Origin of the sequence: Alistipes intestinihominis (assembly GCF_040095975.1) — a bacterium.
Lineage (GTDB): Bacteria > Bacteroidota > Bacteroidia > Bacteroidales > Rikenellaceae > Alistipes > Alistipes senegalensis.
Map to the genome: position 1 here is coordinate 1 of NZ_JBBMFL010000014.1, position 57,671 is coordinate 57,671.

Consider the following 57,671-nt stretch of genomic DNA (forward strand, 5'->3'; position numbering starts at 1 on the left):
CCCGCTGCCCCTCGACTTGCATGTGTTAGGCCTGCCGCTAGCGTTCATCCTGAGCCAGGATCAAACTCTCCATTGTAAAAAATGTTTCGTTATAAATCTTTAGCTCTAATCTCAAAGGTATTGTTTGAAATCACTCTCTTGCGAGAGTGGAAAAACTTTTAGCTGCTCAAATACTTCAAAGAACGCCGTTCAATATATTACTATAAGAACAATTTCTTTCGTCTTGTCCGGAGAGCCGATCCTTCGATCCTCTCTCCCAGTTCCGACCGCTGAATTTTTCAGCGGAAAGTGGTGCAAAGATAAGTGTTATTTTTTGAACCACCAAAACTTTTCGAAAAAATTTTTCAGAAAATTTTCAGAACCTTTTTGCTTATCGCTCCTCATCGAAGCGGGTGCAAAGGTAAGTCTTTTTTCTGAATCTCCAAAACTTTTCAGAACTTTTTTCAAAATTTTTCAGAACCTCTATTCGTCGCTTCCGAGGTGTGTTTCTCTCTCGAAGCGGGTGCAAAGATAAGGGCTTTTCCCGGCAAATTCCAAATAATTCGAAGACTTTTTTTCGACAATTTCGACAATCCTCCTTCACCCGGTTATGGATCAGCGAGTTAGTTGTGAAAGTTTTTTAATATCTTTGCAACGGCAACTCAAAGCTATCGGCATGAAGTCTTTATTATATATAGGTATACTTTTTTCGGCTGTTTCCTGCGGCCGTCCGACACCCGAACTGCACCCGGGCGATCTATTGTTCCAGGTCGGGAAAACCTCGGAGATGACCGAGGCGATCACCGCTGCGACGGGCGAAGCGCAACGGCTGAATTACTCGCATGTGGGAATCGCCGTTCCTGCTGCGGGGGCCGATTCCGTGCTGGAAGCCACGAGCGACGGCGGCGTGCGGCTCACCGCACTGGCGGATTTCCTCGGCCGCTCGGCCCGAATCGACGGACGGCCTGCGGTCACGGTGATGCGTCTGCGCGACACGACGGGCGTCACGGCTGCGGTCGCACGGGCCCGCACATACCTCGGGCAGCCTTACGACTACTCTTTCCGTCCGGACAACGGCAAAATGTATTGCAGCGAACTGGTGTGGGCGAGTTATCTTGCGCCGGACGGCAGCCGACTTTTCACGGCGCGGCCGATGAACTTCCGGGCCGCGGACGGCACGATGCCGCAGTTCTGGACGGAACTGTTCGCAAAAACAGGCGAAGAGATTCCCGAAGGAGTTCCCGGCACGAATCCCAACGACATGGCTCGGGAGAGCATTCTGGAGTGCGCGGGCCGCTACTACTGACGCTCCGGGATTCGCCTCGGCGCAACGTCCGCAGGCGCATCCGCCGATTCGGCATCCGTCAGACGACCCGTTCGACGGTGATGTCGGGATTTTCGCGCAGCAGGTCGATGTAACCCTCCTCGCTGGCCTGTCCCTTAGCGCGGATAACGATCGTGGCGCGGTGTACTACCCCGTCGGAGGTGCGCTGGGTCTCGACTTCATAGGAGATGACCGAATAGTCCTTGCTTTCGAGACGGGCGAACATCGCGTCGATGAACTCTTTCTTCTGCGCCGAGAAGACGATCATCGTGCGGCGGCGTCCCAGCCCGCCGAAGAAAAGCGTCAGCACTTCGAGTCCGAACAGCGTCAGCACGGTGGCCGCCCCGGCGACGACATACATGTGCCCTCCGGCCGCGAGCCCGATGCCCGCCGTAGCCCAAAGGCTCGCCGCGGTGGTCAGTCCGCGCACCAGCTGACGGTGGATGATGATCGTGCCGGCGCCGATGAATCCGATGCCGCTGACCACCTGCGCCGCGATGCGGCTGGGGTCGAGACGCAGCCCGTCGTGGGTCGCCAGGAAGCCTTCGAAGCCGTATTGCGAGACGATCATCATCAACGCGCTGCCCAGCGCCACCAGAAAATGGGTGCGGAATCCCGCATCCTTCACCCTGTATTCGCGGTCGAGCCCGATGACCGTTCCGCAAAGCCCCGCCACGCACAATCGCACGATAAGATCCCACTCCGTCTCCATATCCCATTCGTTTTTACACAGATACAACCGCCCCTCGGCATTCCTCCGGGTCCCGGTCATCCGGTCCCGGCGAAGAAATCCGCCGCACGGCGGGCCGGCGAAGGGTTTTATCATTCAAATATACGATTTTTTCGGCGATTCGATTGCAGTGTGCAAATAATTTCGTACTTTTGCAGGCTAAGTTTAACTAATTAACTATTTACGACAATGCCGAAAATGAAAACCAATGCCGCGGCGAAGAAGCGTTTTACCTTCACCGGCACAGGAAAGATCAAGCGCAAACACGCTTATCACAGTCACATCCTGACCAAAAAGACGACGAAACAGAAGCGTAACCTCTGCTATTCGGGTATCGTTTCTGCGGCCGACGAGGCCAAAATCAAGAACCTGCTCGTTAAGTAATTAACCGGCGGAATTTTATTAATCGGAGCAGAACAGCCCCGAAGAATACGGGAGAACCGTATCGCTGTGAGCTCTCAAAAAACTTTACAATATGCCACGTTCAGTAAACGCAGTTGCGTCACGCGCACGTCGAAAGAAAGTTTTGAAACTTGCCAAAGGCAACTTTGGTTCAAGGGGAAACGTTTGGACCGTTGCGAAAAATACGGTCGAAAAGGGTCTGTGCTACGCTTATGCACACCGCGCCCTCAAGAAGCGGACATTCCGTTCGCTGTGGATCACGCGTATCAACGCCGCCGTCCGCGCCCAGGGAATGACCTATTCGCAATTCATCGGCAAGCTCAACGCCAAAGGCATCGTCCTCAACCGCAAGGTGATGGCCGACCTGGCGATGAACGAACCGAAGGCATTCGAGGCAATAGTTAAAGCAGTTAAATAATCCTTCCCCGGAAGGGTTTTAGCGGCGGACACCGGGGAGGTGTCCGCCTTTTTTCGGTATCAAACGGATTCTCGATGGAGACCTGGAAAAAGACATTCGCCGTCATTTGGAGCGGACAGCTGGCGTCGATCCTCAGCAGCGAGATCGTGGCCTACTCGATCATCTTCTGGATGAGCCTCGAAACCGGCTCGGCCGAGGTGCTGGCATTCGCGGCCATCGCCGGCATGCTGCCCCAGTCGCTGCTGGGCCTCTTCGTCGGGGTCTACATCGACCGCTGGGACCGCAAGCGCACGATGATTCTCGCCGACAGCTTCATCGCCCTCTGCACGCTGGCGCTGGCGGCGCTGTTCTGGGCCGGGGCTGCCGAGATGTGGCACATCTACATCCTGATGGCCTGCCGTTCGGCGGGCTCGGCCTTCCACATGCCCGCCATGCAAGCCTCGGTCCCGCTGCTGGCCCCGCAGTCGCAGCTCACGCGCATCGCCGGAGTCAACCAGATCATCGCCTCGCTGTCGAGCATCGCGGGCCCGGCCCTCGGGGCTCTGCTGATCAACCTCACCTCGATCGGCAACATCCTGCTGCTGGACGTTGCGGGAGCCGCCCTCGCCTGCACGTCGCTGCTCTTCGTCCGCATCCCCAACCCGCCGCGCGACACGACCCGCAAACCCGACCTGTGGCGGGAGTTCCGCGAGGGCTTCTCGGCCATGCACGCCATCCCGGGCATGGGCTGGTTCTTCACGCTCTCCATCGCCGTCTGGTTCTTCATCATGCCCGTCGGGGTGATGTTTCCGCTGATGACGCTCCAGCATTTCGGGGGCGGGACCTACGAAATGAGCCTGATCGAAATCGTCTGGGGCGGCGGAGCGCTTCTGGGCGGCGCCGTCATGGGCGCACGCACCTACCGGGTCAGCCGCATCGTGCTGGTCAACCTGATGTATCTGATCGTGGGCCTCTCGTTCGCATTGTCCGGGCTTCTGTCGCCCTCGGGATTCTTTTGGTTCGCGCTCTTCACGGCAGCGGCCGGGGTATCCAGCAGCGTCTTCAACGCTTCGTTCGTCTCCGTGGTCCAGACCCGCATCGAATCCGGGGTACTGGGGCGCGTCATGTCGCTCTACCGCAGTTTCGGACTGCTGCCCGCGGCCCTCGGACTGCTCGGCACGGGATTCCTCGCCGAACACGTGGGACTGACGCATACGTTCGTCATCGCCGGGGGTATCATCTGCGCACTCGGGCTGACGGGCTTCTCCATCCCGTCGGTCATGCGGCTCGACCGCAGGGCATAAAAAAACGGCGGCCCTTTTCAGAGCCGCCGCCGTTTTCGCATCGGAATATCAGTTCTTCGGATAGACGTAGCCGTTGTAATAAATTTTCTGATACAACTGATTGCCGTCGTTCGACCATACGTACCTCACATCGGGCGAAGGATAAGCCGCGGTGTCGTAATTAAAGGACTCGAAGCTGCACTCCTGCGTACCCTCGATGATCTGTCCGCTCCGGTAAACGCTGCCGGAACTGAGGTAATAGCTCATTCTGAGATTCGAACTGTCGGTGCCTACATAGATGGAAGAACCCTCGGCACGTCCCTCGCTGATCTTGAAATCCTTGCCTCTGCACTCCGAATAGACGAGATCGGCATTCGCTCCGCTCAGCGTAAAGTCGGCAGACCAATTCGAATGCACCGTGCTCTGGTCGATGTTGGCGCTGAGACCGCGCACCGCAATGGTATACGAACCGTCGCCATTGCTATAAAGCGTCGTCGAACCGCCCTCCATATGCACCGTCTGGGTCCCGTAGTTCGACCTGGAAAGCACTTTCAGATCGTCCTGGATCTCCACCTGCCATACCTTATCGACCTGAGCGTCTTTCAGCTGCTCGGCACCATTGGTCCTGACCAGCACCGAGCCTTTCAGATAGAAACCATCAGGCTGTTGGTAATCCTCGTTATAAGTGATTTCATAACTGCCGTCATCCTGCCGTTCGATCTTCGCTCCCGCGGTGAACAGCAGGCTGATGACCGAATTGGAGTTGCCCTCGATCTTCAGTTTGGTCAGGTCCACGTCCTTGAGTTCGGTATCGGGATACTGCTTCGCGGCCTCGGCCAGCAGCAGGGCCAGCCGAATGCCCGCATTGGCCGGCTGCATGGCGACGGCATTCTGCGTCATCGTCATATTGTAGATATTCATACCCGGTTGCAGGGGCAGTAATTCCTTGTAGCTGTCATCCTCCTTGATACAGCCCGACAGCGCGAAGGCCGCCAATACAATCGTTGCAAAAAGTTTATTCATCTCGTATGTTTGATTAATTTCCCTTAATAAACGGTCCCGCCGGCAATATACTGCGTCGGGAACGAAAAAAATCGCATTAATTCATTGCAAAGATAATAAATCATGCCGGACCGGGAGAACTTTCCGACAAATAAAAATGTCGTCGCGATGTCGTCGCGCCTCCGAAACCTCCGATTTGGCCGTTTCGCAGCAAATTCGTATCTTTATCCATGCGGAGGTACACAAACGGCCGACCGTCCGTGCACCGGAATACGGGCCGGACAGCGGCTCCGCCCCACGAAACGATGAAAAACAGCAAACCAATCGCAATTACGCTTATGTCAATCCTGTCACTCTTCGGATGCGGTCCCTCGAAGGCCCCCGAGTATCCGTCCGACCAGCTCACGGCACGCGACGGCACCCGGTTCACGATCACCTTTTTCAAACACGCCTCGCTGTCGATCTCCGCGGGCGGCAAATACATCTACGTCGATCCCGTCGGCGCCAACGCCGACTACGCCGCGCTGCCGAAGGCCGACATCGTGCTCATCACCCACTCGCACTACGACCACCTCGACGTGGCGGCGGTCGAGAAACTGCTCGCGCCCGACACGGAAATCCTTTGCGACCGCACGTCGGCCGAGGCTTTCGAAATGAACTGCTACACGATGCGCCCGGGCAGCGTCGCCACGCCGCGCGACTGGGTGAAGGTCGAGGCCGTGGCGGCCTACAACACCACTCCGGGACACCTGCAATTCCACCCCAAGGAGCGCGAGGACTGCGGCTACATCCTCACCGTCGGCGGCACGCGCATCTACATCGCGGGCGACACGGAGCCGACGCCCGAAATGCGGGCGCTGCGCGACATCGACATCGCGTTCCTGCCCGTGAACCAGCCCTATACGATGACCGTGGAGCAGGCCGCCGAGGCCGTGAAGGCGCTCCGTCCGGCGATCTTCTACCCCTACCACTACGGCGAGGTGGAGGAAAAGACCGACATCGACCGGCTGGTGCGCGAGACCGAGGGGCTGACCGAAATCCGGGTCCGCCCGATGGAATAGCGGCGTAAGAAGCCCGCCTTACGGGCGACGCATTTTTCTGCCGCTGCTCAGCCTGTGTGGCGCCACGAACCGAACGCCCGCCCAGTCAAACGGCAGGAGGGCCCGAATGGACCCTCCTGCTTCGATAACAACCCCTGCCGCGGCTATTTTTCGGCTGCGGCTTTTTTCGGTTCGGCCTTCACTTTGAGCGATGCGAAGCCTTTCACGATGTTCGCATCGTCGTTCTTCGTGCCGTCGTAAACCACCGTGACCTCCTTTTTGGGCAGATCCACTTTCACGTCCTTGATGCCCTTGCCGAGCGACGGAACGTTGTTCATGATCTTCTTCACACAGTGATCGCAGTCGATGTCCGTAACGAACACCGTGGTCACGATTTTCTTTGCTGCGGGCTTCCCGGCAGCCGCGCACACGCCGACGCCCATCGCCAGAGCCAGGCAGAACAATACGAATTTTTTCATCTTTACTTTCTATTTTAAGGTTTTACATGACGTTTTTCACGCGGGTCAATAGAGGTTGAACCGCAGCCCCACATAGAACTTGCGGCCCATGAGCGGCCCCCAGACATTCATCGAGTTGAAACCGACCGAATAGGGATTGTCCGCATGGAGAATCGGGTCCTTCTGCCGGTAGTCGGCGATGTTCTCGCAGCCCGCATAGATGTCGAACTTGCCCACCTTGCGGCTCACCTGCGCATAGAACATCGGGTAACGGGGCGAATAACTGTCGTTCGCCAGATCTCCATCCTGCGTCGGGATGCGCGCCGGACCGTTCAGCTGCGCCGTGGCGTCGAACACCCAGCGGCGGAATTTCGTGGCGTACTGGATGTTCAGCAGCGTTTTGTACTGGCTCACCAGCGGACGTTCCACGCGGGCCGAGCCGCCGCCGGGACGCTTGATCGTCATTTCGCTGTCCGTGTAGCGGAACGTGGCGAAGATGTCGAGCCGCTCGACGGGCGTCCACGAAAAGTCGATCTGATAGGTGTCGGTGAACGAACGTCCGTCGGTATTGTAAAAGACGATCGCCTCCGGGTCGTACTCCTGATCGGCGACCACCGAGTTGTAGAACTGCGTGCGGAAATAGTCGAAGCTCAGCGTCGCGTTGTCGCGTCCGGCCAGCGAGAAGGTCTGCGTCAGGCTTCCGCCGACGGTCAGGGCCTTTTCCATGCGGTCGAACTTCTCGAAATCGGACGTTCCGGAGGCTTCGTCGCCGAGGAACGCGATCTTCCGGCCCGTGGCCAGCACGCCGATATTGTCGGTGATGACGTTCGTCGAGCGGTATCCCAGACCCGCCGAGGCGCGCAGCGTCGTCGAGGGGGTGATGTTCCACTTCAGATGCCCGCGGGGCGTTGCGAAAAAGCGGTCGTAATAGGCGTTGTAATCGCCGCGGATGCCCGCCACGATCGAGAATTTGTCCTTGACGGCATAGGTGTATTCGGCATAGGCCCCCGCCTCCTGCTCGTCGCGGTCGAAGTCGAAATCGCCCGCCGCCGTCCCCGGAATCCACGGCGTCGGGTTGACCAGACGCTCCCGGTAGTAGTCCAGATGCGCCTGCACGCCGACGATCAGCGACGAACGGTAGGTGAAATAGTGGTTGTACATCAGGTTCAGCGCCGCGGCGTTCTGATTGCCCTCGTAGGTGTTGAGCCCGAAATAGGCATCCTCGTCGAAGTGGTCGAAGTCGGCCACGAACGCCAGGTTCGAACGCATCTCGTCCTGTTCGTCGGGGTCGTAGACCGACGGACCGACGGGCATACCTATTTTAATATAGCCGTTGGCGTTGCGGTTGCGAATGTGCGATCCGTAGAGCGGCATCGGTTTTCCCTCGGCCTCCCAGTCCCAGTTCTCCGCCATATCCTCGCGCATGGCGGCGGTGTTTTTGAAATCGAGCATGCCGCCCAGACGGTTTTCCTGCACGAACTTCCAGCCCCAGCGCACCTGCGTGCCGTTGTCCGCCGAGTAGAGCCACTTGTTGGCCACGTTGATCTGGTCGGATTTCGGCAGGTCGCGGAAATGGTCGTGGTTGTGGTCCATCTTCCGTGCGTCGGTGTCCATCGAGCCGTGGAGCAGGATGACGCTCGACAGCTTCTTGTCTTTGGTCACGGGAAACGCCGTCGAAATGTTGGCCTCGGGACGCAGCTCGTCGTCGAGATAGAGGTTCACGAAGAGCCGTTCGTCGTCCGTGGGCTTGCGGTGTTCGAGGTTGATCTGCCCCGTGATGGCCTCGTGGCCCGCCGTGACGGACGCCACGCCCTTCGACACCTGAATCGAATTGAGCCACATGCCGGGCGTATAGCTCAACCCGTAGGGGGAGCTCAGGCCGCGCATGATCGGACGGTTTTCGTCGAGGATCTGGGTGTAGGTCCCGGCCAGCCCCAGCATCTTGATCTGCCGGGCGCCCGAAATGGCGTCGCTGTAACCGACGGTCACCGACGCCGAGTTCTCGAACGACTCGGCCAGATTGCAGCAGGCCATCTTGCAGAGACCCGCGAACGAGATCATCTCGCCCTTGACGATGCCGTCGCGCTTGACGAAATTGCCGCTGAGGTTCCCTTCGACCACGACATCTTCGAGGGCCACGCCCTCCGAACGGAGGGTGAATTCGACCTTATCGACGCCGTTTTCGACGCGGATCGTGTCGTTGATGTAGCCCAGGTAGGAGGCCACGAGTTTGTCGTAGCCTTTCACCCGGTGCAGTTGGAAAGCGCCCTGCGCGTCGGTGCCGGCGCCGATCGTCGTTCCGGCCCAGTAGACCGAAGCTCCGATCAAAGGTTGTTTGTCCGCATCGCGGACCACGCCCCGCAAATCCTGGGCGTTCAGCGTACCGCAAACGGCGAGGGCCGAAAGCGTAAAGAATGAGATTCTGTAAAAATTCATGGAAAAATTCCGTTATCGGTTAAAACTGATTGCGGACCGATGCACGCGGCATCGGTCCCGAAGGGAGTTTCAAGCCGATACGGGAGGGGCGCGGAAGCCCACGGGAAGAAGCACGGCCTCCTGCACGAAAGGCGGACGCCGTTCGGCGACCTTTTTGCGCAGGAAAGGAACATGGGCCGGACACGGGCACTCGGCGGCGAGTGCGGGAGGCAGGTCTATGACCGTGCAGCGAATATGGCGTTCGTCGTCGCCGGAGTTCTGGGAGATATAGAGTTCTACCTCGGTCGAATGGAGTTCGCAGCCGCAGCACGCACGCACGACCTCGTGGTCCGGAACGTCGTGCCGGCACTCCGAAAGGCACACATGCTCCGCATGGGCCTTGCGCTCCGCGCACCCGCAGGTCAGGGAGAGCACGGCCGTTCCGGCCGTCGCCAGCAGGTAGACGGCCGTCAGCAGCAACGCTATGCCTTTCTTCATTTTCATCCTTTCTCAATTCCGCACTCCGCGAGACAGCCGGCTTTTCCCGATGCAACGGTCGCATGCCCGCCGGCCATCCGTCTAACGCCCGGACACTTCGCAAAAGTATAAAAAATTCCCAAAAACGCCTAATTTTTCATGCTTTTGGTGTATCCGCAGCGCAACGGCACCTCCGCACCGCCTGCCGCCCAGCTTTCGGAATCCGCCTTAAACTTAAATACTCCCGCCCGGCAAAATGCAAGTAAACTTGCTTTTGTTTTCGGCTTATTTGTACTTTGGCTGCGGCGCCGTAACGGCGCTTTCAGGTTGTCGGGACCTTTTGCCGGACCGTCTGCGATTCGGGTTTGGAACCGTTCGTTCTTTTTCCATTGCAGAGTCTTTCAGATACTCCGCCTCGGAAAAAATGCAAGCGAGCTTGCTTTTTTTCTCTTGGCTTATTCGTATCTTTGTATTATGGAATCTGTTTCGGACAAGATATACGACACGCTGAAACGCTACTGGGGCTTCACGGAATTCCGTCCCGTGCAGGAGCGGATCATCCGCTCCGTCATGGAAGGACGCGACACGCTGGCGCTGATGCCCACGGGCGGCGGAAAGTCGCTCACCTATCAGGTTCCGACCCTCGCCCGCGAAGGCGTGTGCATCGTCGTCACGCCGCTCATCGCCCTGATGAAAGACCAGGTCGATCGCCTCCGGGCACGGCGCATCCCGGCCGTGGCGATCCATTCGGGCCTCTCGCCCCGGGCCATCGACATCGCGCTGGACAACTGCGTCTACGGCGACGTGAAATTCCTCTACGTCGCGCCCGAACGACTGGCCACCGAGGCGTTCCGCCTGCGCGTCGTGCGGATGAACGTCTCGCTTCTGGCCGTTGACGAAGCCCACTGCATCTCGCAGTGGGGCTACGACTTCCGCCCTTCGTACCTGCGCATCGCCGAACTGCGCGAAAAGCTCCCCGGAGTCCCCGTGCTGGCACTCACCGCCTCGGCCACGAAACCGGTGGCCGAGGACATCATGCGCCACCTCAAATTCTCCGAGCCGCACATCCTGCGCAGCAGTTTCGCTCGCCCCAACCTTTCGTACAGCGTCCGCCGCACTGACGACAAGAACGGCCAGCTGCTGCGGCTGGTGCACAACGTTCCCGGCTCGGGCATCGTCTACATGCGCACCCGCGAGGGCACCGAGCAGACCGCCGAATTCCTGCGGCAGGAAGGCATCCCGGCCGCGGCCTACCACGGCGGACTGGGGCACGCCGAACGGGCGCTGCGGCAGGAGGAGTGGCTCTCGGGCAAGGTCCGCGTGATGGTCGCCACGAACGCTTTCGGCATGGGCATCGACAAACCCGACGTGCGGTTCGTGGTCCACTACGCCATGTGCGACTCGCTCGAAAGCTACTACCAGGAGGCGGGCCGCGCGGGCCGCGACGGACAGCGGGCCTACGCCCTGCTGCTGGTGGCTTCGGACGACAGCGACCGCATCGCGCGGCGCTTCGAACAGGAGTTCCCCCCGCTCGAAAAGGTCAAAGACATCTACGAATCGGTCTGCTCCTACCTGCAAGTGGGCGTCGGCGACGGCGGCGAAGCGTCGTTCCTGTTCAACATCCACGACTTCTGCGCCCGCGAGCACCTCTACTCGGGGACGGTCCTGAGCGCCTTGAAACTGTTGCAGCAGAACGGCTACATGACCCTCACCGACGCGCAGGACAACCCCGCGCGGGTGATGTTCTGCGTCAGCCGCGACGAGTTGTACAAACTCCGCGTGCAGCGCGACGAGCTCGATCACTTCATCCGCACCCTGCTGCGGCTCTACAACGGGGTCTTCACCGAGTTCCGGCCCATCGACGAAGGCGAGCTGGCCACGTGGAGCGGCTACACCGTCGAGCGGGTCAAGGAGCTGCTGAAACGGCTGTGGCAGCTGCGCGTCATCCGCTACATCCCGTCGAACCGCTCGCCGATCCTCTTCCTGAACGAGGAGCGCCTTCCGCGCGCCGACCTCTACATCGCCCCCGAAACCTACCGGCTGCGGCAGCAGCTGATGCGCGAACGTTTCGAACAGATGGTCGCCTACGCCGACAACGACGACGAATGCCGCAGCGCGGTGCTGGAACGCTATTTCGGCGAGGGCGATCCCGCGCCCTGCGGGATCTGCGACGTGTGCCTCGCGCGCAAGCGGGCCGCCAAGACCGCCGGACGCAAAGCCGCCGGGGATGCCGATCCCGATTCCGCCGCCCTGCGCGAAAAGCTCCTGCAACGCCTCGCCGACTCCCCCGCCGACCCGCGGCAGCTGGCCGACGGCATGGCCTGCACGCCCGAACGGCTGGCCGGAGAACTCCGGGCGCTGCTCGACAAGGGAGAGATCCGAACGATGCCGGACGGCAGGCTCGCACTTTCCGGCGATCCCGACAGCCTCGGCCGGGCAAATTAGTCGTACGACGGGCAAGATTTGTGAAAATAATTCCGTAAATTTGTGGGAATTTTCACCGCATGACCACTGTAAACAATTTCATCGATAAAATCAGCAACGAGCAGACCGCCCTGCTTCCGGCCATCGAGTTCCGGGGGGAGATCCGCCTCGTCGAGCACGAGCGCGACATCGCCGAGGCTTGCAAGCGCCTTGCCCGAGAGCCGCTGATCGGCTTCGACACCGAGACGCGCCCCTCGTTCCGCCCCGGCGTGACGTTCCGCGTGTCGCTGCTGCAACTCTCCACGCCGACGGTCTGCTACCTCTTCCGGCTCAACCGGATTCCGCTGGCCAAACCCATCCTGCAACTGCTCGAAAGCAGCGATGTGCTCAAAATCGGCGCCGACGTGGCGGGCGACCTGCGTTCGCTGCGCCAGATCCGCCACTTCCGCGACGGGGGCTTCGTCGATCTGCAAGCCCTGGCCCCCCAATGGGGCATCGGAGAAAAAAGCCTGCGCAAACTCTCGGCCATCGTGCTGGGCCAGCGCGTCTCGAAAGCCCAGCGGCTGAGCAACTGGGAGGCCGCGACCCTCACCGACAAACAACAGCTCTACGCCGCCACCGATGCCTGGGTCTGCATCCGCATCTACGAACAGCTGCTGCGCACACCGAAAAAACCGATCCGCAAATGATACCTAAGATCTACCTGCGCCGCGGCAAGGAGGAGTCGCTCCTGCGCCGCCACCCGTGGATTTTCTCGGGGGCCATCGACCACATCGAGGCCGAGGAGGAGTCCGATTTCGCCGAAGGGGCCCTCGTCGAGGTCTACACCCGTCCGGGCGAATTCATCGCCCAGGGCCACTACCAGGTGGGCTCGATCGCCGTGCGCGTGCTCTCGTTCGAGCGGGAGCCCATCGACCAAGCGTGGTGGAACCGCCGCATCGCCGTGGCCTACGACGTGCGCCGCACGCTCTCGCTCACGGACAACCCCGCGACGACCTGCTACCGCCTCGTCCACGGCGAAGGGGATTCCCTGCCGGGGCTGGTGGTGGACATCTACGGCACGACGGCCGTCGTACAATGCCACTCGGCAGGCATGTACCACGCCCGGCAGCAGATCGCCGAAGCGCTGCGTACGGTCTACGGCGGCCGGCTCACGGCCATCTACGACAAATCGTCGCAGACGCTCCCCTTCAAGGCCGACCTCGGGGCCGTGGACGGCTACCTGTGGGGCCACGCGGAGCACTCCTCGCAGGTCGTCACGGAGAACGGCGAGCGCTTCCTCGTCAACTGGGAGAAGGGGCAGAAGACGGGATTTTTCCTCGACCAGCGCGAAAACCGCGAACTGGTGAAACGCTACGCGAAGGGCCGCACGGTGCTCAACACCTTCTGCTATACGGGCGGCTTCTCGGTCTACGCCCTTTCGGGCGGCGCCAAAGAGGTCTGCTCGGTGGACTCCTCGGAGCGCGCCGTGGCGCTGGCCGCCGAGAACATGCAGCTCAACTTCGGCGACAGCGCGGCCCACTCGGAGGTCGCCGCCGACGCCGTGGAGTACCTCAAGGACATCGGCGACCGATACGACCTCATCATCCTCGACCCGCCGGCCTTCGCCAAGCACCACAAGGTGCTGGGCAACGCCATGCAGGGCTACAAGCGGCTCAACGCCCGGGCGCTGTCGCAAATCCGCCCCGGCGGCATCCTCTTCACTTTCTCCTGTTCGCAGGCGGTGTCCAAGGAGCTGTTCCGCACGACAGTCTTTTCGGCCGCGGCCATCGCGGGGCGCAAGGTGCGCATCCTGCACCAGCTGACCCAGCCCGCCGACCACCCGATCAACATCTACCATCCCGAGGGCGAATACCTCAAAGGGCTGGTACTCTACGTAGAATAAGCCATGAAAAAACTGCTGACCTCCACCCTGCTCGCGCTCGCCGCGGCCCTGACGGCCGGGGCCCAGAGCCGCACCGAAGTCTACACCCTCCCGAGCAAGATCCTCGGCGTCGAGAAAAGCTGCACGGTCTACCTGCCCGACGGTTACGACCGCTCCGGAGAGAGCTACCCGGTGCTCTACCTGCTGCACGGCGCCAGCGGCTGCCACACCGACTGGACCCAGAAGGGCTACATGCGCCGCATCACCGACGAAACCGTCGCTTCGGGCATGGCCCGGCCGATGATCGTCGTCATGCCCGACGCCGCGGGCGAGGGCAGGAACTACACCGGCCGGCACATGGGCTATTTCGACGTTCCGGGCTGGAGCTACGAACAGTTCTTCTTCGAGGAGTTCATCCCCGCCGTCGAAAAGCACTACCGCATCGTCGGCGACAAGGCCCACCGGGCCATTTCGGGGCTCTCGATGGGCGGCGGCGGCACGGCGGTCTACGCCCTGCGCCACCCCGAAGTCTTCGGCTCGGCCTGCCCGATGAGCGGCCTTTTGGACGCCTTGCCCGGCCCGCGCAACTACGACGACGCATTCAAACAGTCCGTCGCCGACAACTCGCCCATGGCGATGCTGCGCGAAATGCCCGACGACAAGCTCGACGGCGTGCGCTCGGTCCGCTGGTGGGTGGACTGCGGCGACGACGACTTCCTCTGGAAATGCAACGTCGATTTCTACTCGCTCATGCGCGAACGGAACATCCCCCTGCAATACCGCATGCGCGACGGCGGCCACACGTGGCGCTACTGGGAAACCGTCCTGCCCGACGTGCTGATCTTCGTCTCGGCGGGATTCGGCAAATGACGACACACGAAAAAGGGCTTCCGACGGAAGCCCTTTTCGTTTCAGCGGTACAACACCGCCGCCAATGCCGCCGGATCGCCCGGCAGTCCGGGCCAGGCTGCGGAGAGTGCGGCCGCAAGCGCTCCGGCATCGGCATGCTCCGCGACGAGGGATTTCAGTTTTTCGAGATAAGCGATCTGGAACTCCACCTCGGCCGGCGTTGCGGGTGCGCCGTGCCCTCCCACGAAGAGCGTGCAGCCCGACGCCGCAGCGATTTTCAACGCCGCAAGCTGCGCATCGACCGCCTCCGGTCCCGTGATTTGAAGCGGGGATAAGTGGGCCTTCGCCGGAGCGAAATGCGTGTAGCAAACCCGGCCGCCGATCACCACGCTCGAAGCCGGAAAATCGGACGACGCACCCCGTGAGAAATCGAAGGCAACCCCGGCCCATATCCGGCGGCCTTCGGCCGGCACTTCTTCGTGCCCCGCGTGTTCACGCAGGTCTATCGCATCGCCGAACGCCGCTTTGAAGCCTTCGAGCATGCCGCCGTAAACGGCCCCCTTCGCAAATTCGGACATTCCCTCGACCAGCACGACCTGATCGGGCGCATAATCGGCCACGCCGCCCACATGATAGTCGGCCACGACCTTCACGACGGGTTTTCCCAGTCCTTTCAGGTATCCGGCAAACTCTTTCAGGTTCTCTTTGAAGAGGGGCATTTCCAGTATCACCAGTCTGTCGCGGCCTTCGACGACGGTCGTCGCATCGCCCAACGCATCCTGCGTCAGGTAGACATGAAGCCGGAACCCGTCCATGTCGTACGTCTTCACCTCACCTTTCAGCAGCGCCGCATCGCCCTGCGCTCCGAACACGCCGCCGCCTGCCAGGAGCGACACGATCCATAAAATCTTTTTCATCGCCTTAACAATTTAGAAATGAACATCGGTTACTTTTAGTAATATTATTACTATTATTTACCGCAAAGATAAGGCAACGGTTTCGGATATGCAAGAAGGCACCTGCCGATCAGTAGGTTACCCTCGTGTAACGAATATTCGGAATGAGGCGATTAAATCGGCGAAAAAAACTGAAAAAATTTCGAAGCCCGCGAGTCCTGCGTCCGCAGTTTCCGGCACGGAATCGAAAAAGCCCCTCGGGGAGGGGCCTTTCCATATTCATCTATTTCACCTTTTCGTAGACGTAAATCTCGTGAATCTCCCGGTCGTAGCCCGGATAGAATCCCCGCGGCATCCCCAGCACGATCCGCGCACCCCGGTTGGCCAGCACCAGCAGATCGTCCGTCGCGGGATCGACCGCCAGCCCCTCGATCTCGCCCGCCCGCCGGAAATCGTCCATCGAACGGAACGGCAGCACCGTGGCGCAGGACTTTCCGTCGCGCAGATCGGCGATGTAGAGGTTGTCCGGCTCGCCGAGATCGGCATCCCCGTCGTCGGCCGAGATCAGCATCCGTCCGCCGGCCATGAAAATCCCCTGCTGCCACTGCGGCACGGGACGCAAGTGCACCTTGCGCACGTATCGGCCCGTCGAAAGATCGTATCCGTAGACATAGCGCCCATCGACCCAGTCGGCCATCCAGACCATGCCTCCGTCGCGGTCCACGGCCAGTCCGCACACCTCGACCTGTCCCGACGCGGGTTCCCAGTCGATCGAACGTTTCCATTCCAGCGTGTTGGCATCGTACACCGCGACCTGGATATTCTCCCCGCGGCCGTCGTCGAAGGTCTCGATTCCGGCATAGATCTCTCCGTTCCACACGTCGATGTCGCCGATATGGTTCGCGGCCAGCGGCAGCCCCTCGAAGGGGTGCTCGTTTTTGGCCGCCAGCCGCCCCTGCTTGTCGTACTTGTAGAGCGCCGTGCTGCCCGACACGTAATAATAGGCCGAATCGGCGGCGATTCCCTGCCGTCCTTCGACCGGAATCACCCGCTTCAGGCGGTATTCCGCCCCCAACTCCTGCGCCGCAAGCGGCATCGCGGCCGCCAGCAGCAGCCCGAAAATCAACCCTTTTTTCATTTCCGTCTCCATCTTACGCCCTCTCGGGCAAAAACAGGGCCGGAGCCGCATTCCCGTCGAGGAATCCGCTCCGGCCCGGATCGAAAGCGGATCACCGCCTATTTTCGCTTCGCGCGCTGCTGGGCCTCCTGCTGACGCAGAAGCTCCTCGTAACGCTGCTGGAATTTCGATTTCTTGCCTTTCGACTTCCTCGCGGCATTGGCCTGCATGATGGCGTGTATCTTCTGGTCATCGACCATGCGGCGGATGACGAGCGTCTGCCCGATGGTGAAGAGGTTCGAAAGCAGGTAGTAGTAGCACAGACCGCTCGAATAGCTGTTGAACCAGAAGAGCATCATGATCGGCATCAGGTAGACCATCATGAACTTCATGCCGGCCATCTGGGGCTGCGACGAGGCGGTCTGCTGATAGCTGAAATAGGAGTATCCGAACAGCGACAGGGCCATCAGCAGGGCGAACAGCGACACGTGATCTCCGTAGAAGGGGATCGAGAAGGGCAGGTTCAGCACGCTGTCGTACGACGAGAGGTCGTCGGCCCACAGGAACGGCTGCTCGCGCAGCTCGATCGAGGCGGGGAAGAAGCGGAACATGGCGATCAGAATCGGCATCTGGATCAGCATCGGGATACAGCCGCCCATGGGATTGATGCCCGCCTTCTTGTAGAGCTCCATCGTCGCCTGCTGCCTTTTCATCGCATCCTCCTGCTTGGGGTATTTCTTGTTCAGCTCATCGACCTGCGGTTTGATGAGGCGCATCTTGGCCATCGAAACATAGCTCTTGTAGGTGAGCGGCGAGATCACCAGCTTCACCAGCACCACCAGAATCAGGATGATGATGCCGAAGCTGCCGATGTAGTTGCGCAGGAAGTCGAAGACCGGAATCACGCACCAGCGGTTGACCCATCCGAAAATGCCCCATCCCAGCGGCACGAGCCGTTCGAGATGGATCTCGGCGCCCTTCGAATCGTCCACCTTCTTGAGGATCGAGTACTTGTTGGGGCCGAAATAGAAGGCGAAATCATACCCTTCGGTCTGCGGCGTATAGGGCACGCCCATCTGCGCCGTGAAGGTTTTCAGCAGCGACGATTCGGGAGCCGCCGTATCGAAAGCCAGGTTCGCATAGGAGACGTTCTCCGGAGCGATGAACACCGACGAGAAGAACTGCTGCTTGAACGCCACCCACGACACCTGCGTCGAGATGTTCTTCGACTTGGCGCCGTCGCTCATGCCCAGCTCCTCGATCGACGATTCGCCCGGGAAGCGGTAAGCCAGCGTGGTGTACATGTTCTCGTTCTGAAAACCCTTCTCGTTCTGGTAGGTGGTGTTGGCCCAGTCGATCTGAATCTGGGTCTGGTTGGCCATCTCGCGGGCCATGTTCACCAGCTGCACGTCGAAATCCACGAGGTAGTCGCGTTCGGGCGACTTCGTGTCATAAATCGTGTAGCGATACTCCAGATACGCCCCTTCGGCGACCGGGAGACGCATCGCAACCACGACGCTCTCCGCACCGTCGGCGGCCGTCGTCTCCGGCTCGGCCGTGAACACATAGTCCAGCGTGTTGACCGGGATGTTCCTCAGCCCGTTTTTCACGTAAAACGAGAGCCCGAAACGCGCCGTCGCGGGGTCCATCAGCTCGATCTGCTGGTTGCGTTCGCCGCGCGGGGCGTACTTGGTGTAGTCTTTCAGCGTGACGCCCGTGATCTGGCCGCCGCGGGTCGAGAAACGCACCGCTATCACGTCGTTCTCCACCGTGAACTCCTCGGGTTCCGCCTCGCGGGCATTCGCCAGCGACTCGCCCAGCGTCTCCACTTGGCGTTCACGCGCCGCGGCCGCAGCCTCCTCGGCCGTCATTTCGGGCTGCACTTCGCCTGAGGCCGTCGAATCGGCAGCCGGAACCGCGGGCCGCGTCGCGCGGGCCACCGAGTCCATATAGGCGTCATACGCCTCTTTCTTTTCGAGATATTCTTTCTGCTGCTTGCTGTTGATGTAGGCGAATCCCAAAAAGAGGACCGCCACGACGGCAATGCCGATAATTGATTTCTTATCCATTAAAATACTGTTCCTTTTTTCTTTTCAGGAGGTGATTACTTCTTCTCCGCATAGGCCAGCGCGGCTTTCACGAAAGCCACGAAGAGCGGCGAAGGACTCAGCACGGTGCTCTTGTACTCGGGATGGTACTGCACGCCGACGAACCACGGATGGTTCTCGACCTCGACGGCCTCCACCAGATTGGTGTCGGGGTTGACGCCCACGGCCTTCATGCCGGCGGCCTCGAACTGCGCCAGATAGTCGTTGTTGAACTCGTAGCGGTGACGGTGACGCTCCGAAATATTGAGCTTTCCGTAGGCCGCAGCGACCTTCGAACCCTTCTTCAGCGTACAGGGATAGGCGCCCAGACGCATCGTGCCGCCCTTGGCCGTCACGCCCTTCTGCTCCTCCATCAGGTCGATCACCGGATGGGCCGTCGCCTGCTCCATCTCGCTCGAATTGGCGTCGGAAAGTCCCATCACGTGACGCGCGAACTCGATCACGGCGCACTGCATGCCCAGGCAGATGCCCAGGAACGGAATGCCGTTCTCACGGGCGAAACGCACGGCCTCGATCTTGCCCTCGATGCCGCGGTTGCCGAAGCCCGGGGCCACCAGAATACCCGACATCCTGCCCAGCAGCGAGGCGGCCGTCTCGGCGGTGACCTTCTCCGAATTGACATAGCGGAGCTTCACCTTGCAGTCGTTGACGGCCCCGGCGTGAATGAACGATTCGCTGATCGACTTGTAGGCGTCGGGCAGCTCGGTGTACTTGCCCACCAGCGCGATTTCGATCTTCTTCGACGGGTGCTTGATCTTGCCCACGAAAGCGCTCCAGGCGGCCATATCCGGCTCCTTGTCGGCCGGGAGGTTCAGCTTGTCCAGCACCACTTCGTCCAAGTGCTGTTCGTGCATCTTGATCGGCACCTCGTAGATCGTCGGCACGTCGATCGACTCCATCACGGCGTTGGCATCGACGTTGCAGAACAGCGCGACCTTGCGTTTGAGCGCCGAGGTCAGCGTATGTTCGGCGCGCAGCACGAGAATGTCGGGCTGGAGCCCGTTCTCCAGCAGCGCCTTCACGGAGTGCTGCGTGGGTTTGGTCTTCATCTCGCCCGAAGCGGCCATATAGGGGATCAGCGTCAGATGCACCAGCGCCGTGTTCTTGTGCCCCAGCGAGTAGCGCAGCTGGCGCACCGATTCGATGAACGGCTGCGACTCGATGTCGCCCACCGTGCCGCCGATCTCGGTGATGATGACGTCGTATTTCTTGGTCTGCGCCAGCAGCTGGATGCGGCGTTTGATCTCGTCGGTGATGTGGGGAATGACCTGCACGGTCTTGCCCAGGTACTCGCCCTTGCGCTCCTTCTCGATGACGCTCTTGTAGATGCGGCCCGTCGTGACGTTGTTGGCCTTCGACGTGGGCTGGTTCGTGAAGCGTTCGTAGTGTCCCAGGTCGAGGTCCGTCTCGGCGCCGTCCTCGGTGACGTAACATTCGCCGTGCTCATAGGGGTTGAGCGTTCCGGGATCGACGTTGATGTAGGGGTCGAGCTTCTGAATGGTCACCGAATAGCCGCGTGCCTGCAACAGACGTGCGATCGAGGCCGAAATAATACCCTTTCCGAGCGACGATGCGACACCGCCCGTTACGAATATGTACTTGGGTTTGGAGAGTTTCATTACTGTATTGACTATTTGTTTTCGTTGTTCTGTTCTTCCTGGTCCTGTTTGTCGATCAGCTTCACCTTCTCGATGGCCGCCGCCATCTCCTCGCGGGCGCGGTCGATCTTCGCCCGCACGTCGGCCACCAGCGCCTCGGCGTTCTTCGACTTGGCGAAGAACCCGATGTTGTTCTCCAGCAGGGCGATCTCCTGCTCCAGCTGGCGCACCTTGTTGTACAGACGCTCGCGCTCCGTGCGCAGACGGCGGTCGCCCGACGCTTTGAGCGACGAGACCTTCTCGCGGAAGCGACCCATCGAGCGGTCGCGCTCCGAGCCGCGCAGCGTGTTGAACAGCTCATCGACGGCGGCCTTGTATTTCTTCTGAATGCTGTCCTTCTGCTTGATGGGCACGAATCCGATCTCGCCCCAGCGGCGCTGGAACTCGCGGATCACCTCGTAACCGCCGGCCTTCACGTCGGCCTCGGCCATTTCGGCCAGCAGGGCGAGTTTCTTCTGCAAATTCTCCTCGTGTTCGCCGTCAACGCTTGCGAAGTGCGACGCCTTACGCTCGAAGAACTTGTCGCAGGCGGCGCGGAAACGCTTCCAAACGGCATCCGAATGACGCCGCGACACCGCCCCGATCTGCTTCCAGCGGGCTTGCAGGGCGATCAGTTCGTCGGTGGCCTTCTTCCACTCCTCGCTGTTCATCAGCGACTCGGCAGCCTCGCAGATCTCGGTCTTCAGCTGGAGGTTGTGCTCCATCTCGGTCTTCATCCCGGCATAGAACTGCCGCTTGGCCTCGAAGAATCGGTCGCATGCCGTGCGGAAACGCTCGTAGATGCGGTTGTTGTCCTTCTTGGGGGCGAATCCGATGGTCTTCCAGGTCTTCTGAATCTCCAGCAGACGGTCGCTGGCCTTGTTCCACTCCTTGCGGGTGGTCAGCGGCTGCGCCGCGAGCTCCTCGGTCGCGGCGCAAAGCTCGGTTTTGAGTTCGAGATTGCGGACCTGCTCGCCCTTCAACGCCTCGAAATGCTCCTGATGCTGTTTGTTGATGCGGCTCGACGCGGCCTTGAAACGCTCCCAGAGCGCCTCCTTGTATTCGTTGGCCACGGGACCCGTCTCGCGCCACTCGTCGTGGAGTTTCTGCAACTTGCGGAACGCCTCGACCACCGAAGGTTCGAGGATCAGCGCCTCGGCCTGCTCGCAGAGGGCGACCTTCTGCTCGTAGTTCTTTTTCAGGTCGAGATCGCGCAGCTCCTTGTTGATCTTGATGAAATTGTAGAAATTCTCGACGTGGAGGTTATAGGTCTCCCACAGGTCTTTGACATACTGCTGAGGCACGATGCCGGTCTCCTTCCAGCGCTGCTGGAGTTCGCGGAACTTGTTGAACGTATGGTTGAGCGTCTCGTCCGAGTTGACCAGCTCCTTCAGCTCCTCGATGATCGCCTGCTTGACCTTCAGATTGGCCTCTTTTTCGGCTTCGAGATTGGCGATGAAGGCGTCGCGGCGCTGACGGTATATCTTGAACTGCTCCTTGAGCTGCACTTCGGCTCCGTCCACCGACGGGGCGAAATCCTCCTCGGCGCCGCCCTCCTCGATGAAACGGCGGCGTGCGGCCTCGACCTCGGCGCGGCGGATGCGGTAGAAGGCGATTTTCAGCGCCTCGACATCCCGGCGGATCGACTGCACGGGCTGCTCTTCGAGCATCCGGGCGAACAGCGCCACCAACTCCTCCTTGCCTTTGCCGGCGAACTTGTCCGCGGTATCGGGCGTCTCTCCGGCCAGACGGTCGGCGGCCTCCTCCTCGGGCGTTTCGTCCTCGATCTCCAGTCCGGCGTTCTGCGCGGCGAGCGCAGCCTCCTCGTCGGCGAAATCCACCTGCACGTCGGCCGGCGCAGCCTCTTCGGCGGCTTCGGCCACGGGTTCCACCGCAGGCTGGATGCGGGCGCGCTTCGCCCGCGGAGCGGCCTCCTCGGCAGGGGCTTCCTCCTCGGCAGGGGCTTCTTCCGCCCCGGCAGGCGCCTCGGCAGGTTCGGTCTCCCCGGCGGCCGCTTCGGCGGGAGTCTCCGCAACAGGAGCGGTTTCCGCTTCGGCAGGCGCCTCGGCGGCAGGATTCGGGGTTTCGGGGACTTCGGCAGTCACGGCAGGGGTCGCTTGCACATCTTCAGCCGCAGGGCTGACAGGCTCTTCGGGAGCAGGAAGTGTCGGTTTTTCAGTAGCCATCTCAGTACGCATTTTTGGTTCCCGTATATATACGGGGAGTCTATAAATCTCGCAAATGTAACCATTTTATGCGGAATCCGGAAATGATTTCACCAAAAGATGCAACAACGCCGCCATCCGGAAGAGTGAAATTCCCGAATCCCGGTGCGGCGGCGCGGTTTTCCGGCGATTTCCGGTTCGCCGTCAGCATTTGCGCCCCTTGGCGGCGAGACGTTTGGGCGCAGCCTGACGCCTCGTCGTGACGGGACGCGCCCCGCGGCGCACGCTTCGGGTTCCGCCGCGCCGGGGCTTCTCCCACGCCGCAGCCTCGGCGAAACGCTGGAAAGCCTCCCAGTCGAAGGCTTCGTTGCCGCCCGCCGGGGGCACGTTCCAGTCGTTCGCAGTCCGTTTCCGGCCCCGCTTCTCCGGGCGGCCCTCCTTCGGAGTCTCCTCCTCCGGACGGCTCTCTCTCGGACGGCTCTCCTCCTCTGCAACCTCGGCCGCATCCCTGCGGCTCCGTTCCGCGGCCTGCGGCGCAGGCTCCGCATCCCGGCGGCGGCTCCGCTTCTCGGGACGGGATTCGCCCGGCTCCGGTTTCGCCCCTGCGGCCGCATCCTCGCGGTCGATCCGGGCGATGCGGCGGCGTCCGCCCGAGGCGTTGAGCCGGCTCACGACGCTCTCGGCGTCGCTGAACGGCACGCTCACCAGCGAATAATTCTCGAAGAGACGCACGTCGTCGATATGCTTGTCGCGCAGCCCGCATTTGCGCTTGAGCATCTCGACCAGCTTGCGGCCCGAATAGCCGTCGCGTGTCCCGAGGGTCAGGAACAGCCGGGTCCTGCCCTTGCGGTCCACCGAGAACGAACGGATCTCGGGATAGCTGCTCTGGTCCAGTTCGCTGCGGAACGCCAGCCGGAGCAAAGCCCCCAGCGCCACGTCGGGCGCATAGGTTTCGAGCAGCTCGGCGGCATAGTCGGCATAGTCGCCGTAAGACTCGCTCTCGACGATCTCCCGCAGCTCCTCTTTGATTTTGGCGCGCTTCATCGCCACGATGTCCTGCGGCGAGGGGAGCGTCTCGCGCCGGATGTCGGCCTTGATGTCGCGCATCATCCAGTTGAAACGCCGCAGCTCGGCGCCCGAAATGAAGGTGATGGCCGTGCCCTCGCGCCCGGCGCGGCCCGTACGGCCGATGCGGTGGACATAGCTCTCCGAATCCTGCGGCAGCGAGTAGTTGATGACGTGCGAAAGGTTCGACACGTCGATGCCGCGCGCCGCAACGTCGGTGGCCACCAGGATGTTGACCGTCCGGTCGCGGAACTTGCGCAGGATCTTTTCGCGCTGGGCCTGCGACACGTCACCGTGCAGCCCCTCGGCAGCGTAGCCGTGCGCTGCGAGGCGCGTCGCCACCTCGTCCGCGCCGATCTTCGTGCGGCAGAAGACGATGCCGTAAAAATCCGGCTCGATGTCGATGATGCGCGTCAGGGCGTCGAACTTGTCGGCCTCGCGCACCTCGAAATAGATCTGGTTCGTCAGATCGGCGGTCAGGTGCTGCGACTCGATGCGCAGCATCTCCGTATCGCGCATGTAAGCCTCCGACAGCCGGACGATCCGTTCGGGCATCGTGGCCGAGAAGAGCAGCACGCGGCGGTCGGCGCCCGTATGATTCATGATCTCTTCGACATCTTCGAGAAAACCCATGTCGAGCATCTCGTCGGCCTCGTCCAGCACCAGGAAACGGACCTTGTCGAGTTTGAGCGTGCCGCGGCGGATGTGGTCCAGCACGCGGCCCGGGGTCCCCACGACGATGTCCACGCCGCGCGACAGACGGCGCAGCTGCTCGCTCATGGCGGCCCCTCCGTAGATGGCCGTGATCGAGAGCCGCCGCCCGGCGTTGAAGCTCAGGAGCTCTTCGGCGGCCTGCACGGCCAGTTCGCGCGTCGGGACGAGGACGAGGGCCTGCACCCCGTCGGCCGAATGTTCGGTCTGCTGGAGTATCGGCAGTCCGAAAGCGGCGGTCTTGCCCGTGCCGGTCTGGGATTGTGCTATGATGTCGTTTCCGCCGGAGAGCAGGCGGGGAATCGTGAGTCGTTGAATGGATGTGGGAGTTTCGAACCCTTTTGCGCGGACCGCTTCGAGCATCTGCTCGCTGAGGCCCAATGTGCTGAAATCAGCTTCGTTGGTCATACGGATATATTTGAAAGGCCAAAGGTACGACAATTTATTGGATTTTTCGCCGGAAAATCACTATCTTCGCAGAGTTATCCGCACGACGGCCCCGCAAGAGGGTCCGCCGAACCTGAAACCGACAACTATGAGTCATCGCATCCTGCTGGTTGACGACGAGATCGACATTCTCGAATTCGTCCGTTACAACCTCGTCCGCGAGGGTTACGAGGTTTTCACGGCCCAGAACGGCGCCGAGGCGCTCGAAAAGGCCGCCGAATGCCGTCCGCACCTGATTCTGCTCGACATGATGATGCCGGTGATGGACGGTGCGCAGACCTGCCGAGCCATCCGCGAAAACCCCGTGCTGAAAGACACGATGGTGGTTTTCCTCTCGGCGCTGGGCGAGGAGCAGCAGCAGCTGGCGGGCTTCGGCGTGGGAGCCGACGACTACCTCACGAAGCCGATCAAGATGAAGCTGCTGGTGAGCCGCGTGCAGGCGATTCTCAAACGCATCGACGCCGACGCGGCCCCCGCCGCACCGCCGGCCCCGGGCATCACGATCGACCGCGACCGCTACACCGTGATCCGCGACGGGCGGGAAATCGCCCTGCCGCGCAAGGAATTCGCGCTGCTCGACCTGCTCTGCTCGTCGCCGGGGCGGCTGATCCCGCGGGAGGAGATCTACGCCAAGATCTGGGGCACGGAGGTGGTCGTAGGCGACCGCACGATCGATGTCCACATCCGCAAGCTGCGCCAGAAGATCGGCGACGAACGCATCGTGACGGTCAAGGGCGTGGGATATAAATATGAACCTTGAAACAAAAGGTGAAAAGTGAAAATCGGATTGTCATTCCGAGGAGGGCCGAAGGACCGACGCGGGAATCTGCTGAACGCGTTGTGAGGTTACGACCTTTGATCGGATTGCCGCGTCGCTACGCTCCTCGCAATGACGGGAGGGGGGGGGCTTGTCGCACGCAACCGAACCAGTTTGTCCGGACGAAGCAATTGTGAATCGTGAATTATGAATTGTGAATCGAAAAAATACCGCCGCATCGTCATCAAGATCGGCAGCAACGTGCTGACCCGCGAAGACGGACGGCCCGACACCACACGCATCTCGGCGCTCGTGGACCAGATCGCAGGGCTCTACCGCGCGGGCGTCGAGGTGATCCTCGTCTCGTCGGGGGCCGTGGCCTCGGGCCGCAGCGTCCTCGAACCCCGGGTCGGGCGCATCGACACCGTTTCGGCGCGCCAGCTCTTCTCGGCCGTCGGGCAGGTGAAGCTGCTGAACCGCTATTACGACCTCTTCAACGAATACGGCATCGTCTGCGGGCAGGTGCTCACCACCAAGGAGAGCCTCTCCACGCGGCGCCAGTACCTCAACCAGCGCAACTGCATGGAGGCGATGCTCGCCGCGGGCGTCGTCCCGATCGTCAACGAGAACGACACCATCTCGGTCACCGAACTGATGTTCACCGACAACGACGAACTCTCGGGCCTCGTGGCCGCGATGATGGACACCGAGGCGCTCATCATCCTGAGCAACATCGACGGCATCTACGACGGATCGCCCGCGGACCCCGCGTCACAGGTCATCCGCCGCGTGGCTCCGGGCCGCGACCTCTCGCAGTATATCGACACCGCACGCTCCTCGCGCGGCCGCGGGGGCATGACGACCAAAAGCCGCATCTCGTCGCGCGTCGCGGGCGAGGGCATCGAGGTCGTGATCGCCAACGGCCGCCGCGACGGCATCCTGACCGATCTGGTCCTCACGGGCCGCGATGTCGTGTGCACACGCTTCGAGGCGGCGCCCCGCCCCGCTTCGGGGGTCAAGAAGTGGATCGCCAGCAGCGAGGGCTTCGCCAAGGGGGCCCTGCACCTCGACGCCGGAGCCGCCGCGGCCATTTCGCAGAGCAAGGCCGCGAGCATCCTCGCCGTGGGGGTCACCGCCGTCGAGGGGGAGTTCGAGCGCGACGACATCGTGCGCATCCTCTCGCCCGAAGGCGCGCCGCTGGGCGTGGGCCGCATCTCGTGCGACAGCGCCACGGCCCGCCGCAACCTGGGCCGCAAGGGCCTCAAGCCGCTGATTCACTGCGATTACCTATATCTGGAATAAAATGGATACGAAATACGAAACCCTCTTCGCCGCCGCCCGCCGCGCGGGAACCGAACTGGGCCGCACCGACGCCGCGACGCTGGGCCGCGCCGTCACGACGGCCGCCCGGCTGCTCCGGACACACGCCGACAGTCTGCTGGAGGCCAACGCCCTCGACCTCGCGGCGATGGCCGCCGACTCGCCCCTGCGCGACCGGCTGCGGCTGACGCCCGAACGCATCGCAGGCATCGCCTCCGACATGGAGGCCGTCGCCGGGCTCCCCGCACCGCAGGGCACGACGATCGACGAGTGGACCCGCCCCAACGGGCTGTCGATCCGCAAGGTCCGCGTGCCGTTCGGCGTCGTGGGAATGATCTGCGAGGCGCGTCCGAACGTCACGGCCGACATCTTCTCGCTGTGTCTCAGGACGGGCAACGCCTGCGTGCTGAAAGGCGGCAGCGACGCCCGCCGCTCCAACGAGGCCATCGCCGCCCTGCTCCACGAAGCGCTCCGCAGCGAGGGCATCGACCCGGCGGCCTTCACCCTGCTGCCCTCCGACCACGAAGCCGTGGCGGCGCTGCTCGGGGCCGTGGGCTACGTCGATGTGGTGATCCCCCGCGGCGGTGCCGGACTGATCCGCTTCGTGCGCGAGAACGCCCGCATTCCCGTTATCGAGACCGGCGCGGGCATCGTCCACACCTATTTCGACGCGGACGGCGACCTGGCGAAAGGCCGCGCCGTAATCTGCAACGCCAAGACGCGGCGCGTGAGCGTCTGCAACGCCCTCGACTGCCTCGTCGTCCACCGCAGCCGCCTCGGGGAGCTGGCCGAACTGTGCGACCCGATGGCCGCCGCACGGGTCACGATCTACGCCGACGCAGAGGCTTACGCCGCCCTCGCGGGCCGCTACCCCGCCAGCCTGCTCCGCCCCGCCGAGGAGAAGCATTTCGGCACCGAGTTCCTCGACTACAAACTGGCGGTCAAAACCGTCGGTTCGCTCGACGAAGCCCTGGCCCACATCGAACGCTACTCCTCGCGCCACAGCGAGGCGATCGTCACCGAGAATGCGGAGACGGCGCGGCTGTTCACGCAGCGGACCGACGCGGCGTGCGTCTATGTCAACGTCTCGACGGCCTTCACCGACGGAGGCCAGTTCGGATTCGGCGCCGAGGTCGGAATCTCGACCCAGAAGCTCCACGCCCGGGGCCCGATGGGGCTCCCCGAACTCACGACCTACAAGTACGTCGTTTCGGGCGACGGGCAGACCCGGGACTCCTGAGATGCAATTCCGATAATTTTTCCACCTATTCGGGCAAAAAATAGAACGAATCGTTAGCATTTTTTGCTTAAATTTGCTGCATCGTAAAATAATGCCTATATTTAGCTTATGATTCGTGAACTTTTGGCCGTGGGGCTCGGCGGCGCCGCCGGCAGCGTCGTCCGCTACATGCTTTCGGCATGGCTGCTGGCAGGACACACGCTGCTGGGATTTCCCGCCGGAACGTTCGCGGTCAATGCCGTCGGATCGCTGCTGATCGGCATCCTGCTGGAAACGATCTCGTCGGCCGCGGCAGGATGGTTGCTCATCGCAGGATTCTGCGGAGGCTTCACCACTTTCTCGACCTTCTCGGCCGACGCCGTGCGGCTGTTGCGCGCCGGGAATTACGGCCCCGCGGCGGCCTATATCGCGCTGAGCGTCGTGACGTGCATCGCTTTCGCGGCCCTGGGGATGTGGATCAGAGCGCAAATTGCACGTAATTAAAAATGAAAAATTAAGAATTAAAAATAACCTACAACCCGGTTGAAATCCCGGCTGACAACCCGGACGAAATCCCGGTCGCGCCGCGACAAGCCCCTCCCGAGGGAGGGGTTTGGGGTGGGGTCAGACTTGTAAACGACGCCGACGGCGGCGACAACACCGGCCGGTAATGAAAAAGCATACATAATAAAGTAAAACTTAAAAATAAGGTAAATGGTAATTCTGGTTTTGAACTGCGGTTCGTCGTCGATCAAGTATCAGGTGATCGACATGGAGCCGTCGTCGAGCAAGCTGCTCGCAAAAGGACTCGTAGAACGCATCGGCCTCCCGGAAGGCGATCTGACCCATAAACCCGTAGGCAAGGAGAATTTCGAACTGCATCAGCCGATCCCCGACCACACGACGGGTATCAAACTCGTGCTCGACGCCCTGACGGACCCCGCGCACGGCGTGATCGCGTCGCTCGACGAGGTGAAGGCCGTCGGTCACCGCGTGGCCCACGGCGGCGAGTTCTTCCCCGAGAGCTGCATCGTCACCGAAGATACGAAGGAGAAGATCCGTTCGTTGTTCGAGATCGCCCCGCTGCACAACCCCGCCAACCTCGAAGGCGTGCTTTCGATCGAAAAGGTGCTGCCGGGCGTTCCGCAGGTCACGGTCTTCGACACCTCGTTCCACCAGTCGATCCCCGCGGTGAACTACATGTACGCCCTGCCCCACGCCTACTACGAGAAATACCGCGTGCGCAAGTACGGCTTCCACGGCACCAGCCACAAGTACGTGGCCAAGGTGGGCGCCGAGCTCGCCGGGCTGGATTTCCACCACTCGCGGATCATCACCTGCCACATCGGCAACGGCGGTTCGGTGACGGCCGTCCTCGACGGCAAGTCGTTCGACACGTCGATGGGATTCTCGCCGCTGGACGGTCTGGTGATGGGCACCCGCTGCGGACAGGTGGACGCCAGCGCCATCACGTTCATCGGTGAGAAGGAGGGCATGAGCTACGCCCAGCTCAACGAGATGATGAACAAGAAATCGGGCGTGCAGGGCTTGACGGACATTTCGAGCGACATGCGCGACATCGACCGGGCCTACGACGAGGGCAATCCCCGCGCGATTCTGGCGCGCGACATGTACTACGCCCGCATCAAGAAGTTCATCGGCGAATACGCGGCCGAAATGGGCGGCGTGGATCTGATCGTCTTCACGGGCGGCGTGGGCGAGAACTCGTGCGAGATGCGCGAGGAGGTGTGCCGCGGACTGGAATTCATGGGCGTCCGGTTCGACCCGGCGGCCAACAAGGGCGCCCGGGGCGTGAACAAGATCCTCTCGGCCGCCGATTCGAAAGTCAAGGTAGCGACCATCGCCACCAACGAGGAGCTGGTGATCGCCACGGACACCTACAACCTGGTAAAATAAACGTTCAACTTTAACACATTAAATACCGTCATAACCATGATTCAGCATCTTACCGAAATCGTCGAGGAGGCGAGAAAACGGGGTAAAAAACGTCTGGCCGTCGCTTACGGACAGGATTCGCATACGCTGGAAGCCGTCTACGAGGCTTACAAGGAGGGGCTCGTGGAGCCCACGCTCTTCGGCGACAAGGAGGTCATCAAACAGGTCTGCGAGGAGAACGGCATCGACATCAAGGCTTTCAACATCGTCGATGAACCCAACGACGTGAAATGCGTCCAGCAGGCCGTCGCATCGGTCGTTTCGGGCAACGCCGACGTTCTGATGAAAGGTCTCGTATCGACCGACAAATACATGCGCGGCATCCTCAACAAGGAGGCCGGACTGTTCCCCCCGAAGGGCGTGCTGAGCCACGTAGCGATCGTCGAGATGCCCTGCTACCACAAACTGCTCATCATTTCGGACGTTGCCGTGATTCCGCTTCCGGACTTCAAGCAGAAGATGGTGCAGATCGGCTACCTGGCCCGCACGGCGAACCTGCTGGGCATCGAGGCCCCGAAAATCGCCTGCATCGCCCCCTCGGAGCAGCTGCTCCCCAACGTGATCTCCTCGACCGAAGGCGCGCTGCTGGCCAAGATGGCCGACCGCGGCCAGCTGGGCAAGGTCGTCGTTGACGGCCCGCTGTCGCTCGACGTGGCGCTCTACAAGGAGGTGGCCGAACACAAGAAGGTCAAGGGTTCGTCGGTGGCCGGCGATCCGGACTGCCTGCTGTTCCCCAACATCGAATCGGCGAACGTCTTCTTCAAGTCGGTGACGCACCTCTGCGGCGGCGAACTGGCGGCGATGGTCATGGGCACGAAGGTCCCCTGCGTGCTGACCTCCCGCGGCGACACGAGCAAGACCAAGCTCTTCTCCATCGCCCTGGCCTGCCTGGCAGTGAAAAAATAAAACCCGGACACGGGGCTAACCCAAACCATTAACGAACCGAGAACTTATGGGCTACAAAGTTTTAGCGATAAATCCCGGCTCAACATCCACGAAGGTCGCCCTCTACGACGAGGAGCGGCCTTTGTTGGATCTGACCCTGCGCCACTCGACCGAAGAGATCTCCCGATTCGCCAATGTCATCGACCAGCTCGACTGGCGCCGGGGACTGATCCTCTCGGCCCTGCGCGAACAGTCGTTCAACCTGAAAGATCTGTCGGCCGTGATCGGCCGCGGAGGACTGATACGCCCCATCCCCGCCGGAGTCTACGAGGTCAACTCCCGGATGCGCTACGACCTGCGCAACGCCCCGATGAAGCACGCCTGCAACCTCGGGGGACTGCTCGCGGCGCAGATCGCCCACATGGCGGGCGTGAAAGCCTACATAGCCGACCCCCCGGTGGTCGATGAGATGGACGACGCAGCCCGCATCACGGGTATGCCGATGTGCCCGCGCAAGCCGATCTTCCACGCCCTGAACCAGAAGGCCATCGCGCGCCTGCACTGCGGCCGCATGGGCTGGACCTACGAGGAATCGAACCTGATCGTGGCCCACATGGGCGGCGGCATCTCGGTCGCGGCGCACAGACAGGGCCGCATCGTCGATGTCAACAACGCCCTCGACGGCGACGGGCCCTTCGCCCCGGACCGTGCGGGCAGCATCCCGTCGAGCGAGCTCATCAAGGTCTGCTTCTCGGGACAGTACACGAAAGAGGAGCTGTTGAAATTCATTTCGAGCAAAGGCGGTCTGGTGGCCTACCTGGGGACCAATTCGGTCATTCAGGTCATGGAACGCATCGAAAAAGGCGACCAGCGGGCCAAAAAGGTGCTGGAATCCATGTGTTACAACATCTCGAAACAGATCGGCGCCATGGCCGGAGCCCTTTCGGGCAAGGTTCAGGCGATCCTGCTCACGGGCGGCATCGCCTACAACGAACCCATCGTGGAGTATATCCGCGAACATTGCGGCTTCATTGCACCCGTCGAGGTCTACCCCGGGGAGAACGAGCTCGAAGCATTGGTCATGAACGCACTGGTCGTACTTCGGGGCGTCATCACCCCGAAGGTCTACCAATAGCCCGCATCATCCATCCGGAAAACGAAAAGACCGCCTAAACGGGGCGGTCTTTCTTTTTCAGCTGCCGGCGCACGATGGCGACCACCTCGCGGAAAGCCTCCAACCGGAACAGCGCCGAGAGCAGCAGGTAACAGAGCGCCCCCGCCGCGATCTCGGCGACCAGCCGCAGCAGGTCATTGCCGGGAACCGCCGCCGTGAGCCGCACGACGGCGTACATCGCCGCGGAAAGCAACGCCGGAGGCAGCAGCGTCCGCGCGAACCGCGCGCACGAGAGCGTCGTGAAACGGGTCGTGGCGAGGAAATTGACCGCCATTTCGCAGAACGCAATGGCCACCAGTCCCCACACCACGGCCGTCACGCTGCGGGGGATGGTCACGGCGAAGATCGCCGTCATCAGCAGCTTCTTCACCACTTCGAGGCGCACGAGCAGCGGCCCCGAGCAGCGGACTTTCAGGATGTTATAGGCGATCACCGCGATCGGCGAGAAGAGCCCCGCCAGACACACCACCTCGAAATAGGGCGCTGTGGACATCCAGCCCTCCCCCAGCAGAACGGCGAACATGTCGTGCGCCACGGCCGACATCCCCGCCATGATCGGGAACATCACATACGCCACGACCATCACCACCTGGCGGTAGCTTTCGGCCAGCTTCAGGGCGTCGTCCCGGATCTTCGAAAAGGCCGGGAAGGTGACGTTCTGCACCGCCTGCATCCCGGTCGTCGCGGGCATGTCCTTCAGCTTGACCGCCTGGTCATACGATCCGAGCGTCGCCGCAGGATAGAGCTTTCCGAGGAAAAACTGAGGTATCTTGTTGTAGAAATTCGAAATCAGATCGGTCACCATCAGACTGCACCCGAAAGGCGCCATCTCGCGCAGGGGCTTCACGCTGCACCGCCCGCGGGGCCGCCAGTCGCTCAGCCACCACAGGATCGCGGTCCTCGCGCCGACGGTTATCACCCGCTCGGCCACGAGGCTCCAGATGCCCCACCCGGCCAGCGCACAGCCGATGGCGGCGAATCCGCCCACGAGCGACGATGCGAAAGTCACCTTCGACAGCAGCGCGAAGCGGAACTGACGGATGAAGATCGTGTTCTGCACGGCGCACAGGGCGTTCAGCGGCAGCAGCAGGAAAAACACCGGAGCGATCCGCGCGATCTGGGGCATGTCGTACCAGCGCGCCGCAAAGGGCATCAGCGCCATCAGCGCAACGTAGAGCGCCAGCGACACGGCCATATTGAAGAGGAATACCGACTTGTAATCGCTCTGCGAGGGGTCGCGGTGGCGGATCAGACTCTGCGAAAAGCCGCTGTCCACGACCACCAGCAGGATGGTCGCCACAGCCGACGGGATGGACATGAATCCGAGGATGTCGGGCGTCAGCAGGCGCAGAATGACCAGCCGCACGGCCATAGCCAGCAGCATCGACCCGATCTTCTCGGCCATACTCCACGCCACGCCCTGCGCGACCTTCTCTCTGAGCTGTCCCCCCAACGGTCCGGTTTTTACTTGCCCTGCGCGGCGATGATCTCCTCGTTGCGCTTGCGGATGTTGTGCACGTTGGCGATCTCGACGTAGGAGGCGCCTCCGTCGGGACCGAAACTGCCGCCCACGATGGCCAGCAGGTCTTCGTCCTGCAATTTCTTATACTGGTCGATGAACTCCAGCGCATCGACCAGGAAGTGATAGCGGTCCGTAAGCTCCTGGTTGCGGAGGATCGGCACCACGCCGTACGACAGGGCCAGAATGCGCTGGGCATGGAGCTGATAGCAGACGGCCATCACGGTCTTGCGGCCTCGGAACGCCGCCAGATAGCGGCCCGTGCGGCCCGTCTTGGTGTCGAGCACCACATATTTGATCGGCAGGTTCGTGGAGGCGCGCACGGCCGAACGGGCCAGCTGGGCCGTGATCTCGTGGTTCACCGAAACCATGTCCATGTCGATCATGGGTTTGAAATGCGTCTCGTCGCGTTCGATCTCGCGGGCGATGCGGGCCATCGTTTCGACCGACTCCACGGGGAAATCGCCCATAGCGGTCTCGTCGCTCAGCATCACGGCGTCCACACGCTCGTAGATGGCGCTGGCCACGTCGCTCACCTCGGCGCGCGTCGGGCGCGGGGACTTGACCATCGAATAGAGCATCTGCGTGGCGATGATCACGGGACGCTTGGCGCAGATGCACTTCTCGACGATGCGCCGCTGCGTGTTGGGAATCACCTCGGCCGGGAGCTCCACCCCGAGGTCGCCGCGGGCGACCATGATGCCGTACGACGCCTCGATGATCTCGTCGATGTTGTCCAGTCCCTCCTGGTTCTCGATCTTCGAGATGATCTTGATGTTGCTGCCGCGGGCGTCGAGAATCTCCTGCACGGCCCGGATGTCGCGGGCCGAGCGCACGAACGAGTGCGCGATGAAATCGACATCGTTCTTCACGGCCCACTCGATGAAGCGGCGGTCCTTCTCCGTCACCGACGGCAGGTCGATCGACACGCCCGGCACGTTGACGCTCTTGCGCGACCGCATGGCGCCGCCCACGACGAATTCGCAGTCGAGTTCCTCGTCCGTCTTGCCCACGACGCGGATCTCCAGTTCGCCGTCGGCGATCAGCATCCGCGCCCCGACCGGAATGTCGCGCACGATCGAGGGAACATTCATGTAAACCACCTTGCGGGTGGTGAGGTCCGAACCGTCCGAACCGCGCACCGCCACCCGGTCGCCCGCGCGGAAATTGATGCTGTTCCCGTATTCGTCGGCGATCGTCGTCACGCGGATCTCGGGGCCCTTGGTGTCGATCATGATCGGAATGGCCGGATTGACCCGGTGCACGATCTCGACGATACGGGTGGCGCCCTCCTCCGAGACGTGGGCCGAATTGATACGGATCACGTCCATTCCGGCGTCGAAAAGTTTCGAGACGAACTCCTCGGTGCAGCGGAAATCCGACATGGTGGCGACGATCTTGGTCTTTTTCATGCGATACATAGAGAGTAATGTTTTATTCTTTTAATCTTTTTTGCTTTTGATCTCAGAGGCTCTTTCCAGTATCCGGCTCTCAGCCGGACGTCATTGCGAGGCATCGTCAGATGCCGCGGCAATCTGCGGCAAAAGCCGGAAAGTTACGACACACCTATCCGGATTCCCACGCTCGCTGTCGTTCGCTCGGAATGACAGCAGAACCGCTTATCGCTTACCGAGCAGCAACGCCTCGACACCTAACCGATAGGAATTCAGTCCGAATCCCATGATCGACCCCGCGGCCACGGGGGCCAGCAGCGAAACATGGCGGAACTCCTCGCGGGCGAGGATCGACGAGATATGCACCTCGACCACCGGCACCGACACCGCCGACACGGCGTCGCGCAGCGCCACGGAGGTGTGCGTGTAACCGCCGGCGTTGAGCACCACGCCGTCGTAGCGGCCGTCGGCCTGCTGCACGGCGTCGATCAGTTCGCCTTCGATGTTCGACTGGAAATAGGCGAACTCCACCTCCGGATAGTGTGCCTTCAACCCTTCGAAATAGGATTCGAAAGTCTGCGATCCGTAAACTCCGGTGTCGCGCCGCCCCTGCAAATTGAGGTTCGGGCCGTTGAGAATCAATATTTTCATGTTTTCTGCTGTTTTTGTCCCTAACTTGCGGTCTGTCAAACCTCCGCAAAGATACGAATAAGCGAGGGCAATGTCAAATTTATTTGAACATTGCCGGGCGTGAGTATCTTCGGCACTGCCAAAGAGCGAATAAGCGAGGGCAAAAGCAGGTTTACTTGCATTTTGCCGGGCGAGAGTATTTGAAACATCCCGGCGATAGAAAAAGAACGAGCGGTTCCAAACCCGAATCGCAGACGGTCCGGCAAAAGGTCCCGACACTCTAAAAGCGCCGTTACGGCGCCGCAGTCAAAGTGCGAATAAGCGAGGGCAAAAGCAAGTTTACCTGCATTTTGCCGAGCGGGAGTATCTTCGGCGAAGCCGGAGATAGCTATTTTCGGCAAATTTCGGTACCTTTGCCCGTAACAACACGAAATACACATGACCGAATTCGGATTTATCGAGCAGATACACACCCGCTTCGCCTCCCTCCCCGACAACGGGTTCGAAGGCATCGGCGACGACTGCGCCGTGCTGCCCCTCGGCGGCGGCGAATCGCTGGTCTTCACCGCCGACCTGCTGACCGAGGGCGTCCACTTCCTGCGCGCCGCCACTACGCCCCGGGAGCTGGGAGGCAAATCCCTTGCCGTAAACCTCAGCGATGTCGCCGCGATGGGTGCCCGCCCCGTCGCCACGCTCCTCTCCATCGCCCTTCCGGCCGACGCCGCCGGCGCATGGGCGGCGGAGTTCATGGAGGGCTACCGGGAGCTGTCCGAAACGTTCGGCACGACCCTCATAGGAGGTGACACGACCCGTTCGGAGTCGGGCATCACGATCAACGTCACGGCCATCGGCCGCGCCCCTTCGGCGAACCTCAAACGCCGCAGCGACGCGCGCCCCGGCGACGTGATCTTCGCCGCGGGCGAGCTGGGCGCCTCGGGAGCCGGGCTCCGGGACATCCTCGCCGGACACTGCGACACCCCGCTGGCCGCCGTGCACCGCAACCCGCAGCCGCAGGTCGCCGAGGGCCTCTGGTTCGGGACCCGGCAGGAGGTGCACGCCATGATGGACCTTTCCGACGGTCTCGCCTCCGACCTGCGGCACATCCTCGACCGATCGGGGGTCGGCGCCGAGGTGGAGGTCGAACGCATCCCCGTCGCTCCGGGCGCCGACGTTCGCACGGCGGCCTGCGCGGGCGAGGACTACAAACTGCTGCTCACCGCGGCTCCCGAGGCCGCCGAACGCCTCGCCGCAGAGTTCGCGGCCCGCTTCGGAAGCCCCCTCCACCCCATCGGCCGCATCACCGCCGCACCGGGTCTCGTGTGGCTCCGCAACGGAAAACCCGAGCCGCTGGAGTGGCAGGGGTTCGAACATTACTGACGGCAAAGGAGCCCCGCGGGGCTGCCTTCTTTACTCCTTCATAATATATACGTGTTCGTTGCGCCGCTGCATGCGGTAATTCTCGCGGGCGTACTCCTCCAGATAATCGTCGTATTTCAGCCTTTCGAGCAAGGCGCTGTCCTGCCCGATCTTCTCCGTGTAGTAGGCTTGCTCGCGGGTCAGCAGGTTGATCTGGCGTTTGATCTTCACGGCATGCAGGGCGTTGCGCCCCACCATGAAAACGGTGAAGACGACGATAGCCGCCGTGGCGGCGATCCAGAATCTGCGTCCGAACTGAATTTTCATCTACGGTATGTGCATATACTTATGCGTCTGAATGGAGATATTCCACCGGGGATGCGCCTTGGCGTACTCGACCATCGCGGGCATCACCCGTTCGGCGACGCTCCATTCGGGTTGCAGGTAAAGCAGGCATTTTTCGCCCACGCGCGCGGCGTTCCGCTCGGCCCATTCGAAATCGGCCTCCGATTCGACGATCACTTTCAGCTCGTCGGCCCGCCCGTAAGCCTCCTCCAGCGGGGGCTGCTGACGCTTGGGCGAAAGGCACACCCAGTCGAAAACGCCGCTGAACGGATGCGATCCCGAGGTTTCCAAAAAGATCTCCAGCCCCTTCGCGTGCAGCGTCTCCGTCAGCACGCCCAGCGGATAGAGCAGCGGCTCGCCGCCCGTGATGACGATGGCCTGCGCCGGACACGCCGTCGCCCGGTCGATCACCGTCCGGACATCGGTCGGGGGATAGAGTTTCGGATTCCACGTGTACTTGGCGTCGCACCAGCGGCACCCCACGTCGCACCCGCCGAGGCGGATGAAATAGGCCGGCTTCCCGGCATGGAAACCCTCGCCCTGAATGGTGTAGAAATCCTCGACCAGCGGCAGCAGGCGCCCGCCGTCGAGCAATTCGCTATCGACTGTCACGGCCATCACTCCGTCACGACGTAAATGTCTTTCAGACTGCGGCCCAGCTGGTCGTAATCCAGCCCGTAGCCCACGATGAACTCGTTGCCGATCTCCATAGCGCGGTACTTGATGGGCAGCGTCTTGCGGTACGATCCGGGTTTGAAGAAGAGCGTGCAGACCTCGATCGACGCGGGTTTGCGGGCCTCCAGATCGTGAATCATGTGTTCGATCGACTCGCCCGTATCCACGATGTCCTCGACGATGATGACGTGGCGGCCTTCGATCGAGTTGTTCAGGCCGATCAGGCTCTTGACGCAGCCCGTCGAGCTGGTCCCGTCGTACGACGCCAGTTTGACGAACGAAAGTTCGTTCTGGAACTCGATCTTCTTGATCAGGTCGCTCATGAACATGAACGAACCGTTCAGAATACCCAGGAACAGCGGGGTTTCCTTTCCGGCGTAGTCGGCGTTGATGCGCTGCGCCACGGCTTCCACGGCCTCGTCGATTTTCGCGGCGGGAATCATGATCCTGAATTTCCGGTCGTGAAGTTGTATGATATTCTCCATTAAAGTACGGGATTATAGTTTAATAAGTGCAAAAATAACTATTTGCCCGAAACAAACGAAGAAACGGACGTTCTTTTTTCGCCGGACCGGATTCCGACGCGTCCGCCGCCCCTTCCGACGGATGCGGACGGCCCCGGATGCGACGGCCCGGTCCATGCCGCATGCGAAAGGAGGGGCTGACCGTCACGGCGCCCCTCCGGATGAACATTTCCGATAAATCTTGAACTTTTTATTTTATCGCTTATGGTAAGAAATGTTCATGTATCGCATTCATTCGCTCAATACGAAAGTATCATCGTCCCAATCTGTCAACTGAGCCAAAGAGCCGCCATAGGGCACCAGTCCGCAGCAGTTGAATGTGAAAGTCCGGCTCGCGCTGTCGTAGCCCGAATATTCGGGCGACGGGTCGATATAGAGCGACACCATGCCGTAACTCGGATGAGAGAATCCCGACGGGATCGTCACGCAGCCATCTGCGTCCGCGGGAACCGTGAAAGCGATCGCGGCGCCTCCGTCCCAGGTGAACTGCATGTTATAACCGGCGACGGAGTATCTCGTGCCGGCATTGTGGTACAATCCCGGCAGGCGGTAGAGTGAGGCGTTCTCCTCGGCGACCTCGATCGGCTGCTCCCAGGAAACGGTCTGTCCGAACATACCGGAGAGGATGGGCGAGGTATAGACGCCCTTTCCGTAATTTTTCCACGTATAATCCCTCGTCACCGTCAGCGAACATTCGGTGGCGTAGGGAAGATCGGTTTCGGATTGCAGGGTGACGGTGACGACATTCTCCTTGCCGATCGTCAGTTTCGCGCGGTCGAACGAGATTTTCAGCGGCGCGGCATATTCCCCGTTCTTGAACTCGACGGCCGCGGGCGCCGTGAAGGCGGAAGCGACGGCCGCGTCCGCCACAGCGACGGCGACGGACACCGACGCATTGCCCGCAGGCGTGGCGCGCAGCACCTCGATCGAATAGGCGTCTTCGAGCTCGGCGCTGACCGTATAGCTGTACGCAGTGTCGCCGAAGAAAGCCTCGTCGCCGCGGCCGGCATACGTGGTCATCTCCGTATCGTCGGAGCAGGCGGCCGCAAGGGAGAGTGCGGAAAGCAGAAACAGTGTTTTTATCTTTTTCATAGCATTATCGGATTGTGTCGTGGAACAATAGAGGGGCTAATTCTGGTCTTTCGACAGGTCGAGCGCCGAATTGGTGTCGAACTCCTTCTGCGGAATGGCCAGGATGAAACTGGGGTCGTTGGCCTTCTTCGAAACGGCACTCGGCTGCGTCTCCGTCCGCGTGTATGCGAGATTCAGACGCCTCAAGTCGGGCGTGCGGCCCATCCCCTCGCACCAGAGCTCGATGCGGCGCTGGAGCAGGATCTCATCGAGGAGCGTCTGAGGCTGCGCGTGCGTATCGAGGCTGACACTCGCCGAGTTGGCCAGACCGGATATGTCGCGCGGCTCGCTGTAACGCTTGTCGTAAAGCTCCTGCAACAAGCTCCGGGCCCCGTCGTAGTCTTCGGCGCGGCACTTGCATTCAGCCAGCGTCAACAGCATCTCTTCGGCCCGCAGGTTGATGATATCGGCGACGCCCGTCGAGGCATTCTGATAACCGAACTTGGTCTGCCAGTGAATTTCGGCGTCCTTGAAATCGGAATCATCGGCCACCAGCGGACTTTCGGCAGGCAGCGTGGCCCACGCACGGCGTTCGTCCGCATCGGTCATGCCCTCCTCGTAGAGCCAGTCGTCGAAACATTGCGGAGCCGAACTGCCGTAGGTTCCGTCGATGGCCATGTGCGAAACGAAGCTGCCGAACAGAGCGGCCTGCGAGGCGATGTATTCGAAAGCCCACAGCACGTCGCCGACGGAACGGTTGTTGAACTGCCCCAGCTCCGAAAGCGTGGCGACCCGTTTCAGTCCGTCTTTCTTCAAGGCGTTTTCGGCACAGGTCGCAGCCTGCGGATAGTTCTGCTGCCCCAGCGAAGCCCGGGCCCACAATCCGTAGGCCGTGTAGAGGTCGATGTGCGAGCTGTGCGCCTGCGGCATTCCGGCCGAAGCCAGATAATCCACCGCACGCTGGAAATCGCCGTTGATCTGCGTGAAGAGCCCTTCGATCGTACCCCGGCCCACGCCCTCGGTCTCCTTGTTCGTTCCTTTCGTATAGACGGGCACTCCGGACTTGTCCTTGTTCTCGGTATAGTTGCCCTGGCAGAACGACTCGTAAAGACAATAGTAGGAATAGGCGCGGATCGCATAGGCTTGTCCCAGCACATTCTGCCATTCGGCGTCGTCCTTGACGGCCTCTTCGTTGTCGAGGATGTAGTTCGCCTGCGAAATGAACGTATAGAACATGTTCCACGTGCCGTACTGACGCCCCGAGGTGTGGGTCCAGTCAGAAGCTACGCCGAACGAATAGTCGAAATAGAACCAGCCGTTGCCCTGGCTGTACTGGAAGTGATCCTCGCCCATCAGCGAACGGACCAGCGTGAAGCCGGCCAGTCCGGGATGTTCCGGCGACCAGTTAACGCTCCAACCGTTGGTGTACATCAGCCGGTAAATGCCATCCACGGCGCTCTGGGCCTTGCCGGCGTCTCCGAATATTTCCGCACCCGAAAGCGAACCGGCCGGAGCCGTATCCAGCATATCCTTCGAGCAGGACACGGAAAGGAGTGCGGCGCAACCCGTTATGATAAGAATATAGAGTATTTTTTTCATGGTTGTCCGAATTTAATTAGAACTTGAGATCGAGATTGAACGATACGGTGCGCGTCGGAGCATAGGCGTACGAAGTGCCGCCGGTGAGCGAATACTGCGGGTCCATGCCCTTCAGATGCGTGAAGATGCAGAGGTTGTCCACCGAAGCCGAGACACGGGCCGCCTTGAAGCCGATTTTCGAAGTCCACCGCCGGGGCAGCGTATAGCCCAGCGTGATGTTCTTGATCGAGAAATAGGAGGCATCGACCAGCTTGTCGTCCGTGACGATGGGGGTTTCGCCGATCGTGTATTTGGGAACGTCCGTCACGTCGCCCGGCTTCCGCCATGCACGCAGCATGTCCTTGTGTTTGGCCTGTGCCGTGTAGTAGCAGCTCATGAATTCGTAATACACGCCGTCGTAGTTCTTGCCGCCGATCGAATAGTTCGTCGAGATCGAGAAATCGAGGTTCTTCCAGCGCAGCGACGTGGAGAGCGACCCGTAGAGATCGGGAATGCGGCTTCCGGCGATGACGCGGTTCGCCTGGGCCACGGTCGTCGATTTGGTGATGTAGTCGTTGCCGTCCTTGTCCGTCGCCCAATACATCTTCTCACCGGTCATCGGATCGACTCCGGCCGAACGGGCCACGTAATAGGAGTAGAGCGTTTCGCCTTCGCGGATGATCTGCGTCGAACCGATGATGTCCTTGCCGTCCTCGGTCAGTTTGAGCACCTTGTTGCTGACGGTCGATCCCATCCACGTCACGCTCCACTGGAAATCCCGGCGGTCGAAGATCCGTCCCGTGACGGCGAATTCGATACCGCGGTTGCGCATCTCGCCCGAGTTGCGGTAGTAGCTGTCGAAGCCCGACGAGGAGGCGAGCGGATAGCTCAGCAGCATGTCGGTCGTCTTCCGGTTGTAGAACTCGAAGCTCAGGTCGATACGGTCCAGCAGGCGGGCTTCGAGACCGACGTTGAGATTGTGGTTCGACTCCCAGGTCAGATCCTCGTTGGCCACGTCGTTGATGGTCGCACCGGGAAGCGTGGCATTCGGAGAGCCGGTGTCATACAGCGCCTGATAGGCATAGTAGGAACCCACGCTGTTGTTGCCCTGCACGCCGTAGGAGAATTTCAGCGTCAGGTTGTTCAGCCACGAGATGTCGCGCATGAACGCCTCCTGCGACATGCGCCACGAAGCTCCCACGGACCAGAAGTTGCCCCAGCGGGTGCTGCGGGCGAAGCGCGACGAACCGTCGGTGCGCCAGCTTCCGGAAAGGTAGTACTTGTCGTCGTAGCTGTAACCGATGCGCGAGAAGACCGATTCGATGCGGTCTTCGTCCGTCGAGCTGCCCGTGCCGACGATGACGGCCGCCGCATCCAGTTCGTAGATGCCGCCGCCGGGAAGCCCGGTCTTGTGACCGGAGAGGTCCGAGGTCGTATAGGCGTAGTACTCGTGTCCGAGAAGCAGGTCGATATTGTGCCGGTCGAACGTGCGGTTATAGGAGAGCAGCTGGTTGAACGTATAGCCGAGCGACGTGGTGTTCGTTTTCTGGATACGTCCGCCGACCGACTCGGCGTTCCCGAAGAAGGGGTTATAATAGGTCATGGACTGCGAGTTGTAGTAGTCGGTGCCGAAGTTGAGCTGGAATTTCAGCCCCTCGCTCCAGTGGTCGCCGATGCCCATGAAATCCATATGCGCGCGAGCCGAAAGCGAATAGGAGGTCTGCGCATATTTGTCGTCGTAGAGCGTAGCGATGCTGTTGAAGTTGGTCTGCTGGCCCGAAGGACGCGAAGATCCGTAGTCGAACTGCTTCCGGCCGTTCGCGTCGCGCAGATAGTCGCCCGTCTCGGGATCGCGCTGGTAGACCGGATAGATCGGGGCCATCATCTGCGCCGAAAAGAACACGTTGGAGGTAGCGCTCGCAGAGGTCTGGGAGGAGTTGGTCGAATTGCGGGCGAAGTTCGCGCCCATGCCCGCCGCGAACCAGGGCTTCGCCTGCGTTTCGACGTTCAGACGCCCCGAATAGCGTTCGAAGTTGGTCGTTTTAAGCACGCCGTCCTCGTTCAGGTAACCCAGCGAGAACATATACTGGGTCTTCTCGTTGCCGCCCGAAACGCTGGCGCCGTATTCCTGCCGGAGCGCGGCGTTGTCGGTCACTTCATCGAGCCAGTCTTCGTCCCACAGCAGTTTCGCATCGTCGCGCACCTTGCCGTCGGCGGTGAAGAGCTGCGCCAGGGGAACGTCGTAGGGATTGTACATCTCATTGCTGCCGAAAATGCGTTTCGAGCCCGATGCCATCTGCGCGACGGCATTGCTGCCGTAGTCGTTGTAGAAGGCCGAATACATGATCTCCATGAAGTCCCTGGCCCCGACCGTTTCGTAGCGGGGAATGGCCCGCGAAGAGACGCCCACGTTGATTTTCAGTTCCACGTTCGTCTCGTTGCGATTGCCTTTCTTCGTGTTGATGAGCACGACGCCGTTGGCGCCGCGGGCACCGTAGAGCACCGACGCCGAAGCGTCTTTCAGGATGCTGATGCTGGCGATGTCGTCGGGGTTGATGGCCGAGATGGCTCCGTCGTAGGGAATGCCGTCCACGACGTAGAGCGGCGTCGATGAAGCGTTGATCGAGCCGAAGCCGCGGATGGCGACCGTCGTGCCCGATCCGGGCTGTCCGGAGCCGGAAGTGACCTGCACGCCCGGAGCCAGACCGTCCAGCGCCTTGGTGACGTTGGAAACCTTGCGGTGTTCCAGCTCCTCGCCCTTGACGACGGCGACGGAACCCGTGAACGACTCTTTCTTGGCCGTACCGTAAGCGACGACGATCACGTCGTCGATGGCATGCGTATCTTCTTTCAGCGCGATGTCGAGGCGCGTTTTCCCCGCGATGTTCACACTCTTCGAGGCATAGCCGATGAACGAAACGACCAGCGTGCCGTCGGCGGGAGCCTGAACGGAAAAGCGGCCTTCGGCATTGGTGGTTGTTCCGATCGAGGTCCCCTCTACGAGCACGGTAGCGCCGGCGATCGGCTTGCCGTCCACACCCTTGACCGTACCGGAGATCCGTTTATTTTGCGCCAGGGCCAATGCACCCGCACTCAAAACGATCATAATGAGTAGTACAAATTTTCTCATAAGCCTAAGTTTGAGTTAATAAAACCTTTAATATCTCCTTTTAAGAGATATGCTTTCGCGGGCAAAGGTAGGCAAAAAATCGTTACGATCAATATCCGGGCTTATAATTTTGAAGTCCCGATTGCAAAAATGTTCGCATAAAAGGGCGATTGTTGACCCAAAAACGGCCTGAAAAAATCATTAACGGCCATCCGTACAGTGCTTACAATCCGTAAGTATATCTCTTAAAAGGAGATTCGATCTCTCATCCCAGATCCTCTTCCGACAACGAATTTATAACCAACCGGTTCGCCTGATCCACGACGGCCGTATCCAGCGAAGCGAGATAAATCCTCGTGGTGGCTTCCGAATCGTGGCCCATGCTCTCGCTGATGACCGAAAGCGGGATATTCCGGCTGCGGGCGACGCTCGCCCACGTGTGGCGCGCGACGTACATGGTGAGCGGAACGGCCAGCCCCAGTTCCCGGCCGAGTTTCCGCAGGTTGCGGTTGATCAGGTGTCCGACATTCTTATACTGCCGGCGTTCGTCGGAGTCGCTGCGGACAAGAATCGGCAGCAGGTAGGCCGGATTTCCGTTGGGATAGCGCTCCACGATCTGCTGCATGCAGGGCTCCCAGCGGATCGAAAGCCGCTGCCCGGTCTTTTTCCGGCAGTAGGTGAGCATGCCGTTTTGCAGGTCCTCCCTTTTCAGGTAGGCCATGTCCACGAACGACATCCCGCGCAGGTAGAAACTCAGCAGGAACATGTTCCGGGCATAGTCCATCTGAGGGCGGGACGCCAGCTCCATGTCGCGGATTCGCCGGAGCGCATCGAGCGCCAGGGCCCGTTTCGCGGTCTTGGCAATGCCGGTGTAGACGTGTTTGAACGGATGTCGCTGCGTGCAGAAACCCTCCTCCACGGCCCGGTTGTACACCGCCCGCAGGATGCGGAGGTAGAAGGACGAGGTGTTTTTGCTCACGCCCGTCATTTTGAGATGCAGTTCATACGCGACCATGATCTCCGAGTCGATCTCCCCGAAACGCATGTCCCGTCCTTTTCGGAAACGGGTGAAGTTGCGCAGGGTCGTATCGTAGGTCTCGCAGGTCCGTATCCGTCCCTGCCGGCGCAGCCGGCCGATCATCTCCTTCATGAATCCGAACAGCGTATCGGCGCCCTCCGGGGCCGAATAATCCGCCAGAATGTCGGCGTACGTATAGGTTCTCAGCTCCTGCTCGTAAGAGGCGATGATCCGGTTCAGCCGGTCGGTATCCCCGGCGACGCGGTCTTGCAGCACGGCGAGGTAGTTTTTACGCCCTTCATCGGAGCCCGGCGGGATGAGAATGCCTCCCGAGCGTTCGTCCCACTCCGAGGGGAAGAGTTTGTAGCCGGTGCGGATGCGGTGGGACCGGCGGTTGTGGATGATCCGGTAGAACAGGGTGCCCTCCTTGCCATCGACGGTCGAGGGCCGGAATTTAGGTTTTACGGTTGCCATATTGCTGTCACTTCTTTGATTATCCTGCAATAATACGGCAAGACGGATGCAAAACAAGCACGGTCGATGCGGAATCGGCCCGATACGCCCCGGGAATTGCAAATGCCGCCCGCGCCGGGAGGGACGATTCGTGAAAACGGCACGCGAAAATCGTAAATTTTTGATATGCGATCGACAAAAATACTCCGGGAATTACAGTTAATTTGCATACCAAACCAAAATACATCATCAAAAATGAATGCCATTAAAAGTATATTTCCGCAGCGGCTCGTGAAATCTCTGCTGACCGCAGGAATGTTTTGCATGGGAATCTCCGCCTGCGCCGACGACACCGCCGCCCCGGAAAAGTCGTTTTCCATAGCGGACATCGCGGAACTGGAGCGTTTCTACGACAGTTACGCCAACAAACGAATCGAGCTTCCGGGCAGCGGATACGAATCGGGCGACATCGTGCAGTTCATCGACACGGGCATTTCGCACAATACTTATACGATGCAATACGAACAGACCGGAGACGGTTTGCTCGTCACGCTGCCGGACAATCTGGCGAGCAGCGAATACGGCATATATATCGTGCGCGGAGGCATGAAATTCCTGTATGGCAAGAGCTATTTCGGACGTTTCGACAGCCGCCGGCTGACCGCCGGGAACCATCCCCGCCTGTTGATGGACTCCTCGGATTTCGAGACGCTGAAAGCCCAGCTGGCCGTCGCCGACCCGACATCGCTGCTGGCCCGCATGCACACTGAGTGCATGGTCGTGGCCGACGCATGGGGCATGTCGGACAGCGAACTGGCCTTCGAGCTCGACGCCTCGGGCAAACGCATTCTCACCGTCGCCCGGGAGGCTCTCCAACGCATTTTCACCTGTGCCTACGCCTACCGGATCACGGGCGACACGAAATATCTGGAACATGCGGAACGGGACATCAACACAGTCTGCGATTTCGAAAGCTGGAACGCGAAACGGCATTTCCTCGACGTTGCCGAGCTGTCGGTGGCCGTGGGACTGGGCTACGACTGGCTCTACCATGAATTGAAGCCCGAAACCCGGGCCAATGCCGAACGCGCATTGCAGGAGTACGCCTTCCAGCCCGCCGAGGAGAAGGTCTGGAACCTCAATTTCTACGAGTCCGGCAGCAACTGGAATCAGGTCTGCAACTGCGGCATGGTCTGCGGGGCGCTGGCCATCTACGAAACCTGCCCCGCACGCGCCGCGGCGCTGATCGAGAAGAGCATCGACTCGAACCTCAACATCCTGCTGGAGATGTACGCCCCCGACGGCAACTACCCCGAAGGTTACAGCTACTGGGGCTACGGCACGACCTTCGAGTGCCTGATGATGGCGCTCCTGGACAGCACCGTGGGGACGGACAACGGACTGAGCGCCTCCCCCGGCTTCTCCCGCACGGGCAACTACATGCTCCACATGATCGGCCGGAACGGCAGTTTCAACTACTCGGACAACGGCTCGGCCGCCTATACGGAGCTCCCGATGTGGTACTTCGCCGACAAACTCGGCGATGTCTCCCTGCTGCACTACGAGCTCCGCATGCTGGACATCCAGCCTCACCGCAGTTCGTGCGCCGAAAAGCGGCTGCTGCCGATGGTGATGCCGTTCGTCAGCCGGCTGAATCCGGGCACGGTGCCGCCGCCGTCGGACAAGGTATGGGCGGGCAACGGCAAAACCCCGGTCGTGCTGGTCCGCACCGGCTGGGCCTGGGACGAAACGGACCGTTTCCTGGGGCTGAAAGGCGGCAAAGCCTCCACGAGCCACGGTCACATGGATGCCGGTTCGTTCGTCTACGACGCTGAAAACGTGCGCTGGGCCACGGATCTCGGCAGCGAAAACTACACGACCCTCGAAGTCAACATCGGCAACGGCCCGACATGGGACATGACGCAGAACTCCCTGCGGTGGGACGTATTCAAACTGAACAACCGACAGCACAACACGCTGACGATAAACGACTCGAAACATCTGGTTGACGGCTTCGCCCCGATCGTGTCCGTCATCGACACCGAGACGGAACAGGGCGGGACGCTCGACCTGTCGCCGGTCTTCGCGGACGAGGCCGCCTCGGTGGTCCGGACGGGCAAAATCGTCAACAACGACTATCTGCTGATCATCGACGAGGTGACGGCCCGCGCCGACAAGGAGGCGCGAATCCGCTGGACGCTGGTGACGGAGACCGCGCCGACGGTCGAAGAGACGCGGATCGTGCTGACGGCGACCAACGGAAAGACGATGTTCCTCGCGGCCGAAGCCGGAGAGACGCCGGTCACTTACAGGAGTTTCCCCGACGAACCCTCGACCGATTATGAAACGCCGCTTCCGACCGTCAGCATCGTGGGCTACGAGGCGACGGTTCCGGCCGGACAGAGCGTGACGTTCCGGACGAAGCTGGCCCGGGAGCTGTGATCCGGCGCCCGCCCTCTTCGTCGAAAAACTTTCTCTTTCCTGAAAATCGGCATATTCCGTTCGGTTTCGTTATATTTGAGTACGATATCCGCCGATTTTCAATATCCGATTACGAATGGGAAACCTTTATCTTTCGAAAGCAGCAATCGTACTGTCCCTGCTGTGTTCGGGGCTGTTCCGCACGGAGGCGCAGGCCGGACCGCAGCTCATCCGGCATCTGCCCAATCTGACGATCAACGGATTCGTGCAGGATCAGGTCGGATACGTGTGGATCGCCACCAACAACGGGCTCTGCCGCTACAACGGCCAGGTGTACCGTTACTATCAGCACGAATCGGAAGAGCCCTATTCGCTTCCCGACAACCGGGTCCATGCCCTTCACGTCGATGACTCCGGCGTGTTGTGGATCGTCTCCGACAGCGGCATCAGCACCTACGATTCGGGGCACGACGGATTCGAGAGCGTCCTGCGCGGCAGCGGGCTGCACGGCATCGTTCCGCTGGGCTCCCGGATCGTCTGCTACGGCACGGGCGGCATGGTGCTCGTGGACGCCGCGGACCGCACGGTCCTGCAACGGAAACACGCTCCCCGCCACTGCCCCGCCGTGCTCGAATCCGACGGAAAAGAGCATCTGTGGGGCGGGCTGCCCGGCAAGCGCTCTGCACTCCTCCGCTACGACCGCGATCTGAACCTCTGCGACTCGGCCGCCCTGCCCCGCGCGACGGAATTCCGGAGCAGCTGCCGCGACACGCTCGGCCGCATCTGGTTCGGGTTGCAGCAGGGAATCTTCGTACTCGATCCCGAGACGCGTCAGGCCGCGGCCGACCCCGCCCTGACGCGCTGCGCGAACCGGATGTCCGGCCATTGCGTGACCATGCTCTTTCCGGATCGGTCCGGAATGGTCCACATCGGCACCCAGGGCAGCAACATCCACATGTTCAACGTCCCGAACGGCGTCGCCGAATACAACATCGCCTATCGGTTCCATCTGAGCCACACGAGCGATTTCCGGTGCGGGTTCAGCGACTCGGAGAACAACATCTGGATCGGCACGGGAGACCGGGGCTACGCGGTGAGGCACTCGCAGCGCAAGAACTTCAACTCCGCCTCCCGCCTTGCGCGGCTGACGCAGGGCAAATACATCAACGCCGTCTCCGCCCGGAAAGACGGCACGCTGTGGATCGGGAGCCGCTACAAGGGGCTGCTGGCCTACAATCCCGACGCTCCGGCGCTGTGGTACACCGTCTCGAACTGCGATTTCATGTCGCGGATCGCCAGCAACGGCATCGAATCACTGCATACGGGCTCGGACGAACGGCTGTGGATCAACATCAACGACCGCATCGTGGTCTGCACGACGGATCGCAGCCGCATCACCGGACACACGCTGCTGGCGGAGCGCGCCACGGTCAACCGGTTCTGCGAAGACTCCGGCAAACGGATGTGGGCCGCGACCGAAAAGGGCATTTTCGTATGGAAGGACGACGCTCCTGCGGGCCGGCTCTTCGCCGGCTGCGACGTGCAGGACATCATCCCACTCGACGGCGACAGACTGCTGGCCGCCGTATCGGGCCGGGGCATCTTCACCGTCAGCACGCGCGATTTCAGCAGCAGCCTCTATCTCCAGCCGACCGACAGCATGACGGCCGGGGCGCTGCGCCGCCCGTCGTGCCTGCTGCGGAGAAGCGACGGCTCGCTGTGGATCGGCACCCGCTTCGACGGGGTCGTGCGCTACGACCCCCGGCAGGGTTTCCGCTCGTACACGCTCCACAGCGGAATGGCCAGCAACGAGATCTCCGACATGACCGAGGATGCCATCGGAAACGTATGGGTGAGCACCTCCTACGGACTCTCGCTCATTTCGCCCGCCTTCGAGCACGTCATCACCTACTTCCAGTCCGACCGGTTGCAGACCCAGCAGTTCTGCCCGCATTGCAGCCTCTCATCGCCGACGGCGCTCTACTTCGGCGGCAACACGGGACTGGCCCAGTTCTCGCCGCAGCGCATTCTGTCGAAGATCTCGCAGCAGCCCGTACCGCTGGTGCTCCGGGAGATCCGGGTCAACAGCGTGGCCCTGACGCCTTCGAAAACGGGCCCCCTGACGAAGCCGCTCAACGACACCGAACGCATCGTGCTCGGGCACAAGCAGCGCAACATCGACATCAGCTACGAAGCCGTGGCGTTCCTCTCGCCGGAGAAGATCCGTTTCGCCTATCGGCTGTGCGGCCGCAATGTCGATAACGAATGGCAATACGTCGAGAACCTGAGCATGGCCAACTACTCCCACCTGCCGGCAGGGCATTACGTCTTCGAACTGAAGGCGCGGAATCCGGACGGGTTCTGGAACGAGGAGCCGCGGCGGCTGGAGATCGTCGTCCGGCCCTCGCCGTTGCTGACGTGGTACGCCTTTCTCGTCTATGCGCTCGTCATAGTCGGGGGCACGGGCTTCGCCAACCGGCTCTATCTGCACCGGAAGCGGCAGAAAATGGAACTGGAGCTGGCGCGCACGAAACTCAAAAGGGAGGAGGAGCTCACCAACATGAAGATCAACTTCTTCACGAACATCTCCCACGAACTGCGGACTCCCCTGTCGCTGATCTACGGCCCGGTCAACATGCTGCCGGGAGTGACCGACAAGAACTGGATGCGGGAGCTGATCGGCCTGATCAACTACAATGTCCAGAAACTGCTCGATCTGGTCGATCAGACGCTCGCGCTGAGCCGCATCGAAAACGACACGCTGCCCCTCTCGGTCTGCCGGCAGGACATTCTGCCCCACGTCCGGCGGCTGATGAACAGCTTCACCTGCTATGCCCGCGAGAAAGAGATCACGGTCGATCTGGATCTCCCTGCGGAACGGCTCGTCGTCGCCGTGGACATCGACAAGTTCGGCAAGATTCTGTCGAACCTGGTCTCCAACGCCCTGAAATACACCCCGAAGGAGGGGCACGTGGAGGTGCGCATCTCCCTCGGAACGGAACTCCCGGCGGCACTTGCGGAAGCGGTCCCGGCGGCGCAGTATCTGACGGTCAGCGTAACGGACAACGGCATCGGAATGAGCGAAGAGGATGTCTCCCGCATTTTCGAACGTTACAAACGGCTGACCCACAGCGAACGAAGCACGGCCGGCACGGGAATCGGGCTCCACTACGTCAAACAGCTGCTGCTGGTGCACAAGGGAAGCATCGCGGCGGAGGTGCGCCCCGAAGGCGGGATGCGTTTCACGTTTGCCATCCCCGTGGACGAATCGCTCTACGAGCTGACGGCCGAGCCGGCGACCCCGGCCGAATTCATCAACGGACTCGGCTCCGCCGCACCCATCGTCCCCGATTTCGCACCGGAACCGGACGGAGCGGAGGTCGGAACGCTCCCGAAAATCGTCATCGTCGAGGACAATTTGCAGCTGCTGTACTACTGCAAGATGATCTTCGCGCACCGCTTCCGCGTGCTGACGGCCGACAACGGCGCCGACGGGCTCACGCTGATCCACGACGAGATGCCGGACGTGGTGATCACCGATGTCCTGATGTCGCAGATGGACGGGTACGAACTCTGCCACCGCATCAAGCACGACCTGGCTCTGAGCCACATTCCGGTCGTCATTCTCACGGCCAAGATCTCCGACCAGGACAAAATCACGGGCTACCAGGAAGGGGCCGATGTCTATATGACCAAGCCGTTCAGTCCGGAGCTGTTGCAGACGGTCGTAGACAACCTCCTCACTTCGCGCAAACGGCTGCGCGACATGCTGCTTTCGCAGGCCCGCAGGCCGCAGGAGGCGGAACCGGAGAACGGGGAGATCCATCTGTCGGCCGCCGACAGGACCTTCATGGACAAGCTCTGCGGAATCATCGACGAGAACATTTCGGACAATTCGCTCAGCACCGACACCGTCTGTACGGCCATGTGCATGAGCCGCGCCAGCCTGTTCCGCAAGATCAAGTCGCTGACGGGCGTCTCCCTGAACCGCTTCATCCTGATCTACCGCCTGAACCGTGCGGCCGAGATGGTGCGCAGCCGCGAATACCGCTTCAACGAGATCGCCGACATGCTGGGATTCTCCACCCAATCGCACTTCTCCTACTGTTTCAAACAGCAATTCGGCATGTCGCCGAGGGAATACGCCTCCCGGTCGTAATTTCCGGCCCTGACATGCGCGTATTCGCGGTTTTACGAAACTTTTTAAGACTCCTTCGACAGAAAGTTCCGTCCGGGGCGAATAATTTTGCGATACGATAACAAATAAAAAACCTCCATGAAAAGATTTTTGAATTTCGCGGTTTTCGCCCTGATGTTCTGCTGGCATGCAGGCGCGCAGGAACCCCGGTCGCTCACCGGCACCGAGGCCGAAGGCTATCGCGGCATCTGGTTCACCATCGGGCAGGCCCGGTCGGGATTCGGCCCCAAATATTCGGGCGGCCTCGGCACCTATACGATGAAGCACATCCCGGTCGCCGTCTACGCGGCGGAGGCGGACAAAACCTTCTTCGTCTACGGTGGAACCCCGGCCGCCGACCGCAAATACCTGCTCTGCACGGTCGGCTGCTACGACCACAAGACGGGCATGCTGCGCCGCCCCGTCGTAGTCTGCGACAAGGGCGTGAACAACGTGCACGATCCGCACGACGACCCCACGATCCAGATCGACAAGGAGGGGTACGTCTGGATTTTCGTCGCCGGGCGCGGCAACACCCGCCCGGGCATCCGCTACCGCAGCCGGAAACCCTACGACATCTCCGCCTTCGACTACGTCAACGAGAGCATCATGGCCTATCCGCAGGTACATTACCACCCGGACGAAGGCTTCTTCCTCTTCTTCACGCGCTACGACGGCAAGCGGCGGCTCTTCTACCAGTCGAGCCCCGACGGCGTCGAGTGGACCGACTACCGATCCCTGGCCTCCATCATGGAGCCGGGCGAAACCAAGTCGGGACACTACCAGTTCTCGACGCTCTGCGGCAAAAAGCTGATGTGCTGCTTCAACCGCCACATCGACGGCAACTGCGACACGCGGACGAACATCTATTACATCCAGTCGGAGGACTGGGGCCGGACGTGGACGACGGCGGACGGACGCCGGGTCACGCTCCCCGTCACGCGCCGGAACGACATCTCGCTGATCCGGGATTTCCAGTCCGAACGCCGCAACTGCTACATCAAGGACATCAACTTCGGAAGCGACGGCAACCCCGTGATCCTCTATCTGACCAGCGACAACTACCTAACCGGCCCGGCCGGCGGGGTCCGAAGCTGGCAGACGGCCCACTGGGACGGCCGGCAGTGGCACTTCCGGGACCTGACGACCTCGACGCACTGCTACGACAGCGGCAGCATCTGGATCGACGACGACGATGTCTGGACCGTCATCGCGCCGACCGATGCCGGCCCTCAATACTGGGGCACGGGCGGCGAGATGGTGATGTGGCGCAGCCGCGACAAGGGCCAGAGCTGGCAACGGGTGCGGGCGCTGACCCACGACAGTCCGCGCAACCACTCCTACGCCCGGCGTCCGGTCCACGCGCATCCGGATTTCTACGCATTCTGGGCCGACGGAGACCCCGACAACATGAGCATCTCCCGGCTCTATTTCTGCAACGAGCGCGGCGATCTGTTCCGGATGCCCTACACGATGCAGTCCGAGTGGCAGAAACCCGAACCGATACCCGGCGGCAGACCCCGCGACTGACCGCAGACGATCAAACCGCAAACGATTAACTTACAACCCAAAAAAACAGACCATGTACAGAAGAATTTTTTCCCTGCTGATGCTTACCGCTCTTTTCGCCGGCATCCCCCACGTATCCACAGCCGGCCGGAAAGCCGACATAGAGATCGCCAACCGCGTGGCGCAATGGCAGATCGACAACTTCGGCAAATACATCTCCTCGAAATCCGGCACGCGCCGCGACCAGAACTGGGTCAACGGAACCCTCTACCGCGGCATGGTGGTCTGGGGCGAGACCTCGGGCTACAAACCTTGCGAGGATTTCGTCATGGAGATCGGCCGCCGCACCGGCTGGAGCATGGACACCCGTCCGTATCATGCCGACGACATCTGCGTGGGGCAGGCTTACCTGCTGCTCTACGAGAAATACCGGGACCCGGCGATGCTGGCACCCGTGAAGGAGCGCGCCGATCTGGTGGTTGACCATCCGGCCAAAACGCAGCTCCACATCAAGGCCAAAGACGGGCAGAAGCGCTGGAGCTGGTGCGACGCGCTCTTCATGGCTCCCCCGGTCTACGCACAGCTGACCCGCATCACCGGCGACCCCAAGTACCTGAAATTCATGAATGCCGAATTTTACGCGACGACCAGCAAGCTCTACGATACGGAAGAGCGTCTCTTCTACCGCGATGCGAGCTTCATGGACATGCGCGAACCCAACGGCCGGAAAGTCTTCTGGAGCCGCGGCAACGGCTGGGTGTACGCCGGACTGGCGATCCTGCTGGAGACCGTTCCCGAGAGCGATCCGTCGTACGACTTCTACCGGCGTCTGTTCCTCGAAATGACCGATGCGCTCCTCGCCTGCCAGGACGAAAACGGCTCCTGGCGCCCCAGCCTGCTCGATCCGGAGGTCTATCCGACGCCCGAGAATAGCGGATCGGCATTCTTCACCTACGGTCTGGCATGGGGCGTCAACCACGGAATCCTGAAAGGGAAGGTCTACCGCAAGGCCGCCAAACGGTCGTGGAAAACGCTCTGCTCCTATGTCCGCGAAGATGGCCGCATGGAGTACGTGCAGCCCGTAGGCGCCCGGCCCCGCATCACCAAGCCGGATCAGACCGAAGGCTACGGCGTCGGCGCCTTCCTGCTGGCCGCTTCGGAGATCGTGAAGATGTGATCCTCCGCAGCGCCGCAGCGAAACCCATTCGGAATAACCAACCAAAACCATAAGCCATGATTTCCCTGAAAACACGCATATCCCGATTGCTTCTGCTCGCAGCATGGGCCGCGGGCATGACGATGAGTTCGTGCTCCTCCGACCCCGAGGTCGAAGCGGCCGATTCGGTGGAGGTCCGCAATCTTCAGGACGAGATCTGTTTCGCCTACGATTCCGAGGAGCCCCTGGCGTTCAGCATCGTCTCGAACAAGACCTGGTCCATCGCCAAAAGCAACCTCGACTGGCTCGAAGTGTCGCAGATGAACGGCGGCTCGAAATATCCGAGCACCGTGCTCCTCACCCCCTCGGTCAACGACGACCTGGAGCGCAGCGGCATACTGACCGTTTATGCCGGCGCCACCACCCGCCGGGTGACGATCGTGCAGGAGGCGTTCCCGATCGTTCCGGAAATTACGCTCCGTTCCGGGCTGCCGGACGACAAGACGCTGAGGTTCAGCTACACCGACGCAGCGCCCGTAACCTTCACGATTTACAGCAACATCGCGTGGCAGGCTTCGACATCGGGCCTCGACGGCTGGGCCGAAGTCGCACCGCTGGAGGGCGCACGCAAGCAGGAGACCGAGATCGTCGTAACCCCGACCCCGAACGAAGGCGACGAGCGCAGCGGTACGATCACGTTCACGGGCGAGGGGCTGGAAGAGCCGCTCGTGGTGAATGTCTCGCAGGAGGCCGTCGATCCGACGCCGCTGCTCATCGTCTCGGGGATCAAGGACGGGCAGGTCGCGTTCGCCAACGCGCCGGAAGCCCCCTTCACCTTCTCCGTTCAGTGCAACCGCCGCTGGGAGATCACCGGCGAGAATCTCGACTGGCTCACCGTCGAGCCCTCATCGGGACGCAGCAGCCTGATTCCCGTGGAGGTCGCCCTCACGGCCCGCGACAACGAGCTCTACGAACCGCTCGAAGGCCGGCTGACCCTGCATGTCTACGACGACGCGATCGAAGACGTGACGATCACCGTCACGCAGGACGCCAACAAACGGCTGCTGGCCCAGTGGACGATGGACGACACGGTGCCCTGGAAGACCTACAATCCGAACTTCGCCGCGGACGGACGCATGAAGGCCGACCTGCCGGAGGGTACCGGAGCCGTCGCGGCCTGGCAGCAGGTCAACGCGACGGTCGGAGGCAACAGCTATACGGCCTCCTTCAAGATCAGCAACGACGGAACGGCATACAGCTTCAACAAGATCTGGAACGACGACCACCTGCTGATCTACGTGCCCGTCGAGAACATGGGCGCCGGCGCACAGATCAACATCCGCTACTCCGTGGCCATGAACGGCTCGAAGATGCCCCGTTTCTGGGTCGTCGAATGGTCTGCCGGCGACGGCGTGTGGACACCCACCAGCATCTCGTCGTTCCCGTGGCTGGGCACGAGCGGCCAGAACTCGAAGAACATGTACTTCGACGCGACCTATGCGATGCCCAACGAAACGGCGGCTTTCAGCAGCCCCTACCGCTACATAGACATCAGCGAGACGGCGACGATCCCCGTTGACATCGAGAACGGCGCACTCTGGTTCCGCATCCGCTGCTCCGACGCGACCCACACCAGCTACTCGTCGAAAACGGAGCGCACCGAGGCCGAAGGTCCCTACAACGGCTGGATCTTCCTGAGCGGATACGGCCGCAGCAACACGGTTCCGGCCGAGAACGCGATCTCGATCTGGCAAATAAAATAACATTCATTGCAGAACCGCCGGCAGTCCGCAAGAGGGGGCTGCCGGCAGGTTCTCGATTTCCTACAAACCTAAAATACAACCGAGCATGAAAAATTTATCCACCGCTGTATTGTCGGGCGGATTGCGATGTCTGTGTATTGTTCTTTGCATGCTGCTGCTGTTGCCCGCCTCGGCCCAGCCATCGGCGGATTCGGGACGGAAAATTCGGGTCAGCGGTCGGGTCGTCGATTCCAAAGGCTTCGTGATCGCCGGGGCGACCGTTCTGGTGAAGAACGGATCAGCAGGCACGGTGTCCGACGCGCAGGGGAATTTCCAACTGACGGTTCCCCAGGGTGCGACGCTGCAAGTCTCGTTCCTGGGTTACGAATCCCGGGAGATCAGCGCGATAGGGGGGGGGAACCCCTGACCGTAACGCTTGTCGAACAGACTCAGCAGGTCGATGATGTCGTCGTCGTAGGCTACGGCGTCCAGAAGAAGGAGAGCGTCCTGGGCGCCATCTCCCAGGTCGGCACCGACGAACTGGTCAATTCGGGAACGGCCAACATCACGCAGGCCATCACCGGCAAACTTTCGGGCATCACGAGCATTCAGACGAGCGGCCAGCCCGGCAACAACGACGTGCAGCTCTATGTGCGCGGCGTATCGAGCTGGAACGGCTCGGACCCCCTCGTGCTGGTTGACGGCATCGAGCGCAGCTTCTCGGACCTCGATCCGAACGAGGTGGCCACAATCTCGGTGCTGAAAGACGCCTCGGCGACGGCCGTGTTCGGAGCGAAGGGCGCCAACGGCGTCATCATCGTCACCACGCGCTCCGGAAACACCGGCAAACCCAAGATGAACATCTCGCTCTCCTACGGTCTGGATTTCCCGAC

46 protein-coding genes and 1 rRNA gene (1 of these 47 running past the window's edge) are annotated in these 57,671 nt (G+C 61.1%); 24 read left to right on the plus strand and 23 right to left on the minus strand.

The features are described from left to right. Positions 1–76 (minus strand): 16S ribosomal RNA (locus WMO46_RS11325); the annotation flags it as partial. Between the two features lie 579 nt (positions 77–655). Here WMO46_RS11325 and WMO46_RS11330 point away from each other — a divergent pair. Beyond that, on the plus strand, positions 656–1,285 hold the full coding sequence (locus tag WMO46_RS11330) for a YiiX/YebB-like N1pC/P60 family cysteine hydrolase (RefSeq protein ID WP_278964368.1): 630 nt from the start codon (positions 656–658) through the stop codon (positions 1,283–1,285). A 58-nt stretch (positions 1,286–1,343) separates the two neighbouring features. On the opposite strand, the gene WMO46_RS11335 is transcribed toward WMO46_RS11330, so the two are convergent. After that, on the minus strand, positions 1,344–2,015 hold the full coding sequence (locus tag WMO46_RS11335; RefSeq protein WP_019150986.1) for an MgtC/SapB family protein: 672 nt from the start codon (positions 2,013–2,015) through the stop codon (positions 1,344–1,346). Between the two features lie 207 nt (positions 2,016–2,222). On the opposite strand from WMO46_RS11335, the gene rpmI reads away from it, so the two are divergent. The 3 genes from rpmI to WMO46_RS11350 all read left to right on the plus strand — a co-directional run bounded on the left by rpmI (position 2,223) and on the right by WMO46_RS11350 (position 4,136). Then, positions 2,223–2,417: a 50S ribosomal protein L35 gene (gene rpmI / locus WMO46_RS11340; protein ID WP_019150987.1), complete on the plus strand. Its 195-nt coding sequence runs from the start codon at positions 2,223–2,225 to the stop codon at positions 2,415–2,417. Positions 2,418–2,508: 91 nt separating this feature from the next. Next, positions 2,509–2,853, plus strand: coding sequence for a 50S ribosomal protein L20 (gene rplT, locus WMO46_RS11345; RefSeq protein WP_010265672.1), 345 nt, complete (start codon positions 2,509–2,511; stop codon positions 2,851–2,853). 74 nt (positions 2,854–2,927) lie between these two features. Beyond that, positions 2,928–4,136: an MFS transporter gene (locus tag WMO46_RS11350; protein WP_278964373.1), complete on the plus strand. Its 1,209-nt coding sequence runs from the start codon at positions 2,928–2,930 to the stop codon at positions 4,134–4,136. Between the two features lie 48 nt (positions 4,137–4,184). Here the strand turns inward: WMO46_RS11350 and WMO46_RS11355 are convergent, their stop codons facing one another. Further along, the gene (locus WMO46_RS11355; protein WP_229092110.1) at positions 4,185–5,138 is read right to left on the minus strand and encodes a hypothetical protein; all 954 of its coding nucleotides are present in this window, start codon (positions 5,136–5,138) and stop codon (positions 4,185–4,187) included. Between the two features lie 317 nt (positions 5,139–5,455). Between WMO46_RS11355 and WMO46_RS11360 the strand changes: the two genes are divergently transcribed. Beyond that, positions 5,456–6,178, plus strand: a complete 723-nt coding sequence (locus WMO46_RS11360; RefSeq protein ID WP_195498153.1) for an MBL fold metallo-hydrolase — start codon at positions 5,456–5,458, stop codon at positions 6,176–6,178. A gap of 143 nt (positions 6,179–6,321) precedes the next feature. Here the strand turns inward: WMO46_RS11360 and WMO46_RS11365 are convergent, their stop codons facing one another. The 3 genes from WMO46_RS11365 to WMO46_RS11375 form a co-directional block, all read right to left on the minus strand. Beyond that, positions 6,322–6,636, minus strand: a complete 315-nt coding sequence (locus WMO46_RS11365) for a heavy-metal-associated domain-containing protein (protein WP_026076581.1) — start codon at positions 6,634–6,636, stop codon at positions 6,322–6,324. A 45-nt stretch (positions 6,637–6,681) separates the two neighbouring features. Next, positions 6,682–9,051: a TonB-dependent receptor gene (locus tag WMO46_RS11370; RefSeq protein WP_278964377.1), complete on the minus strand. Its 2,370-nt coding sequence runs from the start codon at positions 9,049–9,051 to the stop codon at positions 6,682–6,684. Between the two features lie 69 nt (positions 9,052–9,120). Continuing rightward, positions 9,121–9,534, minus strand: coding sequence for a hypothetical protein (locus WMO46_RS11375; protein ID WP_195498151.1), 414 nt, complete (start codon positions 9,532–9,534; stop codon positions 9,121–9,123). A 447-nt stretch (positions 9,535–9,981) separates the two neighbouring features. On the opposite strand from WMO46_RS11375, the gene WMO46_RS11380 reads away from it, so the two are divergent. The 4 genes from WMO46_RS11380 to WMO46_RS11395 are packed head-to-tail and all read left to right on the plus strand — an operon-like array spanning position 9,982 to position 14,665. Continuing rightward, positions 9,982–11,952 (plus strand): RecQ family ATP-dependent DNA helicase, encoded by a 1,971-nt coding sequence (locus WMO46_RS11380; protein ID WP_349094398.1) that lies wholly within the window; start codon positions 9,982–9,984, stop codon positions 11,950–11,952. A 59-nt stretch (positions 11,953–12,011) separates the two neighbouring features. Then, complete coding sequence (locus tag WMO46_RS11385) at positions 12,012–12,620, plus strand: 3'-5' exonuclease (RefSeq protein ID WP_129651817.1); 609 nt, start codon at positions 12,012–12,014, stop codon at positions 12,618–12,620. Then, positions 12,617–13,816 (plus strand): class I SAM-dependent rRNA methyltransferase, encoded by a 1,200-nt coding sequence (locus WMO46_RS11390; RefSeq protein ID WP_349094399.1) that lies wholly within the window; start codon positions 12,617–12,619, stop codon positions 13,814–13,816. The genes WMO46_RS11385 and WMO46_RS11390 overlap by 4 nt, the downstream gene beginning before the upstream one ends. Positions 13,817–13,819: 3 nt before the next feature. Next, positions 13,820–14,665: an alpha/beta hydrolase gene (locus WMO46_RS11395; RefSeq protein ID WP_278963197.1), complete on the plus strand. Its 846-nt coding sequence runs from the start codon at positions 13,820–13,822 to the stop codon at positions 14,663–14,665. Between the two features lie 41 nt (positions 14,666–14,706). Here WMO46_RS11395 and WMO46_RS11400 read toward each other — a convergent pair whose 3' ends face one another. From WMO46_RS11400 to WMO46_RS11425, 6 genes are all read right to left on the minus strand, one after another. Then, on the minus strand, positions 14,707–15,561 hold the full coding sequence (locus tag WMO46_RS11400; RefSeq protein ID WP_278963199.1) for a hypothetical protein: 855 nt from the start codon (positions 15,559–15,561) through the stop codon (positions 14,707–14,709). Between the two features lie 262 nt (positions 15,562–15,823). Further along, positions 15,824–16,678, minus strand: a complete 855-nt coding sequence (locus WMO46_RS11405; RefSeq protein WP_276761924.1) for a YncE family protein — start codon at positions 16,676–16,678, stop codon at positions 15,824–15,826. A gap of 98 nt (positions 16,679–16,776) precedes the next feature. Beyond that, positions 16,777–18,726, minus strand: a complete 1,950-nt coding sequence (gene yidC, locus WMO46_RS11410; RefSeq protein ID WP_349094400.1) for a membrane protein insertase YidC — start codon at positions 18,724–18,726, stop codon at positions 16,777–16,779. 35 nt (positions 18,727–18,761) lie between these two features. Next, positions 18,762–20,384 carry a CTP synthase gene (locus WMO46_RS11415; protein WP_196016471.1) on the minus strand — a complete coding sequence of 541 codons (1,623 nt, stop codon included), beginning with the start codon at positions 20,382–20,384 and terminating at the stop codon, positions 18,762–18,764. Between the two features lie 11 nt (positions 20,385–20,395). Beyond that, complete coding sequence (locus tag WMO46_RS11420) at positions 20,396–22,588, minus strand: DUF349 domain-containing protein (RefSeq protein WP_349094401.1); 2,193 nt, start codon at positions 22,586–22,588, stop codon at positions 20,396–20,398. A gap of 183 nt (positions 22,589–22,771) precedes the next feature. Further along, entirely contained in the window at positions 22,772–24,751 is a 1,980-nt protein-coding gene (locus WMO46_RS11425) for a DEAD/DEAH box helicase (protein WP_349094402.1), read from the minus strand. A gap of 127 nt (positions 24,752–24,878) precedes the next feature. On the opposite strand from WMO46_RS11425, the gene WMO46_RS11430 reads away from it, so the two are divergent. The 7 genes from WMO46_RS11430 to buk all read left to right on the plus strand — a co-directional run bounded on the left by WMO46_RS11430 (position 24,879) and on the right by buk (position 32,062). Further along, entirely contained in the window at positions 24,879–25,550 is a 672-nt protein-coding gene (locus WMO46_RS11430; RefSeq protein ID WP_129651810.1) for a response regulator transcription factor, read from the plus strand. A gap of 204 nt (positions 25,551–25,754) precedes the next feature. Beyond that, entirely contained in the window at positions 25,755–26,849 is a 1,095-nt protein-coding gene (proB, locus tag WMO46_RS11435) for a glutamate 5-kinase (protein ID WP_349094403.1), read from the plus strand. 1 nt (position 26,850) lies between these two features. Continuing rightward, positions 26,851–28,107, plus strand: a complete 1,257-nt coding sequence (locus WMO46_RS11440; protein ID WP_349094404.1) for a glutamate-5-semialdehyde dehydrogenase — start codon at positions 26,851–26,853, stop codon at positions 28,105–28,107. Positions 28,108–28,215: 108 nt separating this feature from the next. Beyond that, entirely contained in the window at positions 28,216–28,590 is a 375-nt protein-coding gene (crcB, locus tag WMO46_RS11445; RefSeq protein ID WP_302588470.1) for a fluoride efflux transporter CrcB, read from the plus strand. Between the two features lie 210 nt (positions 28,591–28,800). Next, positions 28,801–30,003, plus strand: a complete 1,203-nt coding sequence (locus tag WMO46_RS11450) for an acetate/propionate family kinase (RefSeq protein WP_195497745.1) — start codon at positions 28,801–28,803, stop codon at positions 30,001–30,003. Between the two features lie 36 nt (positions 30,004–30,039). Continuing rightward, on the plus strand, positions 30,040–30,948 hold the full coding sequence (locus WMO46_RS11455; protein WP_019151014.1) for a phosphate acyltransferase: 909 nt from the start codon (positions 30,040–30,042) through the stop codon (positions 30,946–30,948). Between the two features lie 46 nt (positions 30,949–30,994). Next, complete coding sequence (buk, locus tag WMO46_RS11460) at positions 30,995–32,062, plus strand: butyrate kinase (protein WP_026076585.1); 1,068 nt, start codon at positions 30,995–30,997, stop codon at positions 32,060–32,062. Between the two features lie 34 nt (positions 32,063–32,096). Here the strand turns inward: buk and WMO46_RS11465 are convergent, their stop codons facing one another. The 3 genes from WMO46_RS11465 to aroQ all read right to left on the minus strand — a co-directional run bounded on the left by WMO46_RS11465 (position 32,097) and on the right by aroQ (position 35,665). After that, the gene (locus WMO46_RS11465; RefSeq protein WP_349094405.1) at positions 32,097–33,554 is read right to left on the minus strand and encodes a lipopolysaccharide biosynthesis protein; all 1,458 of its coding nucleotides are present in this window, start codon (positions 33,552–33,554) and stop codon (positions 32,097–32,099) included. Positions 33,555–33,565: 11 nt separating this feature from the next. Continuing rightward, positions 33,566–35,041, minus strand: a complete 1,476-nt coding sequence (pyk, locus tag WMO46_RS11470; RefSeq protein WP_195497743.1) for a pyruvate kinase — start codon at positions 35,039–35,041, stop codon at positions 33,566–33,568. Between the two features lie 198 nt (positions 35,042–35,239). Next, entirely contained in the window at positions 35,240–35,665 is a 426-nt protein-coding gene (aroQ, locus tag WMO46_RS11475) for a type II 3-dehydroquinate dehydratase (protein ID WP_019151018.1), read from the minus strand. Between the two features lie 417 nt (positions 35,666–36,082). On the opposite strand from aroQ, the gene thiL reads away from it, so the two are divergent. After that, a complete protein-coding gene (thiL, locus tag WMO46_RS11480) occupies positions 36,083–37,021 on the plus strand; it encodes a thiamine-phosphate kinase (RefSeq protein ID WP_278964268.1) in 939 nt (312 codons plus the stop codon). A gap of 30 nt (positions 37,022–37,051) precedes the next feature. Here thiL and WMO46_RS11485 read toward each other — a convergent pair whose 3' ends face one another. From WMO46_RS11485 to WMO46_RS11520, 8 genes are all read right to left on the minus strand, one after another. Beyond that, positions 37,052–37,327 carry an FtsB family cell division protein gene (locus tag WMO46_RS11485; RefSeq protein ID WP_019151020.1) on the minus strand — a complete coding sequence of 92 codons (276 nt, stop codon included), beginning with the start codon at positions 37,325–37,327 and terminating at the stop codon, positions 37,052–37,054. Continuing rightward, complete coding sequence (locus WMO46_RS11490) at positions 37,328–37,963, minus strand: 7-carboxy-7-deazaguanine synthase QueE (RefSeq protein WP_276761967.1); 636 nt, start codon at positions 37,961–37,963, stop codon at positions 37,328–37,330. Continuing rightward, entirely contained in the window at positions 37,963–38,505 is a 543-nt protein-coding gene (hpt, locus tag WMO46_RS11495) for a hypoxanthine phosphoribosyltransferase (protein ID WP_019151022.1), read from the minus strand. Before hpt ends, WMO46_RS11490 begins: the two co-directional genes overlap by 1 nt. Before the next feature lie 270 nt (positions 38,506–38,775). Continuing rightward, entirely contained in the window at positions 38,776–39,636 is an 861-nt protein-coding gene (locus tag WMO46_RS11500; RefSeq protein WP_276761903.1) for a hypothetical protein, read from the minus strand. 36 nt (positions 39,637–39,672) lie between these two features. Further along, on the minus strand, positions 39,673–41,214 hold the full coding sequence (locus WMO46_RS11505; protein WP_278964272.1) for a RagB/SusD family nutrient uptake outer membrane protein: 1,542 nt from the start codon (positions 41,212–41,214) through the stop codon (positions 39,673–39,675). 16 nt (positions 41,215–41,230) lie between these two features. Next, the gene (locus tag WMO46_RS11510; RefSeq protein WP_242493217.1) at positions 41,231–44,323 is read right to left on the minus strand and encodes a SusC/RagA family TonB-linked outer membrane protein; all 3,093 of its coding nucleotides are present in this window, start codon (positions 44,321–44,323) and stop codon (positions 41,231–41,233) included. Positions 44,324–44,567: 244 nt separating this feature from the next. Next, a complete protein-coding gene (locus WMO46_RS11515; RefSeq protein ID WP_019151026.1) occupies positions 44,568–45,794 on the minus strand; it encodes a site-specific integrase in 1,227 nt (408 codons plus the stop codon). Further along, on the minus strand, positions 45,782–46,039 hold the full coding sequence (locus tag WMO46_RS11520; protein WP_129651800.1) for a hypothetical protein: 258 nt from the start codon (positions 46,037–46,039) through the stop codon (positions 45,782–45,784). Before WMO46_RS11520 ends, WMO46_RS11515 begins: the two co-directional genes overlap by 13 nt. Here WMO46_RS11520 and WMO46_RS11525 point away from each other — a divergent pair. The 7 genes from WMO46_RS11525 to WMO46_RS11555 all read left to right on the plus strand — a co-directional run. Then, positions 46,029–48,215, plus strand: a complete 2,187-nt coding sequence (locus tag WMO46_RS11525; RefSeq protein ID WP_278964277.1) for a heparinase II/III domain-containing protein — start codon at positions 46,029–46,031, stop codon at positions 48,213–48,215. The genes WMO46_RS11520 and WMO46_RS11525 overlap by 11 nt on opposite strands. Before the next feature lie 115 nt (positions 48,216–48,330). Then, positions 48,331–52,353: a hybrid sensor histidine kinase/response regulator transcription factor gene (locus WMO46_RS11530; RefSeq protein WP_349094407.1), complete on the plus strand. Its 4,023-nt coding sequence runs from the start codon at positions 48,331–48,333 to the stop codon at positions 52,351–52,353. Positions 52,354–52,470: 117 nt separating this feature from the next. Further along, positions 52,471–53,901: a BNR-4 repeat-containing protein gene (locus tag WMO46_RS11535; RefSeq protein WP_278964281.1), complete on the plus strand. Its 1,431-nt coding sequence runs from the start codon at positions 52,471–52,473 to the stop codon at positions 53,899–53,901. Positions 53,902–53,953: 52 nt separating this feature from the next. Next, positions 53,954–55,057: a glycoside hydrolase family 88/105 protein gene (locus WMO46_RS11540; RefSeq protein WP_165357770.1), complete on the plus strand. Its 1,104-nt coding sequence runs from the start codon at positions 53,954–53,956 to the stop codon at positions 55,055–55,057. A gap of 56 nt (positions 55,058–55,113) precedes the next feature. Continuing rightward, positions 55,114–56,799: a BACON domain-containing protein gene (locus WMO46_RS11545; RefSeq protein WP_278964282.1), complete on the plus strand. Its 1,686-nt coding sequence runs from the start codon at positions 55,114–55,116 to the stop codon at positions 56,797–56,799. A gap of 148 nt (positions 56,800–56,947) precedes the next feature. Then, positions 56,948–57,205, plus strand: a complete 258-nt coding sequence (locus WMO46_RS11550; RefSeq protein WP_019151032.1) for a carboxypeptidase-like regulatory domain-containing protein — start codon at positions 56,948–56,950, stop codon at positions 57,203–57,205. After that, positions 57,202–57,671, plus strand: the start of a protein-coding gene (locus tag WMO46_RS11555) for a SusC/RagA family TonB-linked outer membrane protein (protein WP_349094415.1). It continues 2,374 nt past the right edge of the window; the window shows 470 of its 2,844 coding nt (coding positions 1–470); its start codon is at positions 57,202–57,204; the stop codon falls past the right edge of the window. Before WMO46_RS11550 ends, WMO46_RS11555 begins: the two co-directional genes overlap by 4 nt.

Coding starts and splice junctions, on each gene's coding strand:
- WMO46_RS11330 (WP_278964368.1), top strand. CDS start 656: ATGAAGTCTTTATTATATATAGGTATACTTTTTTCGGCTGTTTCCTGC.
- WMO46_RS11335 (WP_019150986.1), bottom strand. CDS start 2,015: ATGGAGACGGAGTGGGATCTTATCGTGCGATTGTGCGTGGCGGGGCTT.
- rpmI (WP_019150987.1), top strand. CDS start 2,223: ATGCCGAAAATGAAAACCAATGCCGCGGCGAAGAAGCGTTTTACCTTC.
- rplT (WP_010265672.1), top strand. CDS start 2,509: ATGCCACGTTCAGTAAACGCAGTTGCGTCACGCGCACGTCGAAAGAAA.
- WMO46_RS11350 (WP_278964373.1), top strand. CDS start 2,928: ATGGAGACCTGGAAAAAGACATTCGCCGTCATTTGGAGCGGACAGCTG.
- WMO46_RS11355 (WP_229092110.1), bottom strand. CDS start 5,138: ATGAATAAACTTTTTGCAACGATTGTATTGGCGGCCTTCGCGCTGTCG.
- WMO46_RS11360 (WP_195498153.1), top strand. CDS start 5,456: ATGTCAATCCTGTCACTCTTCGGATGCGGTCCCTCGAAGGCCCCCGAG.
- WMO46_RS11365 (WP_026076581.1), bottom strand. CDS start 6,636: ATGAAAAAATTCGTATTGTTCTGCCTGGCTCTGGCGATGGGCGTCGGC.
- WMO46_RS11370 (WP_278964377.1), bottom strand. CDS start 9,051: ATGAATTTTTACAGAATCTCATTCTTTACGCTTTCGGCCCTCGCCGTT.
- WMO46_RS11375 (WP_195498151.1), bottom strand. CDS start 9,534: ATGAAAATGAAGAAAGGCATAGCGTTGCTGCTGACGGCCGTCTACCTG.
- WMO46_RS11380 (WP_349094398.1), top strand. CDS start 9,982: ATGGAATCTGTTTCGGACAAGATATACGACACGCTGAAACGCTACTGG.
- WMO46_RS11385 (WP_129651817.1), top strand. CDS start 12,012: ATGACCACTGTAAACAATTTCATCGATAAAATCAGCAACGAGCAGACC.
- WMO46_RS11390 (WP_349094399.1), top strand. CDS start 12,617: ATGATACCTAAGATCTACCTGCGCCGCGGCAAGGAGGAGTCGCTCCTG.
- WMO46_RS11395 (WP_278963197.1), top strand. CDS start 13,820: ATGAAAAAACTGCTGACCTCCACCCTGCTCGCGCTCGCCGCGGCCCTG.
- WMO46_RS11400 (WP_278963199.1), bottom strand. CDS start 15,561: ATGAAAAAGATTTTATGGATCGTGTCGCTCCTGGCAGGCGGCGGCGTG.
- WMO46_RS11405 (WP_276761924.1), bottom strand. CDS start 16,678: ATGAAAAAAGGGTTGATTTTCGGGCTGCTGCTGGCGGCCGCGATGCCG.
- yidC (WP_349094400.1), bottom strand. CDS start 18,726: ATGGATAAGAAATCAATTATCGGCATTGCCGTCGTGGCGGTCCTCTTT.
- WMO46_RS11415 (WP_196016471.1), bottom strand. CDS start 20,384: ATGAAACTCTCCAAACCCAAGTACATATTCGTAACGGGCGGTGTCGCA.
- WMO46_RS11420 (WP_349094401.1), bottom strand. CDS start 22,588: ATGGCTACTGAAAAACCGACACTTCCTGCTCCCGAAGAGCCTGTCAGC.
- WMO46_RS11425 (WP_349094402.1), bottom strand. CDS start 24,751: ATGACCAACGAAGCTGATTTCAGCACATTGGGCCTCAGCGAGCAGATG.
- WMO46_RS11430 (WP_129651810.1), top strand. CDS start 24,879: ATGAGTCATCGCATCCTGCTGGTTGACGACGAGATCGACATTCTCGAA.
- proB (WP_349094403.1), top strand. CDS start 25,755: ATGAATTGTGAATCGAAAAAATACCGCCGCATCGTCATCAAGATCGGC.
- WMO46_RS11440 (WP_349094404.1), top strand. CDS start 26,851: ATGGATACGAAATACGAAACCCTCTTCGCCGCCGCCCGCCGCGCGGGA.
- crcB (WP_302588470.1), top strand. CDS start 28,216: ATGATTCGTGAACTTTTGGCCGTGGGGCTCGGCGGCGCCGCCGGCAGC.
- WMO46_RS11450 (WP_195497745.1), top strand. CDS start 28,801: ATGGTAATTCTGGTTTTGAACTGCGGTTCGTCGTCGATCAAGTATCAG.
- WMO46_RS11455 (WP_019151014.1), top strand. CDS start 30,040: ATGATTCAGCATCTTACCGAAATCGTCGAGGAGGCGAGAAAACGGGGT.
- buk (WP_026076585.1), top strand. CDS start 30,995: ATGGGCTACAAAGTTTTAGCGATAAATCCCGGCTCAACATCCACGAAG.
- pyk (WP_195497743.1), bottom strand. CDS start 35,041: ATGTATCGCATGAAAAAGACCAAGATCGTCGCCACCATGTCGGATTTC.
- aroQ (WP_019151018.1), bottom strand. CDS start 35,665: ATGAAAATATTGATTCTCAACGGCCCGAACCTCAATTTGCAGGGGCGG.
- thiL (WP_278964268.1), top strand. CDS start 36,083: ATGACCGAATTCGGATTTATCGAGCAGATACACACCCGCTTCGCCTCC.
- WMO46_RS11485 (WP_019151020.1), bottom strand. CDS start 37,327: ATGAAAATTCAGTTCGGACGCAGATTCTGGATCGCCGCCACGGCGGCT.
- WMO46_RS11490 (WP_276761967.1), bottom strand. CDS start 37,963: ATGGCCGTGACAGTCGATAGCGAATTGCTCGACGGCGGGCGCCTGCTG.
- hpt (WP_019151022.1), bottom strand. CDS start 38,505: ATGGAGAATATCATACAACTTCACGACCGGAAATTCAGGATCATGATT.
- WMO46_RS11500 (WP_276761903.1), bottom strand. CDS start 39,636: ATGAAAAAGATAAAAACACTGTTTCTGCTTTCCGCACTCTCCCTTGCG.
- WMO46_RS11505 (WP_278964272.1), bottom strand. CDS start 41,214: ATGAAAAAAATACTCTATATTCTTATCATAACGGGTTGCGCCGCACTC.
- WMO46_RS11510 (WP_242493217.1), bottom strand. CDS start 44,323: ATGAGAAAATTTGTACTACTCATTATGATCGTTTTGAGTGCGGGTGCA.
- WMO46_RS11515 (WP_019151026.1), bottom strand. CDS start 45,794: ATGGCAACCGTAAAACCTAAATTCCGGCCCTCGACCGTCGATGGCAAG.
- WMO46_RS11525 (WP_278964277.1), top strand. CDS start 46,029: ATGAATGCCATTAAAAGTATATTTCCGCAGCGGCTCGTGAAATCTCTG.
- WMO46_RS11520 (WP_129651800.1), bottom strand. CDS start 46,039: ATGGCATTCATTTTTGATGATGTATTTTGGTTTGGTATGCAAATTAAC.
- WMO46_RS11530 (WP_349094407.1), top strand. CDS start 48,331: ATGGGAAACCTTTATCTTTCGAAAGCAGCAATCGTACTGTCCCTGCTG.
- WMO46_RS11535 (WP_278964281.1), top strand. CDS start 52,471: ATGAAAAGATTTTTGAATTTCGCGGTTTTCGCCCTGATGTTCTGCTGG.
- WMO46_RS11540 (WP_165357770.1), top strand. CDS start 53,954: ATGTACAGAAGAATTTTTTCCCTGCTGATGCTTACCGCTCTTTTCGCC.
- WMO46_RS11545 (WP_278964282.1), top strand. CDS start 55,114: ATGATTTCCCTGAAAACACGCATATCCCGATTGCTTCTGCTCGCAGCA.
- WMO46_RS11550 (WP_019151032.1), top strand. CDS start 56,948: ATGCTGCTGCTGTTGCCCGCCTCGGCCCAGCCATCGGCGGATTCGGGA.